General features: G+C 60.8%; 56 protein-coding genes and 1 tRNA gene (1 of these 57 only partly in view). 31 read left to right on the top strand and 26 right to left on the bottom strand.

Annotated features, from left to right (window positions below; translation table 11 throughout):
• The 4 genes from CHEJ32_RS0116985 to CHEJ32_RS0117005 form a co-directional block, all read right to left on the bottom strand.
• Nucleotides 1-66, bottom strand: partial view of an antibiotic biosynthesis monooxygenase gene (locus tag CHEJ32_RS0116985; RefSeq protein WP_034658660.1) — the beginning only. 237 nt of this gene lie to the left of the window's left edge; the window shows 66 of its 303 coding nt (coding positions 1-66); it begins with the start codon at nucleotides 64-66; its stop codon lies off the left edge, out of view.
• A 283-nt stretch (nucleotides 67-349) separates the two neighbouring features.
• Nucleotides 350-1621, bottom strand: coding sequence for an energy transducer TonB (locus CHEJ32_RS25145; RefSeq protein ID WP_034658652.1), 1272 nt, complete (start codon nucleotides 1619-1621; stop codon nucleotides 350-352).
• A 12-nt stretch (nucleotides 1622-1633) separates the two neighbouring features.
• Entirely contained in the window at nucleotides 1634-2062 is a 429-nt protein-coding gene (locus CHEJ32_RS0117000) for a hypothetical protein (protein ID WP_028034860.1), read from the bottom strand.
• A gap of 2 nt (nucleotides 2063-2064) precedes the next feature.
• A complete protein-coding gene (locus tag CHEJ32_RS0117005) occupies nucleotides 2065-4134 on the bottom strand; it encodes a TonB-dependent receptor domain-containing protein (protein WP_051469717.1) in 2070 nt (689 codons plus the stop codon).
• Nucleotides 4135-4349: 215 nt separating this feature from the next.
• Between CHEJ32_RS0117005 and hemP the strand changes: the two genes are divergently transcribed.
• From hemP to CHEJ32_RS0117030, 5 genes are read left to right on the top strand one after another with little or no spacing between them, the layout of a single operon-like run.
• Entirely contained in the window at nucleotides 4350-4553 is a 204-nt protein-coding gene (gene hemP / locus CHEJ32_RS25150; protein ID WP_034658653.1) for a hemin uptake protein HemP, read from the top strand.
• Nucleotides 4554-4567: 14 nt separating this feature from the next.
• Nucleotides 4568-5626 (top strand): hemin-degrading factor, encoded by a 1059-nt coding sequence (locus CHEJ32_RS0117015; protein ID WP_028034862.1) that lies wholly within the window; start codon nucleotides 4568-4570, stop codon nucleotides 5624-5626.
• Between the two features lie 14 nt (nucleotides 5627-5640).
• A complete protein-coding gene (locus CHEJ32_RS0117020; protein ID WP_034658655.1) occupies nucleotides 5641-6519 on the top strand; it encodes a hemin ABC transporter substrate-binding protein in 879 nt (292 codons plus the stop codon).
• A 2-nt stretch (nucleotides 6520-6521) separates the two neighbouring features.
• Nucleotides 6522-7619, top strand: a complete 1098-nt coding sequence (locus tag CHEJ32_RS0117025) for an iron ABC transporter permease (protein WP_051469718.1) — start codon at nucleotides 6522-6524, stop codon at nucleotides 7617-7619.
• A 9-nt stretch (nucleotides 7620-7628) separates the two neighbouring features.
• The gene (locus CHEJ32_RS0117030) at nucleotides 7629-8417 is read left to right on the top strand and encodes a heme ABC transporter ATP-binding protein (protein WP_028034865.1); all 789 of its coding nucleotides are present in this window, start codon (nucleotides 7629-7631) and stop codon (nucleotides 8415-8417) included.
• A gap of 3 nt (nucleotides 8418-8420) precedes the next feature.
• Here the strand turns inward: CHEJ32_RS0117030 and rirA are convergent, their stop codons facing one another.
• The gene (gene rirA / locus CHEJ32_RS0117035) at nucleotides 8421-8882 is read right to left on the bottom strand and encodes an iron-responsive transcriptional regulator RirA (protein ID WP_028034866.1); all 462 of its coding nucleotides are present in this window, start codon (nucleotides 8880-8882) and stop codon (nucleotides 8421-8423) included.
• A gap of 219 nt (nucleotides 8883-9101) precedes the next feature.
• On the opposite strand from rirA, the gene CHEJ32_RS25155 reads away from it, so the two are divergent.
• Entirely contained in the window at nucleotides 9102-9665 is a 564-nt protein-coding gene (locus CHEJ32_RS25155) for a GNAT family N-acetyltransferase (protein ID WP_051469719.1), read from the top strand.
• A gap of 17 nt (nucleotides 9666-9682) precedes the next feature.
• On the opposite strand, the gene CHEJ32_RS0117045 is transcribed toward CHEJ32_RS25155, so the two are convergent.
• On the bottom strand, nucleotides 9683-10378 hold the full coding sequence (locus tag CHEJ32_RS0117045; protein WP_028034867.1) for a fumarylacetoacetate hydrolase family protein: 696 nt from the start codon (nucleotides 10376-10378) through the stop codon (nucleotides 9683-9685).
• Between the two features lie 210 nt (nucleotides 10379-10588).
• Here CHEJ32_RS0117045 and CHEJ32_RS25160 point away from each other — a divergent pair, with 210 nt between their 5' ends.
• Nucleotides 10589-11167, top strand: a complete 579-nt coding sequence (locus tag CHEJ32_RS25160; protein WP_028034868.1) for a sigma-70 family RNA polymerase sigma factor — start codon at nucleotides 10589-10591, stop codon at nucleotides 11165-11167.
• A gap of 421 nt (nucleotides 11168-11588) precedes the next feature.
• Here CHEJ32_RS25160 and radC read toward each other — a convergent pair whose 3' ends face one another.
• The 3 genes from radC to sfsA are packed head-to-tail and all read right to left on the bottom strand — an operon-like array spanning nucleotide 11589 to nucleotide 13912.
• On the bottom strand, nucleotides 11589-12344 hold the full coding sequence (gene radC, locus CHEJ32_RS0117060) for a DNA repair protein RadC (RefSeq protein WP_028034869.1): 756 nt from the start codon (nucleotides 12342-12344) through the stop codon (nucleotides 11589-11591).
• A gap of 31 nt (nucleotides 12345-12375) precedes the next feature.
• The gene (gene map, locus CHEJ32_RS0117065; RefSeq protein ID WP_028034870.1) at nucleotides 12376-13200 is read right to left on the bottom strand and encodes a type I methionyl aminopeptidase; all 825 of its coding nucleotides are present in this window, start codon (nucleotides 13198-13200) and stop codon (nucleotides 12376-12378) included.
• 10 nt (nucleotides 13201-13210) lie between these two features.
• A complete protein-coding gene (sfsA, locus tag CHEJ32_RS0117070) occupies nucleotides 13211-13912 on the bottom strand; it encodes a DNA/RNA nuclease SfsA (protein ID WP_028034871.1) in 702 nt (233 codons plus the stop codon).
• A 145-nt stretch (nucleotides 13913-14057) separates the two neighbouring features.
• Between sfsA and CHEJ32_RS0117075 the strand changes: the two genes are divergently transcribed.
• Entirely contained in the window at nucleotides 14058-14465 is a 408-nt protein-coding gene (locus tag CHEJ32_RS0117075) for an SdrD B-like domain-containing protein (protein WP_028034872.1), read from the top strand.
• 103 nt (nucleotides 14466-14568) lie between these two features.
• Nucleotides 14569-16872 (top strand): mechanosensitive ion channel domain-containing protein, encoded by a 2304-nt coding sequence (locus tag CHEJ32_RS25165; RefSeq protein ID WP_051469720.1) that lies wholly within the window; start codon nucleotides 14569-14571, stop codon nucleotides 16870-16872.
• A 15-nt stretch (nucleotides 16873-16887) separates the two neighbouring features.
• Here CHEJ32_RS25165 and CHEJ32_RS0117085 read toward each other — a convergent pair.
• Nucleotides 16888-16962, bottom strand: a tRNA-Val gene (locus CHEJ32_RS0117085).
• Nucleotides 16963-17017: 55 nt separating this feature from the next.
• Entirely contained in the window at nucleotides 17018-17713 is a 696-nt protein-coding gene (locus CHEJ32_RS0117090) for an HAD family hydrolase (RefSeq protein WP_028034873.1), read from the bottom strand.
• Nucleotides 17714-17886: 173 nt separating this feature from the next.
• Here CHEJ32_RS0117090 and rpiA point away from each other — a divergent pair, with 173 nt between their 5' ends.
• The 12 genes from rpiA (at nucleotide 17887) to CHEJ32_RS0117150 (ending at nucleotide 31318) form a co-directional block, all read left to right on the top strand.
• Nucleotides 17887-18597: a ribose-5-phosphate isomerase RpiA gene (gene rpiA / locus CHEJ32_RS0117095; RefSeq protein WP_028034874.1), complete on the top strand. Its 711-nt coding sequence runs from the start codon at nucleotides 17887-17889 to the stop codon at nucleotides 18595-18597.
• A gap of 20 nt (nucleotides 18598-18617) precedes the next feature.
• Nucleotides 18618-19190 (top strand): DUF2059 domain-containing protein, encoded by a 573-nt coding sequence (locus CHEJ32_RS0117100; RefSeq protein ID WP_028034875.1) that lies wholly within the window; start codon nucleotides 18618-18620, stop codon nucleotides 19188-19190.
• A gap of 109 nt (nucleotides 19191-19299) precedes the next feature.
• Nucleotides 19300-20682: a glutathione-disulfide reductase gene (gene gor / locus CHEJ32_RS0117105; protein ID WP_028034876.1), complete on the top strand. Its 1383-nt coding sequence runs from the start codon at nucleotides 19300-19302 to the stop codon at nucleotides 20680-20682.
• 155 nt (nucleotides 20683-20837) lie between these two features.
• Nucleotides 20838-22214, top strand: coding sequence for a class II 3-deoxy-7-phosphoheptulonate synthase (locus tag CHEJ32_RS0117110; RefSeq protein WP_028034877.1), 1377 nt, complete (start codon nucleotides 20838-20840; stop codon nucleotides 22212-22214).
• Nucleotides 22215-22324: 110 nt separating this feature from the next.
• The gene (locus tag CHEJ32_RS0117115) at nucleotides 22325-22732 is read left to right on the top strand and encodes a GFA family protein (protein WP_034658656.1); all 408 of its coding nucleotides are present in this window, start codon (nucleotides 22325-22327) and stop codon (nucleotides 22730-22732) included.
• Between the two features lie 56 nt (nucleotides 22733-22788).
• On the top strand, nucleotides 22789-24468 hold the full coding sequence (locus tag CHEJ32_RS0117120; protein WP_028034879.1) for an NAD+ synthase: 1680 nt from the start codon (nucleotides 22789-22791) through the stop codon (nucleotides 24466-24468).
• 101 nt (nucleotides 24469-24569) lie between these two features.
• Nucleotides 24570-26489 (top strand): DNA primase, encoded by a 1920-nt coding sequence (gene dnaG / locus CHEJ32_RS0117125; protein ID WP_028034880.1) that lies wholly within the window; start codon nucleotides 24570-24572, stop codon nucleotides 26487-26489.
• Nucleotides 26490-26795: 306 nt separating this feature from the next.
• Nucleotides 26796-28808, top strand: coding sequence for an RNA polymerase sigma factor RpoD (gene rpoD, locus CHEJ32_RS0117130; protein ID WP_028034881.1), 2013 nt, complete (start codon nucleotides 26796-26798; stop codon nucleotides 28806-28808).
• 424 nt (nucleotides 28809-29232) lie between these two features.
• Nucleotides 29233-29970: a carbonic anhydrase gene (locus CHEJ32_RS0117135; protein ID WP_028034882.1), complete on the top strand. Its 738-nt coding sequence runs from the start codon at nucleotides 29233-29235 to the stop codon at nucleotides 29968-29970.
• Between the two features lie 251 nt (nucleotides 29971-30221).
• On the top strand, nucleotides 30222-30515 hold the full coding sequence (locus tag CHEJ32_RS0117140; RefSeq protein WP_028034883.1) for a GYD domain-containing protein: 294 nt from the start codon (nucleotides 30222-30224) through the stop codon (nucleotides 30513-30515).
• A 46-nt stretch (nucleotides 30516-30561) separates the two neighbouring features.
• On the top strand, nucleotides 30562-30981 hold the full coding sequence (locus tag CHEJ32_RS0117145) for a secondary thiamine-phosphate synthase enzyme YjbQ (RefSeq protein WP_028034884.1): 420 nt from the start codon (nucleotides 30562-30564) through the stop codon (nucleotides 30979-30981).
• A 55-nt stretch (nucleotides 30982-31036) separates the two neighbouring features.
• The gene (locus CHEJ32_RS0117150; RefSeq protein WP_028034885.1) at nucleotides 31037-31318 is read left to right on the top strand and encodes an HlyU family transcriptional regulator; all 282 of its coding nucleotides are present in this window, start codon (nucleotides 31037-31039) and stop codon (nucleotides 31316-31318) included.
• A 66-nt stretch (nucleotides 31319-31384) separates the two neighbouring features.
• On the opposite strand, the gene CHEJ32_RS0117155 is transcribed toward CHEJ32_RS0117150, so the two are convergent.
• Nucleotides 31385-32026 (bottom strand): TetR/AcrR family transcriptional regulator, encoded by a 642-nt coding sequence (locus CHEJ32_RS0117155; protein ID WP_028034886.1) that lies wholly within the window; start codon nucleotides 32024-32026, stop codon nucleotides 31385-31387.
• A gap of 70 nt (nucleotides 32027-32096) precedes the next feature.
• On the opposite strand from CHEJ32_RS0117155, the gene CHEJ32_RS0117160 reads away from it, so the two are divergent.
• Entirely contained in the window at nucleotides 32097-32510 is a 414-nt protein-coding gene (locus CHEJ32_RS0117160) for a VOC family protein (RefSeq protein ID WP_028034887.1), read from the top strand.
• 103 nt (nucleotides 32511-32613) lie between these two features.
• Here CHEJ32_RS0117160 and CHEJ32_RS0117165 read toward each other — a convergent pair whose 3' ends face one another.
• The 6 genes from CHEJ32_RS0117165 to CHEJ32_RS0117190 form a co-directional block, all read right to left on the bottom strand.
• Entirely contained in the window at nucleotides 32614-33072 is a 459-nt protein-coding gene (locus CHEJ32_RS0117165) for a peptidylprolyl isomerase (protein ID WP_028034888.1), read from the bottom strand.
• A gap of 196 nt (nucleotides 33073-33268) precedes the next feature.
• Nucleotides 33269-33685, bottom strand: coding sequence for a glyoxalase/bleomycin resistance/extradiol dioxygenase family protein (locus CHEJ32_RS0117170; RefSeq protein ID WP_028034889.1), 417 nt, complete (start codon nucleotides 33683-33685; stop codon nucleotides 33269-33271).
• A 257-nt stretch (nucleotides 33686-33942) separates the two neighbouring features.
• Nucleotides 33943-34308, bottom strand: coding sequence for a YciI family protein (locus CHEJ32_RS0117175; RefSeq protein WP_028034890.1), 366 nt, complete (start codon nucleotides 34306-34308; stop codon nucleotides 33943-33945).
• A gap of 62 nt (nucleotides 34309-34370) precedes the next feature.
• Nucleotides 34371-34727, bottom strand: coding sequence for a YciI family protein (locus CHEJ32_RS0117180; protein WP_028034891.1), 357 nt, complete (start codon nucleotides 34725-34727; stop codon nucleotides 34371-34373).
• A 79-nt stretch (nucleotides 34728-34806) separates the two neighbouring features.
• Entirely contained in the window at nucleotides 34807-36072 is a 1266-nt protein-coding gene (locus tag CHEJ32_RS0117185) for an RNA polymerase sigma factor (RefSeq protein ID WP_028034892.1), read from the bottom strand.
• Nucleotides 36069-36455, bottom strand: coding sequence for a YciI family protein (locus tag CHEJ32_RS0117190; protein ID WP_028034893.1), 387 nt, complete (start codon nucleotides 36453-36455; stop codon nucleotides 36069-36071). The genes CHEJ32_RS0117185 and CHEJ32_RS0117190 overlap by 4 nt, the downstream gene beginning before the upstream one ends.
• A gap of 135 nt (nucleotides 36456-36590) precedes the next feature.
• On the opposite strand from CHEJ32_RS0117190, the gene pyrC reads away from it, so the two are divergent.
• The 3 genes from pyrC to CHEJ32_RS0117205 all read left to right on the top strand — a co-directional run bounded on the left by pyrC (nucleotide 36591) and on the right by CHEJ32_RS0117205 (nucleotide 38853).
• Nucleotides 36591-37631 carry a dihydroorotase gene (pyrC, locus tag CHEJ32_RS0117195; RefSeq protein ID WP_028034894.1) on the top strand — a complete coding sequence of 347 codons (1041 nt, stop codon included), beginning with the start codon at nucleotides 36591-36593 and terminating at the stop codon, nucleotides 37629-37631.
• A 148-nt stretch (nucleotides 37632-37779) separates the two neighbouring features.
• Nucleotides 37780-38484 carry an orotate phosphoribosyltransferase gene (locus tag CHEJ32_RS0117200; protein ID WP_028034895.1) on the top strand — a complete coding sequence of 235 codons (705 nt, stop codon included), beginning with the start codon at nucleotides 37780-37782 and terminating at the stop codon, nucleotides 38482-38484.
• A 144-nt stretch (nucleotides 38485-38628) separates the two neighbouring features.
• Nucleotides 38629-38853: a DUF378 domain-containing protein gene (locus CHEJ32_RS0117205; protein ID WP_028034896.1), complete on the top strand. Its 225-nt coding sequence runs from the start codon at nucleotides 38629-38631 to the stop codon at nucleotides 38851-38853.
• A 41-nt stretch (nucleotides 38854-38894) separates the two neighbouring features.
• Here the strand turns inward: CHEJ32_RS0117205 and CHEJ32_RS0117210 are convergent, their stop codons facing one another.
• From CHEJ32_RS0117210 to CHEJ32_RS0117220, 3 genes are all read right to left on the bottom strand, one after another.
• Nucleotides 38895-39839, bottom strand: a complete 945-nt coding sequence (locus tag CHEJ32_RS0117210) for a metallophosphoesterase (protein WP_034658658.1) — start codon at nucleotides 39837-39839, stop codon at nucleotides 38895-38897.
• A 146-nt stretch (nucleotides 39840-39985) separates the two neighbouring features.
• Nucleotides 39986-41179, bottom strand: coding sequence for a pyridoxal phosphate-dependent aminotransferase (locus CHEJ32_RS0117215; RefSeq protein ID WP_028034898.1), 1194 nt, complete (start codon nucleotides 41177-41179; stop codon nucleotides 39986-39988).
• A 104-nt stretch (nucleotides 41180-41283) separates the two neighbouring features.
• Complete coding sequence (locus tag CHEJ32_RS0117220) at nucleotides 41284-41877, bottom strand: helix-turn-helix domain-containing protein (protein WP_084032839.1); 594 nt, start codon at nucleotides 41875-41877, stop codon at nucleotides 41284-41286.
• A gap of 124 nt (nucleotides 41878-42001) precedes the next feature.
• Here CHEJ32_RS0117220 and CHEJ32_RS0117225 point away from each other — a divergent pair, with 124 nt between their 5' ends.
• The 3 genes from CHEJ32_RS0117225 to CHEJ32_RS0117235 all read left to right on the top strand — a co-directional run bounded on the left by CHEJ32_RS0117225 (nucleotide 42002) and on the right by CHEJ32_RS0117235 (nucleotide 46090).
• The gene (locus CHEJ32_RS0117225) at nucleotides 42002-42712 is read left to right on the top strand and encodes a nitroreductase (RefSeq protein WP_028034900.1); all 711 of its coding nucleotides are present in this window, start codon (nucleotides 42002-42004) and stop codon (nucleotides 42710-42712) included.
• Between the two features lie 111 nt (nucleotides 42713-42823).
• Complete coding sequence (locus CHEJ32_RS26355; protein ID WP_051469721.1) at nucleotides 42824-43405, top strand: EF-hand domain-containing protein; 582 nt, start codon at nucleotides 42824-42826, stop codon at nucleotides 43403-43405.
• A gap of 159 nt (nucleotides 43406-43564) precedes the next feature.
• Complete coding sequence (locus tag CHEJ32_RS0117235; protein WP_028034901.1) at nucleotides 43565-46090, top strand: FAD-dependent oxidoreductase; 2526 nt, start codon at nucleotides 43565-43567, stop codon at nucleotides 46088-46090.
• A 40-nt stretch (nucleotides 46091-46130) separates the two neighbouring features.
• On the opposite strand, the gene CHEJ32_RS0117240 is transcribed toward CHEJ32_RS0117235, so the two are convergent.
• Together CHEJ32_RS0117240 and CHEJ32_RS0117245 are read right to left on the bottom strand one after the other, a co-directional pair.
• Nucleotides 46131-47306 carry a sensor histidine kinase gene (locus tag CHEJ32_RS0117240; RefSeq protein ID WP_028034902.1) on the bottom strand — a complete coding sequence of 392 codons (1176 nt, stop codon included), beginning with the start codon at nucleotides 47304-47306 and terminating at the stop codon, nucleotides 46131-46133.
• A gap of 174 nt (nucleotides 47307-47480) precedes the next feature.
• Nucleotides 47481-48041, bottom strand: coding sequence for a type 1 glutamine amidotransferase domain-containing protein (locus CHEJ32_RS0117245; protein WP_028034903.1), 561 nt, complete (start codon nucleotides 48039-48041; stop codon nucleotides 47481-47483).
• On the opposite strand from CHEJ32_RS0117245, the gene CHEJ32_RS0117250 reads away from it, so the two are divergent.
• Nucleotides 47997-48977 carry a Crp/Fnr family transcriptional regulator gene (locus CHEJ32_RS0117250; protein WP_256375690.1) on the top strand — a complete coding sequence of 327 codons (981 nt, stop codon included), beginning with the start codon at nucleotides 47997-47999 and terminating at the stop codon, nucleotides 48975-48977. The genes CHEJ32_RS0117245 and CHEJ32_RS0117250 overlap by 45 nt on opposite strands.
• A 17-nt stretch (nucleotides 48978-48994) precedes the next feature.
• Here the strand turns inward: CHEJ32_RS0117250 and CHEJ32_RS0117255 are convergent, their stop codons facing one another.
• Together CHEJ32_RS0117255 and CHEJ32_RS0117260 are read right to left on the bottom strand one after the other, a co-directional pair.
• Nucleotides 48995-49780: an SDR family NAD(P)-dependent oxidoreductase gene (locus tag CHEJ32_RS0117255; RefSeq protein ID WP_028034905.1), complete on the bottom strand. Its 786-nt coding sequence runs from the start codon at nucleotides 49778-49780 to the stop codon at nucleotides 48995-48997.
• Between the two features lie 49 nt (nucleotides 49781-49829).
• On the bottom strand, nucleotides 49830-51521 hold the full coding sequence (locus CHEJ32_RS0117260) for an ATP-binding protein (protein WP_028034906.1): 1692 nt from the start codon (nucleotides 51519-51521) through the stop codon (nucleotides 49830-49832).
• Between the two features lie 202 nt (nucleotides 51522-51723).
• Here CHEJ32_RS0117260 and CHEJ32_RS0117265 point away from each other — a divergent pair, with 202 nt between their 5' ends.
• Nucleotides 51724-52665, top strand: coding sequence for a hypothetical protein (locus CHEJ32_RS0117265; RefSeq protein WP_245261153.1), 942 nt, complete (start codon nucleotides 51724-51726; stop codon nucleotides 52663-52665).
• A 22-nt stretch (nucleotides 52666-52687) separates the two neighbouring features.
• Here the strand turns inward: CHEJ32_RS0117265 and CHEJ32_RS0117270 are convergent, their stop codons facing one another.
• A complete protein-coding gene (locus tag CHEJ32_RS0117270; RefSeq protein ID WP_028034908.1) occupies nucleotides 52688-53236 on the bottom strand; it encodes a GNAT family N-acetyltransferase in 549 nt (182 codons plus the stop codon).
• A 257-nt stretch (nucleotides 53237-53493) separates the two neighbouring features.
• Between CHEJ32_RS0117270 and CHEJ32_RS0117275 the strand changes: the two genes are divergently transcribed.
• On the top strand, nucleotides 53494-55296 hold the full coding sequence (locus CHEJ32_RS0117275) for an acetolactate synthase 3 large subunit (protein ID WP_028034909.1): 1803 nt from the start codon (nucleotides 53494-53496) through the stop codon (nucleotides 55294-55296).
• The last annotated feature ends 5 nt before the right edge of the window (nucleotides 55297-55301 follow it).

Raw genomic sequence — 55301 nt, forward strand, 5'->3', positions numbered from 1 at the left:
ATCCCGGTTCTTCCACACCTGCTCGAAGGCTTCTTCCTGGCCTTCCGCAACCCTGAACCGATTCATCGCGATAAACGTGCTCAATCCCTGTCTCCGTTTCTTCGTCTAAGGTTTTCTATTCATTGCCGAAGCGCTGAGGGGAAACAACAGCACGTTTTCCGCCAGCTTTCCTGTTCTGCGGTGCGCGGGATCCGGCCCGGCCTGACGCCCGCCACGGATCTCACCCACAGTGGGATCGCATAAGTCCGCCCCTTGTCGCATCATTTCCAGGAGCTCTTGCTTAAGGCCGTCGCCGCGCGGGGCGGCCAGTCGGTGAAGTGCGGTGAGGTGGAAAATCGGCGACATCCTATCAACGCCTGAATTCGAGCGGCACAGTGAAAGGCCAGGAAGACCTGCCCGCATCGGCCGGGATTTTAGGAAATGGAGCGGCTCGTTGGACCGTCTCGACGGCGGCCTGGTCCAGAATGGGGGATCCGGAACTACGCACCACACGAATGCCACTCACCCCGCCATTGCTCGATACGATGAAAGCGACGCGCACCTCTCCACGGAGGCGTTGCCGCTGAGCTTCGCGGGGATAGCGCAGCGACCGGCGGAGCTTTGCAACGACCTTGCCTGGATAATTCGACACCGCGGCATTGCCGGCCTGCGAGGCGCGTCCGGCACCGCGGCTTGCCGCCCCATCTGCCGTCCGGCTGCCTTCGGACGAACCGCGCTTTGCATCCCGATCATCCCGGCCTCCGGAACCGCCGGCTCTTTGCGGCGCAGGCTTTTCGGCCTTCGGCTCCGGTCTTTCGGCTGCTCGCGCTGCACGTTGCTTCGGCTCAGCCACCTTTCGTTGAGGCTTGGGCGGCCGATAATCCGGACGCGGTGTTGGACGAGGGACTGGAGCCATCGCCACCGCATCGTCTTCGGGGACGATTTCCTCCACAGGCTCGATGGGCTCCGCGGTAACCGGTTCCGGCGTGGTGATGCTTGCTTCCTGTGTCGCCGGTGCAACCAGGATCTGCTCCGGTTGGATCGGTTGAGCCTCGCTAGGCTTTTGCGGACTGGGCTCGCTGGATGGCTCGGGATCGATCGGCTCAAGCGGCTCGAGGGGGACCGGGTCTGTCGGCGTCTGCGATGTTTCCTCCGATGTCGTGTTGGCCGTCTCGACGGGCTCGATCCTCTCCTGGAGAGGCGTCAGCGACTCTACCGGCGCCGGCTCGGAGGTCGCCGCTTCGTCCGCCGGCTCGATGGTTTCCGTCGGCGCACCGGCGGCGCTGAAGTCCACCAGATCGGTGCCCCAGATGACGACTTCCTCCTCAGCACCGCCTGCGATCTGCACGTCCTGCCCTTTCAGGAAGAGAAAAGCCGCTGCAGCGCTGACATGGAGAGCTACGGAAAAACCGAAAGCGAGATTGCGGCGTGTGAAAAGGCCTTTGGCCTTGGCTTCCTTGGCGGGTACGGCTGGCGCATCCGGAATGGTCACCGGAAGCGGTGCGTCGCTATCGCCCATTTCCGCCAATGCGGGGACGATGTCGAGCTTAACCGGACGCTCGCGAAGATCCGGCTCGGTCCCCCCGGCATCCTCGGCCGGGGTGCTGCGGTTGGGAACAATGTCGAGATCGATCGCGAGCACCGGCGGTAAGCCTCACTTTCCGAAGGTGACGGCGCTGCGAGTCGCCGTCTCCAGGCGCTCCATGCAGGCCGAAGCTTCCGGCCCTTCGCAGGCGGTGGCGCCATTGAGGAGGATGCGGCCCAGATCCGAGCAGTTGAGATCCGGAAGATCGAACTGGCGCACCTTCGTCTCTCCGTCCGGTAGCTCCTTGAAATCCAGGACGGTGAGCCGTTTCACGACTCCGTCCTTTCCAAAGAGCGCCACCTCATAGGCGGTTCGGGAGATATCCTTCCCAAGGCGGTTGGCTGCAACGAAGGTGAGCCTGCATCCACGCTGGCTGGCCTCCGCTCCGTTGAGTTCAAGCGAGAGGGAGGGCGGCGGGTTGCCGTCCTCTTGGGCCAGGGCGTGGCCGATACCGGCCGCGAGTGCCAGGATTAGTGAAAATGCCAGCCGCGCGCGCATGTTCAGCCTCCGAAGCGGAGGGTGGCGCCCACCTTCACGGTAACACCGGGCTGATAGTCGAAGCCGCTGGAGGTATCGACGAGCGGGACCACATATTTCTCGTCGAAAAGGTTGTCGACGCGGAAATCCAGCCGCAGGTTCTCGGTCGCCTTATAGTTGGCGTAGATATTTACCAGCGTGTAGTCTTCTGCGAAGCTCGATCCCTTCGGCGCCTCGTTGAATTGAACCTCGCCGCCGACTGTCAGGCGCTCATCGAGGAAACGCATGCCGAGATCGGCCGTAACAGTCGTTGGCGGAATGGTCGCAAGGTCCGTCCGCGTGCCGTCCCGCTGGATTTCGTGGCCGTCGATGACGGAAATGCTCAATCCCCCGAAGAACCGGCCAGCATCGTAGTATCCTTCGAGTTCAAAGCCGTCGATCTCGGCCGCATAGACGTTCTGGTACTGGACGCAGAACCGCATGGGCGAGAAGGAGCACGCCGAGCCCGGTCCCATGAAGATCGTCTCGGTCGTGATGAAATCGTCCACGTCATTGTGGAAATAGGCGGCCTTGAGCCTCAGCCTGTCGTCCGGCCGGAGGAGCCCTTCGGCAGCATAGTTTACGCCGACCTCCCACGTCTTACCGGTTTCCGGCCTCAGGTCGGGATTGGGAAGGAAGGGGAAGGGCGGTCTGGGATGCATTCCGCTGATGAAGGCTTCGGACGTATTTGGCGCGCGATAGCCTTCGGCATAAGAACCATAGATCTGGAGGCCAGAAAGCAGGCCTTCGCGGAAGGGGGATACGCCTACGCTGATGCGTGGCGAGATACGGTCGTCGGAACTTTCTTCCGAGGCCTCCAGCGTATAGGAATCGTAACGCAGGCCCCCGACCACCTCGAGCCAATCATAGGTCAGCTTGTCCTGGATATAGGCGCCCCAGACGGTGCGCTTTCCGGCGGGGTTGAAGAAATCGGCACCACCAGCCGTGGTCGAACTGAAATCGTCATAGACCCAGTCGCCGCCGACCGTGAGTTCATGCTGCACGGCGCCGGTATCCAAATAGGAGGTGTTCCAGATATCGAAGCTCGAGGTTCGAAGATCGTATTCGGTCGGCTCACCCGCGTCCGTCTCGGTAAGATCCATGGAGTTGACCGCGCCCTTCACATTGAGGTTCAGCCATTTCTCCCCCTCGTCGGAGATCTTGAACTCGCCGGTGAAGGTACTGTCGCGCAGCTCGTTGTCTGTCACGTCCGACGTGGACCATTCGTCGCGTGAGCCAGTCCAGCCAAGCGTGAGTTCGCTCAAATCGGTTGGCTTCAGCGTCGCCTTGGCATGGCCGCTCAGAACTTCGAAGCCTGAATGTTCGACCGTATTGCCGGCGCCATCGTCATAATCGCCGTAATCGCGCCAGACGATGTTTCCCAGGACCGAAAAGCTATCGGTGAGCCGGTAAGCGCCGGTCGCGCTGGTGGTCCAGCCCGAACCGTTCGATTCGTAACGAGCCGTGGTGGAAAGAGCGTAGGTCTCCCAATCGCGCAGAAAATCTTCCGCCGTCTTGGTCTCGAAATACACGACGCCGCCAATTGCGCCGGAGCCGAAAGTATTGGCGCTCGGCCCGCGGATCACGTCAACCTGCTTGATCAGCTCGGGGTCGATCCAGAACATGCGCGAGACGTCGTGGCCGTTCTTGTGGAAGTTCTGGCGCGCGCCATCGACGATGACGGCGACGCGTCCGGCATCCTGCAGGCCGCGGATATTGATATTGGCGACCGAAGGCTGCCCGTCCGCATAGATATTGATGCCCGGAACGCCGAAGAGCAGATCGCTGGGCGTCGTCGCCATGCGGCGCTCGAGCCGCTCCTCGCCGACGTGACTGACCGAAGCCATGCTCTCGATCGGCGTTTCGCCGGTTCGACTTACGACCGTGATTCTGTCGAGGAGTGTACCGGATGCGTTTTCACGACTGATTTGGCTTGGCTGGTCGGCTTCCGCCCCCTGATTTCCGGTTTCCTGGGCGGCTGCGCCAATAGAAGTAACAAGAACAGCTACGCAGCCAAGCATTGCTGTCCGATGTCGAGCGATAAGCCCCTTCATGCGAATCCCCTGATCTCTCGATGAGGCCTTCGCTGGCTTGCCTAAAGAGGCTTGCTGGCTTGCCTTGCCCCCCGGCGGGCTAATGTTGAGTAGCATTATCCGGTATTGCGCTTCCTATTTAAGTTGATTATTGGTGTCAAGAAATCAGATCACAGTCACGACATCGCCCAGCCAGCCCCAATGCGAGCCAGGCGCCAAGACCAAGGGCACCGAACGTGAACGCTGAATTTTCTCTGGATCGCAAGCCGCCCACGGCACCGCGCGACGAGGCTGAACTGCCTCGCAATGACACGCCGCCTTTACGCACCGTTACGAGCGAGGAACTCTTTCGTGGCGCGCAGGAGATCGTCATCGTTCACAGCGGCTCATTTTACCGCCTGAAGATCACCAGGCAGGGCAAGCTTATTCTCAACAAGTAGGACTGGGGGACATCATGAGTGTCGAGGCGACTCTTCGGCCGGAAGACATCCGGCTGAAGCGCGAGCAGAATCCGAAGATGCGCGAGCGGGACCTCGCCCGTATCCTCGGTATTTCAGAGGCCGAGCTGGTGGCTGCCCATTGCGGCCAAGGCGCGAGGCGCATCGAGCCGCGGGTGGCGGAATTCCTGGCAGGCATGGAGGCCGTAGGCACGGTCATGGCGCTGACGCGCAACGAAAGTGCCGTCCACGAGAAGATCGGCGTTTATGAGAACGCGTCGGCTTCCGAGAAGAGCGCCATCGTGCTCGGCAAGGAAATCGATCTCAGGATCTTCCCGATGCACTGGGTGCACGCTTTCGCGGTCGAGAAGCGCGATGGCGGGGATGTGCGTCACAGTCTGCAATTCTTCGACCGGGCAGGGGACGCCGTCCACAAAGTGCATTTACGGCCGGAATCTGACCTCAATGCCTATTTGAGCTTGGTCGAGAAGCTTACGAGCGTGGACCAGAGCCCGCGGGTCGAGGTGACGCCGATCGTTTCCAGCGAGACGTCCTGTGGGAACGATGCGGCGATTGGCGAGACCCTGCGCGAGCGCTGGACCGCGATGCAGGATGTCCACCAATTGGTGGGCATCCTGCGCGCCTTGAAGCTGACCCGCCGTCAAGCCGTGCATTTGATCGGTGACGAATTCGCTTGGCGGCTGGATCACGCTGCCGTTTCCATGATGATGGAGCGCGCGGTCGAGAAGAAAACGCCGATCATGTGCTTCGTGGGCAGCCGCGGTTGCATACAGATCCACTCGGGGCCAGTCATGAACGTGGCGCCCATGGGGCCGTGGCTCAATGTTATGGATCCTACATTCCACATGCACCTGCGGCTCGATCATCTTGTCGAGTTGTGGGCGGTCCGCAAGCCGACCAAGGACGGCCATGTGACCTCCCTGGAAGCTTACGACGCTGCCGGACATCTCGTCGTCCAGTTCTTCGGGAAGAGGCATGAGGGCGAAAGCGAGCGGGCGGACTGGCGCTTGCTTATGGAAGAACTGCCGCGTCTCGCGCAGGCGTCGGCGGCCTAAGGAGAATTGGCGGAATGAAGTTCCCTAGGCTTGCCGCGTTCTTGATGGCAATCGTCTGCTCGTTTCCGAGCTACGCGCAAGACGATCTGCCGGAACCCTTCGAGGATCCTTCTCGCCTCGTGACCATAGGCGGGTCTCTCACCGAGATCGTCTATGCTCTCGGCGAGGAGCACCTGCTCGTCGCACGCGATTCGACAAGCATGTTCCCTCAGCAGGCCATGGAACTGCCGGACATCGGCTATATGCGCCAGCTTTCGCCGGAAGGTGTGCTCTCGGTCGCGCCCACGGCCATCCTGGCGCTGGAAGGCAGCGGACCGCCAGATGCCCTTGATGTGCTCGCCAGGGCAAGCGTGCCGCTCGTTCTGGTTCCGGAGACCTTCGACCGCGACGCCATCCTGCGAAAGATCCGCATCGTCGGGAGTGCCTTGGGAAAGGACGAAGAGGCTGAGAAACTTGCCGCAAAAGTGGGCGCGGAAATCGATCAGGCGGAAGCGCTGACGAAAGACGTTGCAGAACGCAAGCGCGTGCTTTTCATCCTAAGCAACCAGGGTGGTCGCATACTCGCTTCCGGGACGGGCACCGCCGCGGACGGCATCATTCGTATGGCTGGTGCGATCAACGCTGTTGGAGTGTTTCCGGGATACAAGCAGCTATCCGAAGAAGCGATCATCGAGGCGCAACCCGACCTGATCCTGATGATGAATCGCGGCGAAGGTCTGGATATCGGCGAAGAGGACCTCTTGGCAAATCCCGCGATCGCCGCGACGCCGGCAGGCCGCAACAAGGCTATCGTGCGGATGGACGGCGGCTATCTCCTGGCGTTTGGCCCGCGGACAGGCGACGCGGTTCGCGATCTGGCGGCAGCGCTCTACGGCACCGGCATCGCAAACTGACCATGAGCCAGCCTGTGGAAATGACGCTCTTCCGTCGATTTGCCGACGCTCCGGAGGGAGATCGATCGGCCCGGGCGAGGTTCGTGCTGGTGCTCCTCGCGCTCCTGCTCGGTGTCATCACAGTGTTCGGCATTGCGACGGGCGCCTCCGACGCGTCAGTTTCCGGTGTGATCGAGAGCTGGTTCTATGGAGGCACCGATGGCGTGCTTTCAGAACGCGACCGTCTGATCATCCACGAAATCCGTCTGCCGCGCATCGCGCTGGGAATTCTGGTCGGCGCGGCGCTCGCTGTTTCGGGTGCTGTCATGCAAGGGCTCTTCCGCAATCCGCTTGCCGATCCGGGTATCGTCGGCGTGGCCGGCGGCGCGGGCTTGGGGGCCATTTCCATCATTGTGCTGGGGAGTACCCTCCTTTCGCCTCTTGTCGTCCTTTCGGGGCTCTATGCGCTGCCGCTTGCCGCATTCTGTGGTGGATTGCTGACAACGCTCATCCTCTATCGCGTCGCGACGAGGCGAGGGCAGACCTCGATTGCGACAATGCTGCTGGCCGGTATCGCACTAGCGGCTTTCGCAGGAGCCTTATCGGGCGTGCTCATCTATCTCGCAGACGATCGGCAATTGCGCGATCTCACGTTCTGGCAGCTCGGCTCTCTGGGGGGCGCGACATGGGTGAAGATCTTGGCAGCCGGACCCATTATTGTTGCAGCGCTCGCTCTGACGCCATTGCTCTCACGCGGACTTAACGCACTTGCCTTAGGCGAGGCTTCAGCCCGGCATCTCGGTGTACCTGTCCAGCGCGTGAAGGTCTTGGCAGTTCTCGCCGTGGCCGGTGCTACCGGTGCTTCCGTGGCCTTCACAGGGGGTATAGGCTTTATCGGCATCGTCGTGCCTCATCTTCTGCGCCTTATCATCGGTCCGGACCACCGCTACTTGTTGCCCGCTTCGGCATTGCTGGGCGCCAGCCTCCTCCTCCTGGCCGATGCGGTGAGCCGCACCATAGTGGCGCCGGCAGAACTGCCCATCGGGATCGTCACCGCTGTTTTCGGGGCGCCCTTCTTTCTGTGGGTGCTGCTGCGCCGGCGTGGAATTCTCGACTTGTGAGGACTGGCCATGATTGAGACACGAGACCTTGGCGTCTCGATCGGGGGAAAGCGCATTCTCTCCCGCCTCGCCTTCACCGCAGAGCCGGGCCTTGTCACCGCGATCGTCGGTCCGAACGGTTCGGGCAAATCCACCCTGATCAAGGCGCTTTCGGGCGATCTGCCATATGAAGGCAGCATCACCTTTAACGGTATCGAGCTCGCTGGTCTCAAACCTGCGGATGCAGCAATGGTGAGAGCCGTTCTGCCACAGGCGGTTGCTCTTTCTTTTCCCTACACGGTACGGGAGGTTGTGAGCCTTGGTATTCTGGCGGGATATACCGGGGTCGATGCCGGCCAGAGCCATCACTTGCCGGAACGCGCTTTGGCTAAGGTCGATCTCGCGGGCTTTGCAGGCCGGCTCTATCAGGAGCTTTCAGGTGGCGAACAGCAGCGTGTCCAGCTCGCACGCGTCCTGTGTCAGGTCTGGACAGCGGTGCTCGAGGGGAGGCCCCGATATCTGCTGCTTGATGAGCCGGTATCGAGCCTGGACATAAAGCATCAGCTTCTTGTCATGCGGATCGCGCGTGACTTCGCCCGACGCGGGGGAGGGGTGGTGGCTGTGCTCCACGATCTCAACCTGACGGTCGCAGGCGCCGACAAGGTGCTTGTCATGCACCGGGGGCAAGCAGCCGCCTGCGGTACGCCTAGGGAGGTGATGCGGGATGCGTTGCTGTCGGAGGTTTTCGATTGCCAGCTGAGAGTAGGCGCAGTTCCGGCGGAGGCACCGTTTCTCCTGCCGCAGACGGCGCTGGGGTAACACTTAGATCGGCGCTGCCGCTCGATCCAATTGCACGTCCAGACCCAGTAGATCGCGCATGTTGGGGCGCGCATCGATCAGATCCTGGATCGTATAGGAGGCGAGGACTTCGAAAAATGCGCCGAGTGCCTTCCGGAGCGCCTCGTTAAGACCGCATCCCTCTACCAGCGGGCACTCCGTATCGCTCTCGAAGCACTCCGCCATGGCAAAACTCTCTTCCGTCACGCGTACGACATCGAACAAGGTGATTTCCTCGGCCGGCTTGGCGAGCTTCACGCCACCATTGCGGCCGCGCACCGTCTGCACGAAACCGGCTTCAACCAGAGGCTGAAGGATCTTGAAGAGAAAAAGATCGGACAGGGAATAAGCCTGGGCAATATCCGGGATCCGGCTGAGACGGCCTTCATTCGCCGCGCAGTACATCAGAATCCGGATTGCGTAATTCGTCTGTCGGGTGAGCCGCATGGAAAGCCCTTCGCTGTAAGTCTGCTTCAATATGGATCATAGATTAGAACAATTCCAGACATGATTCACAAAAATATGACAGCATAGCTCCAGATTTTTGAGCTATGCGCAGCTGGCAGAGCCGCGATGCGCAGTCGCGACTTGCAAGCCCATGATTCTCTACACATATAGGTTGCGAGTCGAGCGGCTCGGGGAGGAACCCACGAGGAAGTGCGGCTTATGGTCCAACCTGTTCAATTTCGGAAAGAAGTGCCTTCCGGCCTGATTCGCCGGTTAAGACCGTCGGAGCTTGGCCTGTTTCGCGACCATCTCCTCCGGCTTGACCGTGAAAGCAGGCGTGATCGCTTCAACGGCTCCATCGGCGATGCTTTCCTGAAGGAATATGCGCGTCGCAGCTTTGAGCAGGGCGCGACGGTACTGGGCTATGTCCAGAACGGACGCGTGCTCGGCGCCGCTGAATTGCACGAGCGTCCGGAACTCGACCCGCCGACTGGCGAAATCGCCTTCAGCGTTGAAAAGGAACTGCAGCATCGCGGGCTGGGAAGCCGTCTTTTCGAGCTGCTCATCGCCCATGCGCGAGCGCTCGGCTACACGCGCCTGCACGTCACCACGCATCCAAACAATGGCGCGATGCGCGCGCTGGCAAGAAAGTTTGCCGCCAGCCTCAGCTTCGAGGAAGGCGAGACCGTAGGGGTGATCGAACTGGACGCTAGCCTGTCGCGCGGCGGCGAACTAGCCGCGACACATCCCGCACCTCCTAGGAGGGACGCTGTTCCGGCCTGATCGCCGGAAGTGTTGGACTAGCGCTTACCCACCTGGATCGAGATTTCGCCGAGGCCTTCGATTCCGCCTGTGATCTGCTGGCCGGGGTCGACGCGACCCACGCCCTCAGGCGTTCCGGTGAAGATGAGATCTCCCGGTTCAAGCCGGACAGCTTTGCTGCAAAATGCGATCACATTGGCTACGGGCCATATCAGATCTGAAAGATCGGCATCCTGGCGGGTCTCGTTGTCGACGGAGAGCCAGATACGGCCTTTTGCCGGGTGTCCGATGCTTTCGACCGGGCGGAGCGGTCCGCAAGGGGCAGAGTTGTCGAAGCCCTTCGCCCAGTCCCACGGCCGGGCCGCTTTCTTGGCTTCGGCCTGCAAGTCCCGCCGTGTGAGATCGATGCCGACGGCATAACCCCAAACATGTGCCAGAGCCGCCTCTACCGGGATGTCGTTTCCGCCCTTTCCAATCGCAGCCACCAGCTCGATCTCGTGATGAAGGTCGCTGGTGAGCGGGGGATAGGGTATGGTCGCTCCGCTATCCACCACGGCATCGGCAGGCTTGGTGAAGAAGAAGGGATCCTCGCGGTCGGGATCATGCCCCATCTCCCGGGCGTGCGCCGCATAATTGCGTCCTACGCAGAAGATGCGCCGCACCGGAAATCGCCCGACATGACCGGCCACCGCAACCGATGGCACCTCTGGTGCGGGAATGACAAACTCTACCATGCGTTCCTCCGAAAACCGCCGCAGAGATGAACCAACCGGGCGGTGGTGGCAAGCGGCAAACCAAAGGAGCCGCCCGCAAGCTCGGCCATACGGCTACGGCAACGGCGTTCTTTCCTGGAAGTTCAGTTCGGCTTTTTGGAACTCCCATCGCTATCGCGCATTAATCCCGCGAGCAGCCGAAAAGATTCGCCGTTAGAGAAGGGATTTGGAATGGCACCGTCCCCAGTCGAGAGAGACAGCGCCCCCAGGCATCCCGGCTCCGAGATCGTAGACCTCATTCCCGCACTGCGCGCTTTTGCGAGAACCTTCTACCGTGACCCGAACGATGCCGACGACCTGGTGCAGGAGACGCTGACGAAAGGGCTTTCACACCTGCATCAGTTTGAAGCCGGGACCAGTATGAAGTCCTGGCTTTTCACCATCATGCGCAACACCTTCTATACGAAGATCAAGGTCGCCAAGCGTGAGGCGCCGGGCACTGCCGATTGTGTCTCGGCGCGGCCGGTGGTCAATCCCACCCAGGAATGGTCTGCGCGCGGCCTGGAGATTCATAACGCCATCCAGCGCCTCCCCGAGCAGCAGCGCGAGGTGATGATGCTGATAGGCGTGCTCGGCATGAGCTATGAGGAAGCGGCAACGATCTGCAATTGCGCCATCGGCACGATCAAGAGCCGGCTCAACCGCGCCCGCTTGCGGCTTCTGGCCGAACTCGGAGAGAAGTCGAGCCTTTCCGCGGTCGAGCGCGAAGAAGCGGCCCCTGCAGGCGACGACGGGATTTTCTACGCCTGAGCGCGGCATTCGCGAGCGCCGAGCTTGAACGGGTCAAGCCGTTCCCTTGGAGCCCCGCGCAGCATCCCCTGGTTCCCGCTCGGAGGCGAGAGCCGGGGAATTTTGCCCAAGAATGCATCGACGTGCTGCTTTATTCTTCAGCGGCTGCGCCCCCCAATCCATAAGAGCCCCTTGTTCCAGGCGTGCTAAGTCACTGCGCCGTAGTCATTTTTCGTTTTCCATTACAGTTGGCACACAACCTGCATCGCTGGATACGGAACCAGAGGGGTCCAACGAAGCGCCATCAAAGGCGCTCAAAGCTGCCGGTCGGACTCGATCCACTTGCCGCGTGTGGCGAGATCCGGCCGGCAGCCCGTTTGCCATCTGAGAATATCCGCTGCCTGTCGTGAAGCTTGAAAATGTGGGCCTCACGGGAGCGCGGCTAGATCAGCCGCATGCCCTTCATGCTGGAATGACCCTTCTTGCCGATGATGATGTGGTCATGAACGGTAATGCCGAGCGGCTCCGCCGTGGAGATGATCAGTTTCGTCATCTCGACATCGGCGCGGGAGGGGGTGGGATCTCCCGAGGGATGATTGTGCACGAGGATGATGGCGCTTGCAGACAGCTCCAAAGCCCGCTTCACGACCTCGCGCGGATAGACGGGCGTATGGTCGACGGTGCCGGTTTGCTGCAATTCGTCCTTTATGAGGGCGTTCTTCTTATCCAGGAACAGGATCCGGAACTGCTCGCGATCCTCATAGGCCATTGCGGCACGACAATAATCGAGAACCTGGGTCCAGGAGGAAAGCACCTGTTTCCCGCGCACCTCGTTGCGCAGCATGCGTTGTGTGACAGCCGCGATCAGTTTCAGGTCCCTGGCGGCCGCTTCACCGATTCCCGGTACTTCTTTCAACCGATGTTCAGGCGCCCCCAACACCTCGCCGATCGAGCCGAACCGGTTGAGCAATTCCTTTGCCGGCCCTTTGGTGTCGGCGCGCGGGACCGAGCGGAAAAGCACCATCTCCAGAAGCTCGTAATCGGCAAGCGCGTCCGCTCCGGCCTCGTCGAAACGTTCGCGCAAGCGCTCGCGATGCCCTTCATAATGTTTTTTGACGCGTATTTCCGGCTTGCCTGACGCGCCTCGCGTGGTGTGCAGGACACCCTCTCCAAAGCCGCTATTGCTATCGTCCGCCATAAAGCTCCCCCCAGCGACGATCGCAGGGTAGCTAGCCAAGGCCCGGACGATCAAGCCCCGCAGGCGAAAGCGTGAAGATTTCGCATCCTGTCTCCGTCACGCCCACGCTGTGCTCGTATTGCGCGGAAAGGGAGCGATCGCGTGTAACTGCGGTCCACCCATCCGACAAAACCTTCACATGGGGTCTGCCGAGATTGATCATCGGTTCGATGGTGAAGATCATACCGGGCCGCATCTCGACCCCTTCATTGGGATTGCCGTAGTGCAGAATGTTCGGCGCGTCGTGGAAAAGGCGGCCGACGCCGTGTCCACAGAAGTCGCGCACCACCGAGCAGCGCTCGCCTTCGGCAAAGGTCTGGATCGCGGCGCCGATGGCGCCGGTTCGCGCGCCGGGTTTCACGGCGGCGACGCCTCGCATCAGACATTCATACGTCACCTCGAGAAGGCGTTCCGCAGCCCGCTTGATCTGCCCGACGGGATACATGCGGCTTGAATCCCCGTGCCAGCCGTCAAGCACATAGGTCACGTCGATGTTGACGATGTCGCCCTCGCGAAGCGGCTTGTCATCCGGAATGCCGTGGCAGACGACGTGGTTGATGGAGGTGCAGGTCGATTTCGTGTAGCCGCGATAATTGAGCGTTGCCGGGATCGCCCCATGATCCATGCCGAACTCGAAGACGAAACGATCGATCGCGTTCGTCGTCACCCCCGGCTTGACGATCGAGACGAGCTCGTCAAGGCAGCGGGCCGTCAACTGGCACGCCCTGCGCATGCCTTCAAACCCGTCCTTGCCATAAAGCCTTATCTGGCCGGTGTTGCGGAGGGGAGCAGTATCGGCGTCGAGATAAGTCACCATCGGGGAGGCCCTAGCAATCCATGTCAATCAGGCGATCGGGAACGATCGCATCCGCAGAGATTTGGCACCCTACCACGAAAGCTTCAACCCCCGCACGTCTCGCGCGCTCGAAAGCTGCGGAATAAGCCGCATCCAGATCCGCACAAAGACGGAAGCGTGAGCAGTCGCCGCGTTGGACGATATAGATCATGACAGCCCGGTAACCGAGGGTGCGCATGGCCGCAAGCTCGTCCAGATGCCGGGCGCCGCGGTCTGTCCTCGTATCCGGGAATTCGGCAAGTCCTTTCTCGCGCATGAAGTGGACGTTCTTGACCTCCACATAGGCCGGCGGACGCTCGGGATGCTCCAATAGAAAATCGATGCGAGAGCGTTCGCCATAACGCTGTTCCGGCTTCATGACTGGATAGGAGCCTAGATCTCCTACAAGGCCGGCGCGGATCGCCTCCGCCGCCAGGCGGTTCGGCAGGCCGGTATTGATCCCGACCAGTGTGCCGTCTGCTTCGACGATCTCGAGCGTATAGGCGTATTTGCGCTTGGGATTGTCCCATCGAGAAAGGAAGACGCGTGAGCCCGGGGTCGTTAGGCCGAGCATGGAGCCGGTATTCGGCACGGACACCGTGATTTCCGTCCCGTCTGCGAGCAGGACGTCTGCCAAAAACCTTTTGTAGCGGCGCAGGAGCCGTGCTTCGATCAGCGGGGCGGGAAATTTCATGACCTGGCTTGTTGTTGTTTTGGAAATGGAATGCTGCATACGATCCGGTCGCGGCCGGGTCAAACCGTCCGGCATTTTGGCCCCTCCGGCTTGACGCAGGGTGTCTTGTCCGGCCTCATGGTGTCGAGCAATTTGGAGGCGTGCAATGGCGGCCAAGTGGGTCTCCCAGGGTTCCGTAGCGGTTTTCGCATGGGCGATGCTGGCCATCCTCATCCGCGAGGCTCGCGCGCAGTCGCTTGAATGTGCGGAGGTGATAGGCAAGGTCTTCGACGATCGGAACGGCAATGGCTATCAGGACAAAGGAGAGAAGGGCCTGCCCGGGGTGCGGGTTGCAACACCCAACGGATGGCAGGTTATCACGGACCAGCACGGCCGGTTCCATGTGACCTGCGCGGATTTCCCCGACCACTCCATCGGCTCGAATTTCATCTTGAAAGTCGACATAAGATCCCTGCCGACCGGCTACCGGTTGACCACTGAAAATCCAGGCATGGTGCGCTTGACCTCCGGCCGGCTCGCCAAGCTCAATTTTGGCGCATCCGTGCAGCCTTGACCGCCTGCCTCGCTCTCGCCCCAAACTAATATTTGGTTAAGCCGCCCGTGCTTAGGCTGGCGCGCGGTCTTCGCGGGATCGCGGGAACTTTTTTGGGGGGTCTATGCGGCTAATTGCTCTCCTGTTCATCCTCATCTGTGCGCTGCCGGCTGCGGCACAACCGGTGAATGAGGCGAATAATGCTGGTATCGCGGCCTCCCAGGCCGAGGTCGATGCACTCATCCAAATTCTGGAGAACAACGAGAGCCGGGCCCGGCTAATCGAAACTTTGCGCCGGGCCGGGCCTGAACAGGCGGGGGACGAGGCCGAGCCCACGGGCGTCTTCCAGATCGGCGAATACACGCGCGCCGCTGTGGAGAGTTCCGCCGCATTCATTGCCGCGGTCGTTCGGCTGTCCGGCGAGATCTCTGATATCTTTGCAGGCACGAGCACGGTCGATTTCGCGGCCATGTGGAACGCGGTCCGCAATGTCATCATCGTTGCGGCCGTCACTTTCGCCGCGTTCTTCCTGATGCGTCTGGTCTTCAGGCGAATTCAGCTTGTCGTCGCAAAAGGGGCGGCGGGCTCAAGCCCGCTGCAGCGCGCCGGCCTCATCGGTATCGCTGCACTCTTCGATATGGCGACCGTGCTTCTGGCGTGGACGGCGGGTTACGTGCCTGCCCTCTATTTCGACCTATCGGACAGGGCAGGGAGTGGACAGACGCTTTTCCTTGGCGCATTCCTGTCGATCGAGCTTGCGAAAGTGGCCGCACGCGTGCTGCTTGCACCGAGATGGCCCGCGCTGCGCTTTCTGCGGATAGGCGACACCACCGCCGCCTACTGGTACTTTTGGGCCAGCCGGCTGCTTAGCGTCGTCGGCTATACCTTCCTTTTCCTGGCGCCCATTCTTGCGGCAAGCGTGTCACAGGGTGCTGCGCAGGCATTGCGCGCCTTCGTACTTTTCTGCGCTCTCACCATGGGCTGCATCATCATAATGCAGAACCGGGATCCCGTGCGCAGATGGCTGACGCGCCAGGCCGAACGCGTGCAATCCGAGGTCGTCGCGCGTCTGCTCTCAGCCCTTGCGCGGTATTGGAACGTCCTTGCGATCAGCTATCTGGTCCTGATTTTCGGCCTTTGGCTCGCCGATCACGAAGCAGCGCTGCCTTTTGTACTGACTGCTACCGCCCAGTCCCTTATCGCTGTGGCGGTAGGCATGGCGCTTACCGTTGCGGTGACGAAAGTCGCCTCCGGCGGGATGCATCTGCCCGCCGACATTCGTACGCGCTTGCCTTTGCTGGAACAGCGTCTCAATGCATTCGTGCCGAACGTGTTGCGGGTGATCCGCGGGGTCATTGTTCTTGGTGTGGTAATCGCCATAGCCCAGATCTGGCTGGTGGCCGATTTCCTCGGCTGGGTTTCGAGCGAGGCAGGCCAGCGGGTCGTAAAGTCCGTCCTTTCGGCGGGGCTGATCCTCCTTGCAGGCAGCCTCCTCTATCTCGTCGTCCAATCCTGGGTGGAATACCGGCTTGATCCCCCGAAAGCCCGCAAGCCCAGCCCTCGCGAACGCACTCTGCTTTCGCTCTTCCGCAATGCATTTACGATTGCGCTGGGCGTCCTCGTTTTCATGCTCGTCCTGTCCGAGTTGGGCGTGAATATCGCGCCGCTCCTGGCCGGTGCGGGTATTCTCGGCCTGGCAGTGGGTTTTGGAGCCCAGAAGCTGGTTCAGGACATAATCACGGGCGCCTTCATCCAGTTCGAGAATGCCATGAACGAGGGGGATGTTGTGACGGTGGCGGGCATCACCGGCACGGTCGAGCGTCTCACGATCCGCTCAGTTTCCCTGCGCACGCTGGACGGCGCGTATCACCTGATTCCGTTCTCGTCGGTCGATTCGGTATCGAATTTCATGAAGAATTTCGCCTACCACGTCGCGAACATAAGGGTCGATTACGGGATGAGCGTTCCCGATGTGAAGCGCGCCATCCTCGACGCGTTCGAGCAGTTGAAGCTGACGGAGCACGGCCCTCACATTCTCGGCGATCTGGAGATGCACGGTGTGACCGAGTTCGGCGATTCCGCGATCATGGTCCGGGCGCGCATCAAGACGGTGGCGGGTCAGCAATGGGTGATCGGTCGAGTCTACAACGAGATCATCAAGGAGGTCTTTGACGCGCGCGGAATCGCCATTCCGTTCCCGCAGGTCACGCTCAATGTAGGCAATGAAGATCGCGGACAGCCATCCATCCTGTCGGCCGAGATTCTCGCCGAGAAAAGCGAGAGCCGCTCCTCGGACCGAGCCAAGACACGTTCCTCTGTAGGCAAGGGCGAAAGACCCGCGGTCACCGCCAAGCGTTTGCGTGCGAAAAGGCGTGCGTCGGATGGACCGGCCGAAAGCGGCGGCGACGTGGAAAACCAGCAGGTGTAGCTTGTGCCAAGGGAGTGGTGGGCGCGACAGGGATTGAACCTGTGACCCCACCCGTGTGAAGGGTGTGCTCTCCCGCTGAGCTACGCGCCCGCCCGGCGGCAAATCGCCGAACGCGCGGCGATATAAGGGAGCCCCAGGGACTAAGTCAAGCCACCGCTTGGCCTGCGGCCGATTTGATGAGCTTGTTTCCCAACTCGACCGTCAACTCATCGAAATGGGAGATGACGATGCTCGGCTCGAATTCCTGCACCGGCCGGTCGGTATAGCCGAAGTCCACGGCAACGACAGGAATGCCGGCTGCCTTGGCCGTATCGATGTCGGTGCGCGAATCACCGACCATGACCGCGCGATCGGGATCCCCACCGGCAAGCTTGATCGTATCGATCAGGTGACGGGGGTCGGGTTTGCGATGGCCGAAGGTGTCCGCCCCGCAGATCGCAGCGAAGCGTTCGTCGATTTGCAGCGCTTCCAGCAGCCTCTTGGAAAGGTCCTCAAGCTTGTTTGTGCAGACGGCCGCAATGAAGCCTGCACTTCGAAAGCGCTCCAGCGCGTCCATCACTCCTGGGAACGGGCGCGAAAGCCCGGGCATACCGGCGGTGTAGTGCTCGATGAAGAGCTTCTGCAGGGCATCGAGCTCCTCGTTGTCGATCGGCCGCCCATGTGCGGCGAACGCCCGCTCGATCATGACTCGGCTTCCAAAACCCACATAGCGACGGATCTCAACAGGGGCCACTTCAGGCACGCAAACCGTTCGCAGGCAGTGGTTGAGGCTGTCGAGGAGATCTGGCGCAGTATCGACGAGCGTTCCGTCGAGGTCGAAGACGATGATCGGGGATGTCATGAGAATTCCCTTGTTGCTTCTCCCGCGATAACCCGCGTGACCTCATTGTTCAAGGAAGGCATGGGACCCAATGGCTGACAGGTCATCAAATGCGGTAACTATGCACAGGCTGCAAAGCCATTTGCGAGAAAAGGTGAAACGGGCTAGGAAGCCGGTCTGCTCGTGGGGGCAAGATGGTATCGGACGCGAAGACGTTGAAAATTGAAGCCGCCCGGGCAGCGCTCGGGCAGGTCGAAGACGGGATGAAGCTCGGAATCGGCACGGGCTCGACCGCAGAGGAATTCGTGCGGCTTCTGGCTGCGCGGGTGGCTGAAGGATTGACAGTCGTCGGCGTTCCCACCTCGGAACGCACGGCAGCTCTGTGCCGCGAGCTGTCGGTGCCTCTTTCCACACTGGACGAGACGCCTGAGCTCGATCTCACGATTGATGGTGCCGACGAAGTGGGACCGGACCTCACCCTCATCAAGGGCGGCGGTGGCGCGCTGCTTCGCGAGAAGATCGTGGCTGCCGCCTCGCATTGCATGCTGGTGATCGCGGACGAGAGCAAGCTTGTCGATGTGCTCGGGCGCTTTCCGCTGCCCATCGAAGTAAACCCGTTTGGGCTTCGCGCCACCGGGATCGCCATCGAGAAAGCGGCGAGCCGCCTTGGCCTTTCCGGTGAAATGAGGACTCGGATGGCTGGTGACGAGCCTTTCCTCACCGATGGTGGACATTTCATAATCGATGCATCTTTTGGCCGTATTCCAGAGCCAAGAGCACTCGCGGAGGCGCTGAACGCAATTCCCGGTGTCGTGGAACACGGTCTCTTCATCGGGCTCGCTGGCGCGGCGATAATTGCAGGCAAAGACGGTGTCAGGACGCTCGGCGCCGGCAGCCGATTCTAGGAAACGGAGAAGAAGCAAAGATGAAACTGGCCAAACGCGCTCGCATGATCGCATTGACTGCCGCGATGGCACTTTCGGCGCTGTCTCTTCCGGCGGGAGCGCAGGAGATTTCGGAGGAGCATCTCAAGGCCGCGCGCGCCGCAATCGACGCGATCAACGCGACCGATCCGTTCGACAATTATCTCCCGGACGCTGCGGCATCGCTGAAGGCACAGCTTATTCAGCAGAGCCCGAATCTGGTGGATCTCATCAATTCCACGGTGGATGAGAAGGCGTTGGATCTCGCCAGCCGCCGTGCGGACCTCGAGAAGGAAGCTGCCCTTGCCTATGCGCGCATGTTCAGCCAGGAAGACCTGCAGAACATCGCGACATTCTATAGCTCGGCGACAGGCAAGAAGCTTCTGTCCGACGGTCCTATCGTTACGCGTGAACTCCTGCAGGCCGCTGAAATATGGCGCCGGGGCGTAGCGCGTGATCTGACGAATTCCGTGGTTGAAACCCTCCAGGCTGCAGCCGGGGCACAGGCTCCGAAGGCGCCCGCCGAGGAGCCGGCCGCCGAGGGTCAAGCGGGTGAAGCGCCGAAGTCCAACTGAGCGCAACCGGCATTGAATAGAATTGAAGGCCCGGCCTCAGTGCCGGGCTTCCTTTTTGCACCGCAAAAGCATAGCTGCAGGAAACCGAAGGAAAGCGGCGGAAGAGACCATGGCGAATTATGACCTCGACCTGTTTGTCATCGGCGGTGGCTCCGGCGGCGTGCGCGCGGGCCGCGTTGCGGCATCGATGGGCAAGCGCGTTGCCATTGCGGAGGAGTATCGTTTCGGGGGCACCTGCGTGATCCGCGGCTGCGTGCCGAAGAAGCTGTTTGTCTACGCTTCGCAATTCCCGGAGCATTTCGAGGATGCCGCCGGCTACGGCTGGACCGTCGGAGAGAGCAGGTTTGATTGGCAGACGCTCATCGCCAACAAGGACCGGGAAATCGGAAGGCTGGAAGGCCTTTACCGAAAAGGGCTGGAGAATGCGGGCGCCCGGATTATCGAAGGCCGGGCAACTCTTCTCGATAGGCACACCATCCGCGTCGGCGATGAGACATTCACCGCAGCCAACATCCTGATCGCGACTGGCGGCAAGCCGAATCCCCATGTTGCGCTTCCCGGTCGCGAGCACTGCATCACATCAAACGAGGCGTTTCATCTGGAAGAACTGCCTGGTTCCATCGCGATTGAGGGCGGTGGCTATATAGCGGTGGAGTTCGCCAATATCTTTCACGGCCTCGGCGTGAAGACGACGCTCATCTACCGCGGCAAGGAGATTCTGGGCCGGTTCGATGGCGATCTCCGCAAGGGCCTGCACGAAGCCATGGAGGCCAAGGGCATTCGCATCGTGTGCCAGGACGTCATCGAAAAGGTGGAGAAAGAGCCCGATGGCCGGCTTGCCGCGCATTTGATGTCGGGCTGTATCGAGACCTTTGACGAAATCATGCTCGCCATTGGCCGCGTTCCCAACACACAGGATTTAGGGCTTGAGGCTGCCGACGTGGAGACTGGTGTGCGGGGCGAAATCCTCGTCGACGAGTATTCGCGGACCAATGTCGAGAACATCTGGGCCATCGGCGACGTCACCGACCGGGTGCAGCTTACGCCTGTCGCGATCCACGAGGCGATGTGCTTCATCGAGACAGCCTTCAAGGACAATCCGACCAAGGTTGATCATCAGGACATCGCCACAGCTGTGTTTTCGCAGCCGGAGATTGGAACCGTGGGGCTCACCGAGGAGGTCGCGGCCAAGCAGTTCGATGAAGTCGAGGTCTACCGCGCCAGCTTCCGGCCGATGCGCCACACGCTGGCCGGCCGGCAGGAAAAGATGATCATGAAGCTCGTCGTGGATGCCGGCTCAAAGCGCGTTCTCGGCGCGCACATCCTTGGGCCGGACGCTGGCGAAATGGCGCAGCTCCTCGGTATCGCGATAAAGGGGAGGCTTACCAAGGACGTCTTCGATCGCACGATGGCCGTGCATCCGACAGCCGCGGAGGAGTTGGTGACCATGTATCAACCCACTTACCGGGTGAAGCATGGTGAGCGAATTTGACCATCTGCTGAAGCAAGACGGAGGCGCTTGAACACGGATGATGTTTTTGCATCGATCCGTGGGCAAATGCGGGGTAGTATCGGAGCCCTGGTTCGGCTAAATAGCCGCCATCTCGCTGGCAGGTGCCGCGGGGGAAGAAGCCTATGGGTGTTGATATGACGAAGTGGTCACCGAGTTCCTGGAGAAGCAAGCCTATCCAGCAGGTCCCGGCCTATCCGGATTCTGCGGCGCTGGCTGACGTCGAGGCTCGCATGGCCACCTATCCGCCGCTTGTCTTTGCAGGCGAGGCGCGCAAGCTCAAGAAGCAACTCGCTGCCGTCGCGAATGGCGAGGCGTTTCTGCTCCAGGGTGGCGATTGCGCCGAGAGCTTCTCGGAACATGGCGCCGATAACATCCGTGATTTTTTCCGCGTGTTCCTGCAGATGGCGGTGGTGCTGACCTTCGCCGGCGCCCAGCCGGTGGTGAAGGTCGGGCGCATAGCAGGCCAGTTTGCCAAGCCGCGCTCCTCGGACAACGAGACGATTGATGGCGTGACGCTCCCCTCCTACCGGGGCGACATCATCAACGGCATCGAATTCACCGAAGCGGGGCGCGTACCGGATCCGGCGCGCCAGGAGATGGCTTACCGCCAGTCGGCGGCCACCCTTAACCTGCTTCGCGCCTTCGCCCAGGGCGGCTACGCGAATCTGGAAAACGTGCATAAGTGGATGGTGGGCTTCATCTCCGACAGCCCGCAGGCGGAGCGCTACAAGGCGCTCGCCGACCGCATCACCGAAACGATGGATTTCATGCATGCCATCGGCATCAATGCGGAAAGCCATCCTTCTCTGCGCGAAACGGACTTCTACACCAGTCACGAGGCGCTGCTCCTCGGTTACGAGGAAGCGCTGACACGCATCGACTCGACGTCTGGTGATTGGTACGCCACTTCCGGCCATATGATATGGATCGGCGACCGCACACGCCAGCCCGACCACGCGCATGTGGAGTATTGCCGTGGTGTGAAGAATCCGCTCGGCCTCAAATGCGGTCCATCGCTGGAGCCGGAGACACTGATCCGGCTGATCGATGTCCTCAACCCGCAGAACGAGCCCGGCCGGCTCACGCTGATCGCACGCTTCGGGGCGGAGAAGGTGGCTGACCACCTGCCGAAACTGGTTCGTGCGGTCGAGAGGGAAGGGCGCAAGGTCGTATGGTCCTGCGATCCGATGCACGGCAACACGATCTCGCTCAACGGCTACAAGACCAGGCCTTTCGACAGGATCCTCAAGGAGGTGCAGACCTTCTTCGATGTACACCGTGCGGAGGGCTCCCATCCCGGTGGCATCCATATCGAGATGACGGGCAAGAACGTCACCGAATGCACGGGCGGCGCCCGCGCGATTTCGGCCGAGGACCTGCACGACCGCTATCACACGCATTGCGACCCGCGGCTCAATGCCGATCAGGCGCTGGAGCTTGCTTTCCTCGTGGCCGAGCTTCTCAAGAAGGACGCCGCGGCCCATTCTCACAAGCAGGCGGCCGTCGGCTGAGACCTGACGCGGAGATGCATTGAACTGACCGCAGCGTTCAAAATTTTGCGGTGCTGCTTGAACCCTCGCCATGGCATGATGGCGGGGGTTTTGTTTCGAGGAGGCTGTTGATGGAAATCCGGGAGGGAGGGTGCTTGTGCGGTGCCGTCCGCTACCGCACAAGCGATGTGTCGCGCGGCGTCGTCTACTGCCACTGTTCCCAATGCCGGAGACAGACAGGTCACGTCTATGCCGCCACCCGTGTGAGGCATGACCGGCTGACGGTCGAAGGCGCCGACAAGCTTACCTGGTACGCCGCTTCGGAATTTGCCAAGCGCGGCTTTTGCAGCACCTGCGGCTCCGCGCTTTTTTGGAAGAGGGACGGCACCGACACGATTTCGATTATGGCGGGCAGCTTTGACCAGCCTAGCGGACTAAAGGCCAAAGCTCATATCTTCGTTGCCGATAAGGGCGATTATTACGAGATCGAGGACGGGCTGCCACGATATGCCCGCGGTTCCTCCGATGCCTCATCATAGCGATGCGATCCCGCTCGATCCTTGCAAGCCCCTTGGGTGCGAGCTAGATGAGCCTCATGACCCAAGCCGCTCCCGATATTCTCCGCATCGCCGTCGCTCAGCTGAACCCTACGGTCGGTGACATTCCAGGCAATCTCGCCAAGGCGCGCGTGGCGCGCGCAGAGGCTGCCAGGCAGGGGGCCGATCTCGTCCTTTTCACCGAGCTCTTTATCGCCGGCTATCCGCCTGAAGACCTGGTGCTGAAGCCTGCCTTCGTCGCAGCCTGCGAGAAGGCTGTGCGGGAGCTCGCGGCGGAAACGGCCGATGGCGGACCGGGCGTCATCATCGGCACGCCGCTCAAGCGTGAAAGCGGCGTGCACAATGCCGTGATGGTGCTCGATGACGGCAAAGTGATCGCCGAACGCTATAAGGTGGATCTGCCGAATTACGGCGAATTCGATGAGAAGCGCGTCTTCCAGGCTGGTCCCAGCATGCCCGGCCCGGTGAATTTCCGGGGCGTGCGCATCGGAATCCCCGTATGCGAGGACATCTGGGGCAAGCTCGACGTCTGCGAGACCCTGGCCGAATCCGGCGCCGAAATCCTGCTCGTTCCGAACGGCTCGCCCTATTATCGGGGAAAGGTGGAGGTTCGCCAGCAGGTGGTCATCGTGCAGGTGATCGAGAGCGGCCTGCCGATCGTTTACGCCAATATGCTGGGCGGCCAGGACGAGCTCGTCTTCGACGGCGCTTCCTTCGCCATCCAGGCGGACAAGTCGCTCGCCTTCCAGATGAGCCAATTCGAGGAGGCGGTCGCCGTCACCACCTGGCGCAGAACAGAAGACGAATGGGTCTGCTCTGACGGACCGATGGCCATCATTCCGGAAAAGGAAGAGGCGGATTATCGCGCCTGCATGCTGGGCCTGCGCGACTATGTGAACAAGAACGGCTTCAGGACCGTCGTTCTGGGCCTGTCCGGCGGCGTTGACTCCGCGCTTTGTGCGGCGCTTGCGGTGGATGCGCTCGGTGAGGAGCGGGTGAGGGCGGTGATGATGCCCTACCGCTATACCTCGAAGGAATCGCTGCGCGATGCGGAAGACTGTGCGCGCGCACTCGGCTGCCGTTATGACATCGTGCCGATCGGCGAGCCTGTGGAGGGCTTCCTCAATGCACTCGGCCAGCTCTTCGAGGGCACGGAACAGGGCATTACGGAGGAGAACCTGCAGAGCCGCGCGCGCGGCACACTGCTCATGGCAATCTCCAACAAGTTCGGCTCCATGGTCGTGACGACGGGCAACAAATCCGAAATGTCGGTCGGGTATGCCACGCTCTACGGAGACATGAATGGCGGCTTCAATCCCATCAAGGATCTCTACAAGATGCAGGTCTACGCGCTCTGCCGCTGGCGCAACGAACATGTGCCGCCCGCGGCGCTCGGACCGTCCGGAGAGGTGATTCCGGTATCCATCTTAGACAAGGCCCCGTCGGCCGAATTGCGCGAGAACCAGACGGACCAGGATTCGCTTCCGCCCTATCCCGTGCTGGACGATATCCTGGAGTGCCTGGTGGAGAATGAGATGGGAGTGGACGAAATTGTTGCACGCGGCCACGACCGGGATCTCGTGCACCGGGTCGAGCATCTCCTTTACGTCGCCGAGTACAAGCGCCGCCAGGCTGCTCCCGGCGTGAAGATTACGAAAAAGAACTTTGGACGTGACCGGCGCTATCCCATCACCAACAAGTTCCGTGACCGGGGATGAGCAAAGCTTCAAGCGCATGCCTGTGAACAGCGGGTATTTGGGCTGGAAGTTCGCGACAGGCCCGCAAGTGCTGTATAGGATCCCCATGACAGGCGGGGCCCATGCGCTTTTCCACTAGCTTCCTCGACGAAATCCGCGATCGCGTACCCATCAGCCAGGTGGTGGGCACGCGCGCGACCTTCGACAAGCGCAAGAGCAATCCTGGCCGGGGCGATTTCTGGGCCTGCTGCCCCTTCCATGGCGAGAAGACGCCGAGCTTCCACTGCGAGGACCGCAAGGGGCGGTACCACTGTTTTGGCTGCGGCGTTTCGGGCGATCATTTCCGCTTTCTCGTGGAACTTGACGGGATGAGTTTTCCCGAGGCCGTGGAGCGCGTCGCCGAGATGGCAGGCGTGCCGATGCCCGCGCGTGACCCTGAGGCGGAGAAGAGAGAGAAAGAGCGAGCCAGCCTCACGGATGTGATGGAGATGGCGACGCAGTTCTTCCAGGATTGCCTGCAGGGAGCTCAAGGCGCCGAAGCCAGGTCCTATTTGCGCGGACGTGGCATCTCCTCGGCGACACAGCAGACGTTCCGTCTCGGCTTCGCGCCGGATAGCCGCAATGCGCTCAAGGAATTTCTCTCTGGCCGGGGCATCGGAAAAGAGCAGATGGAAGCCTGCGGCCTGGTGGTGAGCGGGCCGGATATCCCCGTCTCATATGACCGGTTCCGTGGCCGGGTCATGTTTCCGATCGAGGATACGCGCGGCCGCGTGATCGCTTTCGGGGGGAGAGCGCTTTCCTCCGATGTGCCGGCGAAATACCTGAATTCGCCGGACACCGAGCTCTTCCACAAGGGCAATGTACTCTACAACCATGCCCGCGCGCGCAAGGCCGCCAAGGGTGGCCCGGTGATCGCTGTCGAGGGCTATATGGACGTGATCGCGCTTGCCCAGGCCGGCATCGAGAATGTGGTGGCCCCGCTCGGCACGGCGCTCACCGAAAATCAGCTTGAACTCGTGTGGCGCATGTCCGGCGAGCCGGTGCTCTGCTTCGACGGAGATGGTGCGGGATTGCGCGCGGCGTGGCGGGCGGCCGATCTCGCGCTGCCTATGGTGCAGCCGGGGCGATCCCTGCGCTTTGCACTTCTCCCGGAAGGGAAGGACCCGGACGATCTCGTGCGTGAAGAGGGGCGGCAGGCCTTCGATGGGCTGGTCGCGGAGGCAAGGCCGCTTGCCGATCTTCTCTGGATGCGTGAGACATCGGGTCGTGTCTTCGATACGCCCGAGCGGCGTGCGGAGCTTGAGCAGACGTTTCGTGAGCTTGCGAACAGAATCCGCGACGAGAATGTCCGCAGGCACTACGCGCAGGAACTTCGCGACAGGGTGCAGAGCTTTTTTGGTTCAGCATCCCAGGCTGGATGGAAGAAGCGCGGCGGCTTTTCGTCGCGCGGGGGAGCGCCGGGCAGGCAGGGGGCAGCCGCGGGGCGATTTGCAGTCTCCGAAAGCCTGGCGCGCTCCGCCCTTGTGAAGAAAACCGCAAGCATCATGCCCCTTCGGGAGGCAGCCATTATCGTCACTCTCGTGAACCACCCGGCACTGATCGATGAGCAATTCGATGCCGTGGAGAAGTTGTTGCTTTCCAACGCTGACCTGAGGAGGCTCCATTCCGCTCTGCTCGATGCGGTCGCCCATGACGTGGCGCATGACCGGGAGGCATTGACACAGGCAATTGCAGCTGCCGGCCTTGGCGAGGTGCTGGAGCGGGCGCAAGCTCTCCTCCAGCGCGCGAATCAGTGGCCGGCTTTGCCGGAGGCGGCCTTCGAGGACGCACGCGAGGCCTTTCTGCAGGCGCTGCACTTGCACCGCAGTGCAGGCGCCCTACATAGGGAACTGAAAGCGGCCGAGCAGGCGCTGGCCAACGAACCGACCGAAGAAAATTATCGGCATCTCGTGGAGATTCAGGCGGAACTGCGCAATTTGCAGTCAGCGGAAGCGCTCATCGAGGGCTTTGGTGTACTCTCGGGGCGGGTTGGAAGGTCTTGATTTATCCCCAGGAGCGAGCAGCCAAAACGTGCTGCGATTCGCTTTTTTGGCGCGAATCATGGCACAGCAGCTTGACCTCGGCGTGGTTTAAAGGAATCAGGATCGATTCGACCGGATCCTGCGGGTTGGTCTGCGTAAGCAAAAAGACCACAGGACATGGATAAGCGGCAAGACCGCTATAGATGTCAGGGTTAATCGCGCTTTAACACAGGGCGCATAGAGCCTGAAAGTGCGCACGCCGGCAGAGAGCCGGGCTGTGGAAAGATAGCTGAGCCCACTGCAAGGGGCGGTTGGAGAAGGCAGAGCATGGCGACAAAGGAAAAGGAAGAGGTCGAAATCGAACGCGACGGCACCGACGGGCCGCTGCTCGACCTTTCCGACGATGCAGTCAAGAAAATGATCAAGCTCGCGAAGAAGCGCGGCTATGTGACCATGGACGAGCTGAACGCGGTGCTGCCTTCCGGGGAAGTGAGTTCCGAGCAGATCGAGGACACGATGGCCATGCTCTCCGACATGGGCATCAACGTGGTCGAGGACGAGGAGGCCGGCGAAGAAGCCGAAGCCGACAACTCGAGCGAAGAGGAAAGCAGCGACTTGGTCGAGGCCGGGACCAGCGCCGTCGCGACCGTCACGAAGAAGGAGCCGACCGATCGCACCGACGACCCGGTGCGCATGTATCTGCGCGAGATGGGATCGGTAGAGCTTCTGTCGCGTGAGGGCGAGATCGCCATCGCCAAGCGCATCGAGGCTGGACGCGAGACCATGATCGCAGGGCTTTGCGAAAGCCCGCTCACTTTCCAGGCCCTCATCATCTGGCGCGACGAACTCAACGAAGGAAAGATCCTGCTGCGCGAGATTATCGATCTCGAGGCAACTTATGCCGGCCCGGAGGGCAAGCAGGCTCCTGTGATCGCGCGGCCCGACGAGCTTGCAAAACCCGCGGTCGAAGAGAAGGTCTCTCGGCGCTCACGGGATGACGAGGACGACATCACCAATGTCGGCGGCGAGACGCGGTCCGAAGAGGATGACGAGGAAGAGGACGAGACCAATCTCTCCCTCGCCGCCATGGAGGCCGAGCTCAAGCCCGGCGTCATGCAGACCCTCGACTTTATTGCAGACACCTATGCCAAGCTGCGCAAGCTGCAGGACCAGGAGGTCGAGAGCCGTCTGGGCGATTCCGACAAGCTGTCGGCCGGCCAGGAGCGCCGCTCGAAGGAGTTGAAAGACGAGCTCATCAAGGCGGTGAAGTCGCTTTCACTCAACAACCAGCGCATTGAAACGCTGGTTGAGCAGCTTTACGACATCAACAAGCGGCTGGTTCAGAACGAGCTGAAACTGTTCCGTCTCGCCGAAAGCTATGGCGTCAGGCGCGAGGACTTCCTCAAGGCTTATCAGGGCTCCGAGCTCGACCCGAACTGGGGCGGGACGGTCGCGGCCTTGCCGCAGCCCGGCTGGAAAGAATTCGTCAAGCACGAGGACGACACGATCGAGGCGCTTCGCTCCGAGATCCAGAACCTTGCCCAAGAGACGGGCATTTCGATCGGCGAGTTCCGCCGCATCGTCAACCAGGTGCAGAAAGGCGAGCGCGAGGCGGCCATCGCCAAGAAGGAGATGGTGGAGGCCAATCTTCGCCTCGTCATCTCGATCGCCAAGAAATACACGAACCGCGGCCTGCAGTTCCTGGATTTGATCCAGGAAGGCAATATCGGCCTGATGAAGGCAGTCGACAAGTTCGAGTATCGTCGCGGCTACAAGTTCTCGACCTATGCCACCTGGTGGATCCGGCAGGCGATTACCCGCTCGATCGCCGACCAGGCCCGCACGATCCGCATTCCGGTGCACATGATCGAGACGATCAACAAGATCGTGCGCACCTCGCGCCAGATGCTGCACGAGATCGGCCGCGAGCCGACGCCGGAGGAACTGGCCGAGAAGCTCGCCATGCCGCTTGAGAAGGTGCGCAAGGTCTTGAAGATCGCCAAGGAGCCGATTTCTCTCGAAACGCCTGTTGGCGACGAGGAGGATTCACATCTCGGCGATTTCATCGAGGACAAGTCCGCTGTGCTGCCGATCGACGCGGCGATTCAGGCAAACCTGCGCGAGACCACGACGCGCGTGCTCGCCTCGCTAACGCCGCGTGAGGAACGCGTGCTCCGCATGCGCTTCGGTATCGGCATGAACACCGATCATACGCTTGAAGAGGTGGGCCAGCAGTTTTCGGTGACCCGCGAGCGTATTCGCCAGATCGAGGCAAAGGCGCTGAGAAAGCTCAAGCATCCGAGCCGCAGCCGCAAGCTCCGCAGCTTCCTCGACAGCTGAGGGAGCGGCGATCCGAAAACTGCGGGTTTTCGGAGATCATGCTACTCAAGCGCAGAAATCGTGGTGCTCAATGCATCCAAAAAGCCGGGCTGGTGCCCGGCTTTTGTTGTCAGAAGTATGCGCCGGTCAGCCCGACGAAGGGCTCGTGTCGCAACCGGGAGCTGTCAGCACAAGCCCGCTCGCTGTTGGAACCTGCTTGATGCGAAACGCTTGCCGCGGAGACTCGCGCGCTCTGCTAGGCGCCGTTATGGACCGGTTGAGGACTTAACGGAATTCGTCTCCAATCCTTTATGTCTTCGTAAACCGCGGACGCCGAAGCACACACGCCAGCTTCGGTTTTGACACGCTGCCGCCGCATTTTCTCCCGCTAGAGTAGAATTGATATTTGCATATTCAACTCATTTCACCGCAAGGGAATCTGTTCATGGAACGGCGCAATTTTATCAAGTCTCTCATTGCCGCTTGTCTGTTTTGTGCGGGGCCGGCGACGGCGGCACCTTGGGAGAACGCGGGCAATGGGCCGGACTATTGGGCTTATCTCGGTCCGCGTAATTTGGCCTGTATCACCGGTAGCCAGCAATCGCCGATCGATATTTCTGGAGATGTCAGCGCAAAGCTTTCAAAGCTGGCCGTCAAATGGACAGGCCGCGGTGGAACGATGGTGAACAACGGCCATACCGTGCAAATAAACATGCCTTCCGGCAGCACCCTTACGCGGGACGGAGAGGTCTATGATCTGGTTCAGTTTCATTTCCATACGCCGAGCGAGCACCGCGTGAAGGGCAAGACCTTTCCCATGGAAGTGCATTTCGTTCACAAGAACGACAAGACGGATTCCTATGGCGTGCTCGCGGTCTTCCTGACGGTCGGCGCAAAGAATGAGGGCTTTGCAAAGCTTGCTGCCGGTTTCCCGCATAAGCAGGGAGTGGATGTCGATGTAAAGCATGTCGATCCGAACGGCCTTCTGCCGCACTCGCTCGACTACTGGCTTTATGAGGGGTCCTTGACCACGCCGCCCTGTAGCGAAGATGTAGACTGGATGATCGTCAAGGAGCCTCTCGAGGTGAGCGCAGACGACATCGCCAAGTTCACTGCCATATATAACAACAATGCTCGGCCAATTATGCTGCCGCATCGGCGGTTCATCTTGAGTTCCGACTGACACAGGAGCGGCTACCGCCGCAGGCCCATGCGGGACGGTGCCAGCTTTCGTCCGGAATTGCGCTCGGGTTGATAGAGGTTCCTGCGAGACTATCCAGCTTTGGTAGAATTGCGCCCCAAAGCGGATGGCGACCTGAAAGCGTTCATCTTGCCGCTCGAGACGGGCAGGCGCATATTTCGCTGCAGGCGGTGGGAAACGTTCCGGCGCCGGCAGATCTGCGTGAGATGTCACGGCGCCGAGGGAGGTGTGACGTGACCACTTACATCGTACTTTTGAACTGGACCGAACAAGGCATGAAGAACCTGCGCGAGTCGCCGCGGCGGCTCGATGCCGCCAAGACCTTGCTTCAGGAAATGGGCGGCTCGTTTCAGGGCTTTTATCTGACCATGGGTGAATATGACATGGTGGCGGTCTGCGAGGCTCCGGACGATGCCATAGCCGCCCGCTTTGCGCTGAGGCTGGGCACCCAGGGCAATGTGAAGACCTGTACGCTGAAGGCTTTCCCTGAGGATGCCTATCGCGAGATCATCCGCTCGCTGGGCTGAGCCGGAACCGCTTGACAGGCGCATCTGGCCGATGCACGACCCGATCATGCCCCAGATGCGCCTCACCATCGGTACGTTCGGCCAGGGTCTCTACGAGTTTACCCGGGAGGCCGCTGATTTCGTGCGCAGACAGCCGGCTGAGGAAGGCCTGCTCACTGTCTTCGTACGGCACACATCCTGCTCGCTGATCATCCAGGAGAATGCCGACCCTGATGTGAAGCGCGATCTCGATGCGTTCTTCGCCCGGCTCGTTCCACCCTCCAGCGATCCCTCCATGGATTGGATCGTGCACCGTCTCGAAGGGCCGGACGACATGCCGGCACACATCAAGGCGGCGCTTACGCAGACCTCCATCGGCATCCCCGTTTCCCAAGGACAGATGCTGCTGGGCACCTGGCAGGGGATCTACCTTTTCGAACACCGCGACAAGCCGCACCGGCGCGAGATCGTTCTGCACTTGAGCTAGTCTGATCCTCGATGCGCAGCCGCGGTAGCGTCCCAGAAGCCATAAGGAGAGTGCCATGTCATTTCTGAAGCGCCTGTTCGGCAGTGAGAAATCAGCGGAGCAGGGAACGGTCGGCAAGCCGGAAGAGCACAAGGGCTTCACCATCCGAGCCACGCCCTTCTCCCAGGAAGGGCAGTTCCAGACCTGTGGCGTGATCTCCAAGGAGATCGGCGGCGAGGTGAAGGAGCACAGGTTTGTCCGCGCCGATCGTTTTCCTAGCGCCGATCTCGCCGCTGAGCACGCGATCCGCAAAGGCCGCCAGATCATCGACGAGCAGGGCGACGCCCTGTTCAGCTAGTCCGCTGGAAGTTTTCCCGACACCCCCGGATTTTGCAAGGAAGGAGGGATGCCGGGCTCAGGCAGTTCAGAACGGCAGTTCCTGCTGGTCGGAGCCATCGGCTTTGCGTGCGGCGGCGGATGCCGCCAACCCTTCGATGATCCCGGCAAGTGTCTGGCGATAGGCTTTCTCGTTCCCGCCAGCCTCAATCGCAAGCGCCGCGCGGTCGAAAGCTGCTGCGAGAAGACCGGTAAGTGCGGAAAGGGGCAACGCGGGCAGAGCGCCTGCTCGAATCGCGGCGGCCAAACCCTCACGTAAGGTTCGATTGCCGTGCCGGCCCTCGATCTCATCCATCACCGACCGGCCCAGAACGGCTGGACCATCGAGCAGGAGCAAGCGCGTGCGTCCAGCCACGGCCATGGCCTCCAGGAATGCAGAACCTCCTTCCAGGAGAGCTGCGACGGGGGAGGGGGACATGGCTTTCCGCTCGATCTCCTCGGCCAACAGGAAGGCCTCGCGCTCCACGACCGCTTGAAAGAGGGCCTGCTTGTCTGCGAAATGGTGATAGAGCGCGCCACGGGTCACACCTGCCTTTTCCGCAATCTCGGGCGTGCTGGTCTCCGCATAGGATTTCTCCACGAAAAGACGGCGGGCTGCTTTGAGCAGCTTTTCACGCGTCTTCTCCGAACGTTCGCTATTGGGGCGGCGAGGGGTCTTCGCTTCTTGCATACATACAGCCTGTATGTTATCTTGGATTTACATACAGACAGTATGTCTTTTTGTGAAAGGCAGCAAGACGATGAAGACCACCAGTTATTACCCGGTGATCATGACCGATGACGTGGCGGGGACGGCAGCCTTTTATTGCGATCACTTCGGTTTCGAAGCGAGGTTCGAGAGCGGCTGGTACGTGCACTTTCAGTCAGGTGAGGACGAAGGCGTGAACCTTGCCATTCTCGACGGCTCCCACGAGACCATTCCGCCGGTCGCGCGCGGGCGTGCCTCGGGCCTGATCCTCAATTTCGAGGTGGAGGACGTGGATGGCGAATATGAACGGGCGAGAGTTTCCGGCCTGCCGATCTTGCTGGAACTGCGCGATGAAGCTTTTGGTCAACGCCATTTTATCACTCGTGACCCGAATGGCGTGCTGATCGACGTCATAAAGCCGATCCCGCCCTCGGCAGAGTTCGCGCAGATGTACTTAGGGCAGTAGAGGATAGGGCTCTAAGCGGGTAAGATAGTGCTGAAAGAGCAGAGCGCAGGTCGGCAAGCAAGCGGTACGCCTGCTGCCAAATGCCTGCTCCATTCGTTGCCCTCTACTGGCCGAATTTCAAGCCGGGTTCAGAGCCGAGGATCTCTACCAGCTCGATATCGAAGACCAGATCTTGGCCGGCGAGCGGATGATTGGCGTCCACCACCACCTCTTCATCGTCAACCTGGATGACGGTGAGCGGTATCTGTTTGCCGTCGCGCGTGGTCGCGGTCAGCCGCGTGCCGATCTGAAGATCCAGATTGTCGGGCATGGAGCTGCGCGGCACCGATTGCACCTGCCGCTCGTCCCTTGTTCCATAAGCCTCGTCGGCAGGAATGGTGATCGTCGAAATCTCGCCGACCTCCATGCCTTCCACTTGCCTCTCGAAACCGGGGATGACCTGGCCGCCCCCAACTTGGAATTCGAGCGGCTCGCGGCCTTCCGAGGAATCGAATTCGGTGCCGTCGGTGAGGCGTCCCCGATAGTGGACGCGCACGACATCGCCTGTCTTGGCTTGTCTCATGGATTTCTCCTTTTTACCGATTTCGATCCATCTGCGCCCAAGCGCTTCGCGGCCGCACCTCCATGATTTGCGGCCACCCGTCCAAGGGTAGGGCGCGCAATGGGTGAGTAAACCCCTCAGGACGAGTTTTTTCCGGTCTTCGGAACACGAATTTGCTGCTGCCGGGGCAGCAGCCAGGTACTCAGCCCTGGGCAAGTTACTTGCCAACGATTGCCCAGTCGTAGCCGAAGGGATCGCGAAGCTGGCCGAAACGGTCGCCCCAGAACATCTTTTCAAGTGGCATCACCACCTCCATGCCTTCCGCCTTGGAGGCGCGATCCCACCAGAAATCCACATCATCGACGCAGAGGGTGAGGGTGATGCCTGCAGGCTTTATGTAAGCGTGGCCATATTCGGGATAGGGATCGCTCATCATCACCGAGCCGCCGTTGATGTAGAGATGGAGATGCATCGTGCGTCCCTGTTCATCCACCGGATGGCGGGCGACTTCTTTGGCGCCGAAAGCCTTCTCGTAAAATGCGGCAGCCTTGGTGGTTCCCTCGACCTGGAGATAGGCGATGACGCCGCCGCGCGGTTCGCCGGTTTCACCAGGGGTGATTTGGATTGCAGACATGTCCTTCTCCTTCTTTTGCATAAAGCCCTTTGCGATCTGGTCGTCCCAAGGACGGTGGAAAAGGCGCACATCCGACAGAAGGCATTTTTTATGCGGCTGCGCCGAGAGGCGGCGCAGCCGCAATGGAAACGTCCCCACCGGAGGCGGTTTCTAGAGCGCGGAGTCCGATCTTGTCGGCCGCGGCATCTTCTTCGCCTTCTCCTATGGCCGCTCCGTCCAACTAGCGGTCCCAGTAGGGGGACGGGTGTTGCGGGCGTTCAAAATGCATCCCCGGTGAGATCTTCGATCGCGCGCAGTTCCACTGTGCTGCCGGTGGCGAGCATAGGCAGGCGGGCTGCGAGTGCAAAAGCCTCGTCCTTTCCTTCCGCCTCGATCAGGAGGAAGCCGAGCAATTGCTCCTTGGTCTCGCTGAAGGGGCCGTCGGTGCTGACAATCCTGCCGCTCTTCAGACGCAGCGTGGTCGCCTCTGATGGCCATTCCAAACCGTGCGAGGCTATGAAATGCCCTTTTGCCTTCAACTCCTCGTCGTAGCCCTGTGCCGCGCGCACGCATTCCATCGCTGCTTCCAGAGGCTTCGTCCTCATCTCGGCTTCATCGGCATAAATCAGTAAAAGGTAACGCATAGGGATTCTCCGTCTCGCTCCTTGCGGACACATTCCCGGTTGGGACCGGGGCCGGACGCGTATCATTGCTCGCCGGGCTTGCCCGCCATGCGGATCTCGATACGGCCATAGCGGCCTATAGGTACCTTGGAGGCCATGGCGACCGCGTCGTCGCGGTCCTTGGCTTCCACCAGGAGAAATCCGACGAGTTGCTCCTTCGCTTCGGAAAAGGGACCATCCACCGTCACCACCTTCCCGCCGCGCGTGACGAGATTTGTGGCGCGGGAGGGCGCTTCCAGCGCGTGAGCGACGACCAGATTGCCCTGCTGCGCGAGCAGACCGTCATAGGCGATGGAGTCTTGGACCAGCCGGTCCATCTCTTCCTTGGGGAGGGCCCTCAATGCAGTTTGATCGACATAAACCAGGCAGACATAGCGCATGTTCATCTCCTCACTCTTGAACCACGCGCCTAGGACGGCTGCAGCGGACGCCCTCCGACATTTCTCCGCCGGGAAAAAATCAGGCAGATTTTGCCTTTGGTTTCGAGTCGGTGATCAGCCGGTCGATCTGGTGGCGGATATGGGCGGCTTCGGCGGGCGTGCGGGCGAGCGAAATGGCCTTGTCGAACGCGGTGCGCGCTTCCCGCTCGCGGCCCAGTTCCTTCAGCAGCGCACCGCGCACGCCATGGAAGTAAAAATAGTTCGAGAGCCGTTCCGCAAGCGGCTCGACAAGCAACAGCGCGGCCTCCGGCCCTTGCGTCTTGAGCACCGCAACCGCGCGGTTGAGCCGGATGATTGGGGAGGGCTGAAGGCGTTCCAGCATCTGGTAGAGCAGGTTGATCTCCTGCCAATCGGTTTCCTCCGGCTTCGACGCCCGCGCGTGGAGCGCAGCGATCGCCGCCTGCACCTGGTAGGCGCCGGGCTTGCGATGGCGCATGGCCTTGTCCACCAGCGCCAAGCCCTCCGTAATCATGTCGCGGTTCCAGAGGCTGCGGTTCTGCTCGTCCAGGAGGACGATATTGCCGTCGCCGTCGATGCGGGCAGGCGTGCGGGCATGCTGCAGGAGCATCAGCGCCAAAAGGCCCATGACCTCCGGCTCAGCAGGAAAAAGCCTCAGGAGGAGGCGGGCGAGCCGGATCGCCTCGCTGCAGAGCGGTTCGCGCACATGCATGTCCCCGCCGCTCGCGGAGTAGCCCTCATTGAAGATCAGATAGATCATGGCGGCCACCGCCGCGAGCCGCTCCGCCCTCTCTACGGCCCCGGGGGCGCCGAAGGGCACGTTTGCTTCCGTCACGCGCCGCTTTGCCCGGGTGATGCGCTGCTCCATCGCCTTTTCGTTGACGAGAAAGGCACTGGCGATCTCGCGGACGGAGAGGCCGGAGACGATGCGCAACGCGAGCGCCACCTGCTGTGTCGCCGGCAAATCCGGATGGCAGCAGATGAACATCAGCCGCAGGATGTCGTCGCGATAATGCGAGTCGTCCAGCCGCTCGGCCATATCGGCCTCGGCATCCCCAAGGTCGGAAATCGCCTCGTCGGCGGGAAGTGCCGTGTTGCGGCTGTCGCGACGGACCGAATCGAGCGCGGCATTGCGGCCAACGAAGATGAGCCAGGCGGCGGGATCGCGGGGCGGCCCGTTCACCGGCCAGGTCTTTATGGCGCGCAGGCAGGCTTCCTGGAACGCCTCCTCGGCCCGGTCGAGATCGCGGAAATAACGCAGAAGCGCGCCCATCGCCTGCGGGCGCGCGCCCGTCAATGTCGTCTCGATCCAGGCCAGGTCGTTCATGATGCTACTTTCACCTCTCCAGGGAGCACGCCTTCTTCAAAGATCTGAACCGGGCGGATCTCGAATGTGCAGCTTTCGCCCTCTTTCAGGCGCTTGGCGAAATCGATGACCTCGTCCAGGTTTTCGCAATCCACGAGATAGAAGCCCAGAAGCTGTTCTTTCGTCTCGGCGAAAGGGCCGTCCAGCACCAGCTGCTCGTTGCCGGAGGTTCGGATCGTGGTGGCGCCGGTGGTAGGCACGAGCCTGATAGCCGGCCCCATCTTCCCATGCTCGACGAATTCCTTCTGCACGCGCTTGCGCTTGGCCAGGACCGCTTCGTCTTCGGCCTTGCTCCAGGACATCACCACGTCCTCGTCGTGGTAACAAAGAATGGCATAAAGCATCGGTTCACCTCGTTCGCTTGAAAGACGGCCGAGCATGCCTCAATCCGACAGGGGCAGCGAGCATTTTCGCAAGTTGGTGGCGAGCCATAGTTTTGCTTGCGCTTGGGCTCAAACCGGCTATGTCTCGGTCTCATCATGAAAACGCTCACAATCAGGCAGCCAGACGACTGGCATCTCCACCTGCGCGACGGCGCCGTGCTTAAGGCCGTGGCACCCCATTCCGCGGTGCATTTCGCCCGCGCCATCATCATGCCGAACCTGGTGCCGCCGGTCGTCACCACGACGGATGCGGCGGCCTATCGCGAGCGCATCCTGGCGGCGTTGCCGGAAGGGAGCAGCTTCACACCGCTGATGACGCTCTATCTTACGGAAACGACCCAGGCCGAGGACGTGGAGGCCGGCTTTCGCGACGGTCTGATCAAGGCCGTCAAGCTTTATCCGGCCGGAGCAACGACCAACTCCCAGAGCGGCGTGCGCAATATCGAGACAGCCTATCCCGTGTTGGAGCGGATGGCGGCCATCGGCCTGCCACTTTGCGTGCATGGCGAGGTGACCGATCCAACGGTCGACATCTTCGACCGCGAGGCGGCCTTCATCGAGCGGGTGCTGGAGCCCTTGCGGCGGCGCATCCCCGAGCTCCGCATCGTGATGGAGCACATTACGACCAAGGACGGCGTGGATTTCGTCCGCGCGCAGGGTCAAAATATGGGCGCTACGATCACGCCGCACCACCTGATCATCAACCGCAACGCGATCCTGGCCGGCGGAATCCGGCCGCATTATTATTGCCTGCCGGTGGCCAAGCGCGAAGCGCATCGCCTCGCACTGCGCGCCGCCGCCATCTCGGGCCATGGGCCCTTCTTCCTCGGCACGGATTCCGCGCCCCATCTGGATCCTCTCAAGGAATGCGCCTGCGGCTGCGCCGGCATCTTCAACGCGCCGAACACGCTTGCTTGCCTGGCACATGTTTTCGAGGAGGAGGGGGCGCTCGATCAGCTCGAAGCCTTCACCTCCTTGAACGGCCCTGCCTTCTACCGCCTGCCGCCTAATGAAAAGCGGATCACGCTCCGGCGCCAGGACGTTCCGGTGGAGATGGAGCGGAAGGTCAGCGTCGGCGAGGAAACCCTCACCATTTTCGACCCGATGTTCCCGATCCACTGGAAGGTGGAGGATTAACTTTCTAGCGGAGTGCTAGCCTGCTAGGCAACGGAAGGCGGCAGCCTTCGAGCAAGAACGTCAACTCGGCATCTGCGAGGGGCCCGCAGCGGAACTAAATGTCCCCGAGCAGAACGCCTTAGCGTGATCATAGTGACCGGAGCCCGCCATGTTTGCCAATACTTTTCCCGATAAGGCCCTGATCGCCGAAACGGTTGCCAAGATGCTTCTGGAGATCGAGGCGGTCCACATCCGCGCAGACGAGCCCTATACCTTCACCTCCGGCATCAAAGCGCCCGTCTATATCGATTGTCGCAAGCTCATTTCCTATCCACGCATCCGCTCCGCCGTCATGGATTTCGGAGCGTCGGTGGTCCTGCGCGGTGCGGGGTTCGAGCAATTCGATGCAGTGGCCGGCGGCGAGACGGCTGGCATTCCCTTTGCCGCGTGGCTGTCGGAGAGGCTCGGCCTGCCGATGCTGTATGTGCGCAAGAAGCCCAAGGGCTTCGGCCGCAATGCGCAAATCGAAGGCAATCTGGCCGACGGCGCGCGCGTGCTCCTGGTCGAAGATCTCACCACCGATGGCGGCAGCAAGATCAAATTCGCCGAAGCCATTCGCAAGGCGGGCGCAAATGTGACCGACACGTTCGCTGTCTTCTATTACGACATCTTTCCGGACACACCGGATCGGTTGAAAGCGGCCGGAATGCGCCTCCATTACCTCACCACCTGGTGGGACATCCTCGCGGCTTGCCGCAAGGAAAATCGCTTCGGGGTAGAGGCGCTCGATCAGGCCGAAGCCTTCCTCAAGGAGCCTCTCAAATGGTCGGCCGCTCACGGTGGTATTGCCGAGCTGCCGCGTTCGGAGGGATGAGTTCACGGCCGTTGCGCAGCATGAGCTTCGAGCCTGCTCGCTCGCGCCCTCAAGCTGGCGCGGGTATTCACGATTTGTTGCAGCTGGAACGATGTGGTTGATCGAGCGTTGTGTTGGTGCGGGAGTCCCAGCGGGAGAACTCTTATGCACTCGCTCAACGTTATCACTCTTGTCCTCATCATCATTGGCGGATTGAACTGGCTGCTCGTTGGCCTGTTCCAGTTCGACCTCGTGGCGGCCATTTTTGGCGGTCCGGAGGCTGCAGTCTCCAGGGTGATCTACATTCTGGTGGGGCTGTCGGCTCTGTGGCAGCTCATGCCGCTGATCAAGTCGTTCAGCGAGGACGAAGCACTCGCTCAGCGCCATTAAAGGAAGCGGGTAGGCCGACGGAAGCCGGCCTACCCGTCTCATCAGGCACCGCGCGTTTCCGGAAGCCTCAGGCTTCGGCTCGGCTCGCGCCCGAAGCCGGCGATCTCGAGCCGGTTCTCGTAGACCGTCACGATCGCGAAGGCATTGTGCGCCGGTGTTTCGACCATCCCTTGGAAATTGACGAAGTGCTTTCCGGAAATCTCGCCGTAATTTCCGGCGTGATTGTGCCCGTTGAAGAAGGCCACGACATGCTCGTGGCTTGTAAGCAGTTCGACGATCCGCTCGGAATCCCAGAGATTATGCATATCGTGTGGATAGACCGGATAATGGCTGAGCACGATCACCTTCTCTCCAGCGGATCTTGCTCTATCCAGCGCTTCGCCAAGCCATGAAAACTGCACGTCGCTCAGCGAGCCGTTCCAGTTATGCGCGTTTGGTGCACCGGCCTCCCTGAGCTTCGCCAGGCGCGCGGCGGCGATTTCAAGCCGCGGATCCCCGGCGGGCGGTGCGAACAAGCTCACATCATTCCCATCGAGGACGATGAAACGATAGCCTCCGCCGGTGAAGTCGTAGTAGGGCTTTGGCATGCCAACGGTACGGACGACCGAGCGCAGATAATCCTGGCCCACCTCGTAATCATGATTGCCGAGTACGAAGAAGTGGTCATGCCGCAGCCGGTCGTAAATCGGCAGGATATCGCCGAAACTGTCCCAGTGACGGTCGATGATGTCTCCTAGGGTCACAACGAACTCTAGGTCCTGCTTGTTGAAGCTTTCTATTGCCTCCGTCAGCTTCCACAGACTGTTGGCGTAATAGCGCGTGCCACCGGGTTTGGGCGGAAAGGGCGCATATTGCGGGTCGGCGACGATGCCGAACCGGAACAGGGCTCCGCCTTGCGCCTTTGCAGTCGAGGCGGCAAAGCCCGCGAACGGGGCTAGAAGGCCAGCCGCAGCGGTGGCCTTGATGAGCGTGCGGCGAGTGGGCATCTCCGATTCTCCTCGTCTGAACAGAGATGCATTTTTCTAAGACAGCCGCCGTGACATGCAGGTGACGCCGACATGAAGCCCGGATGAAGATCGCGCTCGCGTTTTGATTAGGGGAGGATGGCTGCGGTGCAGGCAGGGAATGCGGCCTATTCGGCCGCGTCACGCCGCGTCGTCTTCGATGCGATATAGCGGCGGATACGTGCCGCTGCTTCGCGCAGCACCGGCTCCTCCTGGCACATTGAGATGCGGATAAGTCCCTCCGCGGCGGCGCCGAAGCTCGGGCCCGGCATCACCGCGACTTTTTCGGCCTGCAACAGCCCCCACGCGAAAGCTTCTGCGTTTGGATCCACATGGGAAATGTCGAGCATGACATACATGCCGCCTTCAGAACCCCGCACGATAACCTCGTTCGCGCCTCTGAGTGCGTCCAGGAACGCGCTCCGGCGGGCGGCATAGCGTTCCGCGATTTCCTGGACCCCATAGCCATTTTCAACGGCCGCAATCGCCGCTCGGGAGACGAAATCCACCATTCCGTAGCTCGAAACGATGTTGAGATTGGTAAGCAGCCTTACCACCTCGGCGGGTGCGGTGAGCCAGCCGACGCGCCAGCCTGTCATGCCATGGCTTTTGGAGAGTGAGTTCACGACCAGCGTGCGCTCCTTCATGCCCGGAAATGAACGGGGCGACACGTGCTCCCGTTCACCGCGCAGCGTCCAGTAAACCTCGTCCGACACGAGCCAGAGATTGTGCCGCCGGCAGATTTCCGCGATAGCCTCCATAGTCGCACGCGAATAGACCGAGCCGGTCGGGTTGTTGGGCGAGTTGATGAGGATCATGCGCGTTTCGGGCCGGATCGCCGCGGTGATCGCTTCCGCGCCCGGCTCGAAACCGTCCTCCGAACGTGTCTCGATTTCCGTGAAGCTTGCGCCGGCAGCGCGGGTCGTGCCCGGATAGGTGGCATAGTAGGGCGAGATGATGATCGCGTGCGAGCCGGGATCGAGCACAGCCTGACAGGCTGCGAAGAGCGCGCCTTGGCCTCCCTGCGTGACGATCACTTCTTCAGAGAGGGTTTCCACGCCTGTGCAATCAGCCGACAGCCGCGCCAGCGCCTGGCGCAATCTGGGCAGGCCCGGCAGCTGGATGTAATGGTGATGGCCGGTCTGCACCGCCTCCACGCAGGCCGCGATCGTTCCTGAAGGCGTATCGAAATCATGGTCGCCTACCGACAGCATCAGAATTTCCTCGCCCGCCAAACGTCGAGTGAGGGCAGTGAAATGGACCTCCCAACCGTCTTTGCCGGAAGGCATGATGCCGGCTATGCGCTTTGAAGTTTCGGGCATGGATTTACTCTTTCCGCGTGGCGCTCAGGGCTCGTTTTCCCAAGCCGTCATGCCCGCAGCATAAATTGTCAACCCCTGCCGGCCTGCATTCCGGAAGCATGCTGTCAGTAGACGGGAGGCGAAACCACCCAGATCACGACTGCCGGCTCCCCATGCGGGTTGCGCCAGCGAAACGCCTCGCCATGCAGGCGGAAACTGTCGCCGGTGGAAAGCTGGTACCACTTCCCCGCGACTTCGAGGTCCAACGCGCCGGAAACGACGTAACCTGCTTCTTCGGCGGCACGCTTGCGAGGCTGGGGCGAGGTGTTGCCCGCGAACTCGCACCGGGTGATCTCGAAGCGCCCCCCTAGATCTGGCGAAAGGAGCTCTTCAGTTACGCCGGGCTCTCCCGAGACGAGCCTGCGACGACTGTCGGCCCGTACAACCACCTGCTGCTCCTTCTCGTCGGGAGCGGCAGGTGTAAGGAAGAAGCTGACTGGCACCTTGAAGTGATTTGCAAGCGCGCGAAGGTCGGCAAGGCTCGGCAGCGAAATGCCTCGTTCCACCTGGCTCAGCCAACCCACGGAACGGCCAAGTTGCGAAGCAAGGCCGGCAAGCGTCAAACCGCGTGCCTTGCGCAGGCGTCTGATATCGCCTGCCAGCAGCCGCAGGGCCTTGGCTTTCAGATCCGTTTCCGCGCTTTCGAACGAGGTGGACATCGTGAAAAATTCCTCTGGAAATTCATGAACCAAACCGATATGAAAAAATCAAGGGGATTTTCACTGCGCTGGCGTAAGATTCGCCTCCCACGGCTGGCGAATTCCAGTCTCTGAGGACGGCGAAATGTTGGCACCGGATCAAAGAGCTGCGGATGCGGAGGCTGTTGCCGCCGTCGATCATGCCATCACCTCCCGTCGCTCCGTTCGCGCTTTCTTGCCTGACCCGGTCCCTGAGGATGCGATACGCGAGATTCTGCGTGTGGCCTCTACGGCTCCTTCGGGAACCAACATGCAGCCCTGGAAGGTCTATGTGACCTTGGGAGAGACGAAGCGCCGTCTTTCGGAAGCGATCCTCTCCTCCGGGATACGCGCGGAAAAGGCCGATTGGGACGAGTACAAATACTATCCCGACAGCTTTTTCGAGCCGTATCTTTCCCGCCGCCGGGCGGTGGGTTATGCACTTTATGGTCTCCTCGGCATCGGGCGGCGCGAGGTGGACCGCATGCGCGCCCAGCACGACCGGAATTTCCTCTTTTTCGATGCGCCTGTCGGCATGATCTTCACGATCGATCGAAGGCTCAACAAGGGATCCTGGATCGACTACGGCGCTTTTCTCCAATCGATCATGATCGCGGCGCGGGCGAGGGGGCTTCATACCTGTCCGCAAGCGGCATTTGCCCCTTACCACCGCCATATTCGGCCGGTCCTCGGCATCTGCGAGGAGGAGGTGGTCGTCTGCGGCATGGCGCTCGGCTACGAAGATACCTCTAAGCCCGAGAACAAGCTCAGGACAGAACGCGAGCCTCTCGATCGGTGGATGACGTTCCATCGGTAGGGCGACCCTTACGAAAATGTAACGCCGCCGAAAGCACGCCGTAATGTTGGCCGTGGCATTAAGAGTCCGTCCCCAAGGCGCTGCGGCGCCCACAATTTGAGGAGTGAACGGATGGTTCGCAAAATACTTGCTTCTGCGATCGCGCTTTCGGTCGCGGCCGGCACCGTGGGCTTGGCCAATGCCCAGCAGGCCGGCAACAACAACGAGCCGGCGGCTGCACAGCAGCAGAACCAGCGTAAGTCTGGCGGATTCTTCAGCCGACTGGACGCCAATAACGACGGATCGATCACGCGGGATGAATTCGGCGGCAACCGCTTGGAGCGGCTGCAGGCTGCCGACGAGAACAAGGACGGCACGCTCTCCCAGGAAGAGCTCGCAAATTATTTGATGAAGCGTGAGTTCGAGCGTCGCGCTGCACGACTGGCGAGCCGTCTCGATATAGATGGAGATGGGAAGGTCTCGCTCGCGGAGCTGGAAAACCAGCAGGGCAAGCGTTTTGCACTCCTCGATCGGAATGATGACGGGCAGCTCAGCCAGGAAGAACTGCGCCGTGGCGCGTTCGGCAACCGCGCGAAGCACCTGTACCGCGGGGATGACCACCGCTTCGTCATGCGCGATGGCGATGGACCGCGGCGCTTCCATCGTATGGAGCGCGACAGGCCGGCACCCGAGCAGCCACCGGCTCAGGAATAAACTTTGCATCAAAGTGTGAACGGGCCCGGCTTGATGCCGGGCTTTTTTTATGTCGCGCGCCGCTTTGACGATGTCGCAAACAGGCCGGGGAGCACGTTGCTCTCGGGCATAATCCCGCCGAGGGACGGCTATCTGCCTGCCGAAGCCAGGGAGCAGCGCATGAAAAGAGAGGCACGCGCGGTCGTTATCGGGGGAGGGGTGGTCGGAGTCTCCACCCTTTATCACCTTGCAAAGAAAGGGTGGTCGGACGTTATTCTCGTTGAACGCCGGGAACTCACATCAGGATCGACCTGGCACGCCGCCGGACTCCTGCCACTCTTCAATATGAGTTACTCCGTCGGCCAGATTCATAAATATTCGGTCAAGCTCTACCGGGATCTAGAGATTGAGACCGGCACGAGTGTCGGTTTCGTCAATTGCAGCAATATTCGCCTCGCCCGCACGAAGGACCGTTGGGACGAGTATAAGTACTACGCGGGTATTGCCGAGACGATCGGGGTGGCGGTGAATATCCTCACGCCAGAGCAGGTGAGGGAGGTCTGGCCGCTCTGCAATACCGACGGTATCGTGGGAGCCATCCAGCATCCGGACGACGGCTATATCCAGCCTGCGGACCTGACGCAGGCCCTGGCCAAGGGGGCGAGGGATCGAGGCGCCACGATCTATCGCCATACTGCGGTGGTTGCCATCGAGCAGGAGCTGGACGGACGCTGGCGTGTCGTTACCGACAGCGGAGAGATTTTGACCGAGCACGTGGTTTCGGCGACGGGAAATTTTGCGCGTAGGACAGGAAAGATGGTGGGGCTCGATGTGCCGGTCATCCCGGTCGAGCACCAGTATATCGTCACGGAGCCGCACCCTGCCATCCTGGAACGCAAGCGCCGGGGGCTGCCCGAAATGGCTGTGCTGCGCGAGAGCGACTCCTCCTGGTACATGCGCGAGGAGAATGGCGGCCTGCTTCTCGGGCCCTACGAGAGGGGCGCGCCCTGCTGCTATCTCGATGGACCATCGGACGAGAGCGAATACGAGCTGTTCCAGGAGGATCTGGAGCGCTTGATGCCGCATGTCGAGACGGCGATTGCTCGCGTCCCGGCTTTCGGAGAGGTCGGAATCAAGAAAATGTACAATGGGGCGATCGCCTACACTCCCGACGGCTCCCCCATCATCGGCCCGGCGCCGGGTTTGAAAAACTTCTGGCTGAACGAGGGCCACTCCTTCGGCATCACGGCTGCGGGCGGGGCGGGCTGGCAACTTGCCGAGTGGATCGTGGAAGGCGAGCCATCGATCGACATGATGGGCGTAGATCCGCGCCGCTTTGGGCCATACGCGACCGAGGGCTATTTGCGCGCCAAGAACGAAGAGGCTTATGCCAATGTCTTCACGGTGCACTATCCCGACGAAGAGCGTGCGGCCGGAAGGCCGCTGAAAACCTCGCCCTGCTACGAACGCATGCGAGAGCGTGGCGCCATCTTCGGTTCGGTTTATGGATGGGAGCGTCCGAACTGGTTCGCGCCTGCTGGTTATGAAGTACCGGAGGACGAACTCGGCGCGGGAGACGATGTTCTGCTCAAGCACAATCATGCCGCCCCCCTTAAGGATGGCCGGATCGCGGAAAGATGGTCGTTCCGCCGCTCGAACTATTTCGAGCATGTCGGCAGGGAGGTCATCAACCTCCATGAAAATGTGGGACTGCTCGATATGACGGCCTTCGCCAAATGCTGGGTTAGCGGTCCGGGTGCCGAAAGCTGGCTCAACCGCATTCTCGCCAACCGGCTTCCCCGCAAGGACGGAGGCATTGCATTATGCCATCTGCTGACGAAGACGGGTGGCGTGCGCTCTGAATTCACCGTGTATCGCCAGCCGCAAGGTTTCTACCTTGTTTCAGCCGGGGCCTATGAGGCACATGATCACGATGTGCTGCGAAAGCTCTTGCCTCTGGACGGCAGCGTCCGAATGTTCCCGGTAACAACCCAATGGGGAGTGCTGGTCCTAGCAGGACCGAAGAGCAGGGACGTGCTGAGCAAGCTTACGCGCAACGACTTGTCCAATGCGTCCTTTCCCTGGCTCTCCGGCCAACGCATCTCGATCGGGCATGCGACGGCTCACGCGCTGCGGATCAATTTCATAGGTGAACTCGGCTGGGAGCTGCATCATCCGATTGAGATGCAGAACGCAATCTTCGACATGGTGATGGAAGCCGGCGAAGAGGATGGCATCCGCCCGTTCGGCATTCGCGCTATGAACTCCATGGCACTTGAGAAGAGCTATCGCCTCATCCCTCGTGAGCTGTCCATCGAATACTCGGCATGGGAAAGCGGGCTCGATCGTTTCGTGAGCCTTCAGAAGGGCGATTTTATCGGTCGTGAAGCACTTCTCCGCCAGCGTGAGGAGGGCCTCGACTGGAATTTCGTGACGCTGGAGGTGCATGACATATCGGACGCTGACGCACGCGGCTCAGAACCGGTCCATCGCAATGGCGAACTTGTCGGTCGGGTTACGAATGGGGGCTATGGATGGCGGGTGGGAAAGAGTCTCGCCCTTGCCATGGTTCGCCCGGATTGCTCGACCATAGGTACGAAGCTTGAGATCAGGATACTCGGTGAGCCGCACCCCGCCACCGTGATCCCGGATAGCCCGTTCGATCCGGAAAACAAGATGCTGAGGGCCGATCTGGATTCTCATTAATGCGGCCGATTATCGGCCTAACTTTACGTCCGCATTGGCGCTAGAAGCGCAGACCGTCGAAGGGAAGCCTCATCGTCACTGCTAGTCCTTCATGCCGCCAGTCGTAATGAACGGTGCCACCGAACTGGCGTGTGATCGTAGCATTGACGAGCCGGCTGCCATAGCCGGTGACCTTTGGCGGCTCCTCGATGTTCGGACCCCCGCTCTCGCTCCAAGTGATCTCGAGGTCGTCATCGGCGTGTTGCCAGCGGATCAGGATTCGTCCCTCGTCGGTCAGAAGAGCACCGTATTTGGACGCGTTGGTCGCAAGTTCGTGGATCGCAAGCGCAATCCCGTCTACCGCCTTGTCGCCGCAGGCGACGGGTGGCCCCTCGAGCTCAAACCGGGCCGCAAGATCCGAGTTGTGCGGGCGTGTGATCGTGTCGATGACCTCCCGAAGGTCAGTCGTGCGCAGGCCTTCCTCGTTGCTCCGCACCTTGCGGCGGACAAGCGAATGCGCGCTTGCAAGGGCGTGCAGACGGCCGGAAAGGGCTAATGCCATCTCCTCCTTTGTGGAGGTGCTGCGCGCCGTGGTGCGGATCATGCTCTCCGCGATCGCGAAGAGATTCTTGATCCGATGGTCCATCTCTGCGGCAAGCCGCTCTTGTTCCTCCAGCGCCCGGCTGAGCCGCTGCTGGCTTTCATGGAGGCTGAGCGCCGCCCCGACGAAGGTGGCCAACTCCGTCACGGCGCGTGCATGTCCCGAGTCGAAATGGCCCTCTTGGTCGGCAATGATCCAGAGGGTGCCGAAAGGTTGTTTTCCACTGACATTGACGGGCACAAGCAGGGCTTCAGGGATAACGATGGCCGCCTCGGCAATCCAGCTATAGGCCCGCTCGGGATGGGCGGTGAGTACCGGGCGGTTCTCGTCCAATGTCACGCCGCAGGGGCTGAAATCCCGTGGAACTGAACTGCCTTCGAAAGAGGCGAGGGCACCCCGAAGATAGCGACAGCGGAAAGCCCGTGTTTCGTCACCTTCGTAGAGACTGAGCCCAGCCGAGACGCCCTCCGTCATCTGCATCGCGAGATCGACAAAACGGGGGAGAACGTCCTCAGGTGCATCGACCATGCGGGAAGCAAGCTCCTGCAGGGCGAGTTTCTCCTGCAGGTAATTCGGCTTTTTGGGCGCGCGACGCGTAAGCTCGTCGGTGATGAACACGTCGGCGAAAGATGGCATCAAGGGATGTAGCAAGATTGTCAGCGGCCCCTAAAATCTCACTCTACGTTAGTTTCGCCCGGCATGCGAGTAGAGTTTTTGTGATTCTCCGTGAGGCCATCAACGCAAAAGCCCATCCGGCCTTTCGGCACGGATGGGCCAGGCGCGATCAATTGGGAGGATCGGCGCCGTTAGCTATGCGGCTCGCCTTTCGTGCCGTCCTTCTCTGATCTCTTCAGTGAGCTTTTCGCAGAACGCGTCGAGATCACCAGGATTGCGGCTTGTTACGAGGCCCTGATCTGTGACGACCTCCGAATCCTCCCATCGGGCACCCGCATTGATGACGTCTGTCTTCATCGAGTGGTAGGAGGTCAGGCGGCGGTCTTTGGCGATGCCGGTTTCGGCAAGGAGCCAGGGGGCGTGACAAATGGCGCCGATGACTTTGCGGTCGTTCCAGAAGCTCTTGATGAAATCGAGAGCTTTCTTTTCGACACGCAGGAGATCGGGATTGATCTGCCCGCCCGGAAGCACGAGAGCGTCATAGTCTTCAGGCCGTGCCTCGTCGAGCGTCTTGTCGACCTTCACCGGGCGCCCCCAATCCTTCTCATCCCAGCCTTTGATCTCACCCGGTTCGGGCGAAATCACCTCAACCTCCGCGCCGGCCTCGCGCAGCTTTTTGAGGGGCACCTCAAGCTCCGACTGCTCAAAGCCATGCGTTGCGAGAATTGCCACGCGTTTTCCGGAGATATCCTGCATTGCACTCTCCAAGTCGTTTGGGGGATTCCTTGCCCAACAGAACAAACGGGCCCGTGTTCCCGCGATTTTTCCGGATATTCGGCGGATTTTGGCGGTCACCGAGCAAAAAGCCGAGCAACTTGGGATCGATACAGGCGTCTGGCGCGTTGCCATTTAGTCACGAAACAGAGGCCGGCCCCTCAACTTAGAAGAGAGTTTAGGGTGATAGAGCAACCGCTGCTGCGACAACTGTCTATTCGGGGAGGGATTTCCCGGGAAGAAGTGGAGTTCCTGAGATCTGCTTTTGCTGGAACGAGAGAAATCCCACACGATCGCGAATTCATCCGCGAGGGAGATCTTCCGCAAGCGAGTACGGTACTTCTGAGCGGATTTGCCGCGCGTTCGAAAGAACTCGCAAATGGAAAGCGGCAATTCTTGACAATTCACGTCAAAGGAGACTTCGTCGACCTCCACAGCTTCCTTCTCAAGAAGATGGACCACGGCGTCGTTGCCCTCACACCATGCACGATCGGATTGGTTCCCCATGAGAAGCTCAAGGAGATCACCGAGCGCTTTCCGAGCCTGACGCGGCAGCTTTGGCTGAGCACGACGATTGATGCGGCTATTCACAGAGAATGGTTGGTCAGTTTTGGCCGTCGGTCGTCGAGGGCAAATGTCGCTCATCTTCTTTGTGAGCTTTACATGCGCCTATGGGCGGCCGAGGAAACGGACGGATTCCGATTCCGCTTGCCGATAACCCAGGGGGAGCTCGCCGATGCCAGGGGCATGTCCATCGTCCACATGAACCGGGCCATCAAGGCGTTGAGAGAGCAGGGGCTGATAAGCTGGCTCGGCGAGGAGGTGATGATCCGGGATTGGGACGGCCTTGTCAGCCTGGCCGAGTTCGATCCAACCTATCTACAACTGGAGGGCCTGGGCAGACCCTCTCAGCAGTAGTTTAGTGGTGCATTTCCTCATTCCTTGCGTGGCGTACCTGGGATGCGCGTCAGCAGGCCGCCATCCACCCGGACCACTTCACCCGTGACGAAGGAAGCTTCGTCGGAGAGGAGGAAGGCCACCACCGCCGCGACTTCCTCGGGGCGAGCGGTCCGCCCGAGGGGATGCATCCCGTTTAGGACCCGCCACAGCGCATCCGGATCATCGCTCAGCTTCGCGGACTCCTGGAGCATCGGCGTGTTCACGGCACCCGGAGCGACAGCATTCACGCGCACGCCAAAGGGCGCATAGTCGACGGCCATGGATTTGACCAGCCCGATCAGGCCATGCTTGGCGGTGGTATAGGCAAGCACGCCCTCCTGGCTGGCAAGACCCTGCACGGAGCTTACGTGAACGATTGCGCCCCGGCTCTCCTTAAGGGCGGGCATCGCCGCGCGGGACAGGAGATAAGCGGCTTTCAGATTGACGCTCATGACCTCATCCCACAGCGCCTCGTCTGTGGTCTCGACTGTGCCGTAACGTTGGATGCCGGCGTTGTGAGAGAGCATGTCGAGCCCGCCAAGCTTCTCGTAAGCCAAGCTGACGGCCCTTTTGCATATCTCCGGCTCAGCGGTCGATCCGACTACACTGAATACGTCAGCCCCTGCGCTGCGCAGTGCGTGCTCCACCTCGGACAACTGCTCCCGCGCGCGGTCGAGGAGAACCAGCGAGATACCCTGGCTCGCCAGCTTCTCGGCTACTGCTTTGCCGATGCCCATTGCAGCGCCCGTCACCAGCGCTCGTTTTCTCGCTTGATTGACCATTACAACCTCCCGATGTGCCGACATGCAATGAGATCAGCGGGCTTTTCGCCTACACTTTCAGCTTTTCCCGCTGGCCACCATTGCGCATCCTGCTAACGATCGATGCAAGCCTGATCTCTTCAGAATCCGTCGCGGCGCCTGCCGGATCCTCTGTGCGGTCGATATCGTCCTTGAGCCCCGGTAGAAACTCCTGCGCAAGCTGTTCGAACTTCATGCGCATGGTGGTAGCCACTCCGTCCCCGAAGGCAATGGCCTCGCGTTGGCCGATAGCAGAGAGGAAGTTGAGGATGGAGGCGGAGGAATCGGGGATTGCCGAGCGGATGATGGCTTGATCATGCTCGTTGGCCAGACGCATCGCGAAAATGGTGGAGCATTGCGACAATACGGTTGGATCGAGGTCCCCCGGGCGCTGTGTCACCACGCCTAGATAGCAGCCATATTTGCGCCCCTCCTTCGCTATTCGGGAGAGCGCGTAGCGCGTCGGCGCGAAGCCAAGCCGCGGATCGGCCGGCATGTAACGGTGCGCTTCCTCGCAAAGGAGAAGCAGTTTGAGCGTTCCTTCGCTCCAAAGCGCAAGATCGAAGGCGAGGCGGGCCAGCACCGAGCAGACCGAATTGGCCACCTCCGAAGGCAATCCCGCCATCTCGAAGCAGGTGACCGGGCGCCCTTCGCTTGGAACCCGAAAGATCCGGCCGATCGTCTCGTGGATCGAGTCTTCTATAAGCCGGGATGCGAACATGAACCGGTAGCGGGGGTCGTTGATGGCGGCGTCGATGCGGGCGCGCAGCTGACGATAATACGGCCGCTCGGCTTTTCCTTCGAGCTGGCCCATACGATCATCGATCTCCCGGATGACATCCGCCATGCGGTAGGGCACCGGCGTGTCGGCCGTGATCGCGCCCATGTCTGTGGGGCGGCGAAGCAGAACGCTGCTGGGGCTGCGGTAGAGATATTTTGCGGAGGCGACCAGATCGCGGAGTAGTTCCACTTCCTCCGCGACGGGCTCGCGGCCGCGATAGAGCACTTCCACGAGTTCTTCCAGGCGGAACAACCAGAAGGGCAGATCCAGTGAATTCGTGTCTATGCGAACGCAATGGTCCGGAAGGGAGGGAGCGAATTCGTTATGTGGATCGAGGATGAGGATGCGCAGGTCGGGGCGGACCTCGATCATCTTGCGCAATAGCAGGCTGACCGCGGTGGATTTTCCGACGCCGGTTGTCCCGACAACGGCGAAGTGGCGAGCGAGCATGTCGTCGACAGCAAGACAGGCTTCGATGGTGTTGTCTTGGGACAAATGCCCGATCACAACGGAGCGGCGTCCTCCGAGGTCATAGACGGCACGAAGATCGCTGTTGCGGATCCGGTGGGCAATGGCCCCGACATGGGGGTATTGCGTGATGCCGCGGTCGAAAATCTGTTTTCCATCGAGGTCGCGCACTTCCCCGATGAGTTCCACGAATATCGCAAGAGGATTGCTGCCATCTTCTTCCCAGACGCGCTTCGGCCTCTCGATCGCATAGACAAGGCCGACCGTCCGCGTCGATCCCAGATTGATCGAAATGAGCCTGCCCACCGTCCAGGTCGCGGCGAGAGCGACTTCTTCCGTGCTGATGGAGGCTGCGACGATGGCGCGTGCGCCATCGCACTGCACCACGTGCCCGAGTGTTCGCGAACGCGGCTGGGCAGCCGCCCGCCTTTCCTGATCTGCGCCTTGAATGTCTGCGCTGTCTGCCTGATGCATGATGTAGCCCCCTCTTGGCAGAGGGAAGGTAAACGGGCGAAGTTAAGGCGCGATGAGAATGGATGGTTGCGCAGACGTTAAGGTCGAGAGCGAATGGTTCCGCCGCGAGCCTCTGGGGCCATATTTTTTCCTCACTGATCTGCCGACTTCTCTCCATTGCTGATCAGGGAATAATTTTAGGATGTTTGCACGAGCCTGCGCGTTGGCGCTCATTTTCTTTTGTCCGTGCAGCGGTTGGGCGGCAGAGGCGGCCAAGCTTCCAGTCAATTTCCTCTATGTGGGGGCTGGCGAGCTCCAGCGGATCCAAGGGCTTCTGGCGCGGCCGGATATTGCTGGCGTTCAAGTGGTCTATAGCTGGAGGTTACTCGAGCGCGGCAAGAACGAGTATGATTTCTCGGCGGTCGAACGGGATTTGGCCGCCACGAAGGCTGCGGGCAAGGGGCTCTTCATCCAGATACAGGACCGGTTCTTTTCCCCCGAGGCACGGAACGTGCCCGATTATCTCATGAAGGAGCAGGGATATGGCGGAGGATTGGCCCCTCAGGCCGATAACGCAGGTGAGGGACAACCTGAAGGCATGGGCTGGGTCGCAATGCAATGGAATCCCGCCGTGCGGGAACGGTACCAGTCACTCCTGAAAGCACTGGCGGGCCAGTTCGATGGGCGGGTAGCCGGCGTGAACCTGCCCGAGACGGCGGTCGATATCGACCGGAAGCGCGACAAGACCGGTTTCAGTTGCGATGCCTATTTCGAGGCCGAAATGGAGAATATGGCCGCCGCAAGAGCCGCGTTCAGCAATGCGCATGTGGTTCAATATGTGAACTTCTGGCCCTGCGAATGGCAAAACGAGCGCGGCTATATGGAGCGGCTTTTCAAATATGCCGCGGAGCATGGGATCGGCCTTGGCGGCCCGGACATTGTTCCCTATCGCAAGGCCCAGATGAAGAATGCCTATCCCTTCTTCAACCAGTACAAAGGCAGGCTCGAACTCGTGGCGATGGCTGTTCAGGAGCCGACGCTCACCTACACCAACCCCAAAACCGGCAAGCATTTCACGAAGGAAGAATTCATCGGGTTCGCCTCAGCTTACCTCGGAGCGGACATCATCTTCTGGAGCCCGAGCTCGCAATGGCTTGCGAAGTGACGTTCATGAGTATCGGTGCCGGTCAGAGCGATGGATTGCCGATGCGATAGAGAACATGCGCGTGCAGAGGATGGCCTTCGGGAATTTTGGGGTGCATGTAGTCGTCGGCCGGATCATAGCGCATCCCGATCTTCTGCATCACACGCTGGCTGCGGAGGTTGATACGGGCGGTAAAGGCGACCACCTCCGGTAAGCCGATGGACCACGCATAGTCGAGCCAGGCACGCGCCCCTTCCGGGGCGAGGCCCTTGCCCCAGAATTGTTTTCCAAGGACCCAGCCGATCTCCACGTCCGGGCGGCTGGGAATCACGGCCTTGGTTGCATCGGGGACCCGGCCGAGCCCAATGAGCCCGATCAACTCGCCGGTTTCCTTCAGTTCGGCCGCTTGGAAATGAAATCCGTTGATGCGGGCGCGTTCGATGGAAAGGTCGATGTCGGCATTCGTCTCTTCGGGTGTCAGCACCTTGTAATAGAAGCGGCGAACATCCGGGTCTCCATGGATTCGCGCCATCGGCGCGCGGTCGCGATGTTCCCACGGGCGCAAGATCAGACGTTCAGTCTCGATTTTCATTTCGGCTCACCTAATATTCCTGCCATCTAGACGGTTCTCGCCGACGAGACCAGTTCTGCGACTTTGCCGTTGACACTGAATGCTCTTCGCCATTATTGTTCGCGCCCATGATTACGAAGATCATTCTCGTAGTAGGAAGGCACATGGGCAAGGCGGCGTAGCCGCCGGGCGACAGCCACTCATGTGCGAAAGACAGGCTCCCTCCGGGGGCCTTTTTTATTGGCCGAAAGACGAATTATCAGCACAGGAAAAGAGCGATGGAACAGCGGGCGCCAGAGCCGAGGGCACACGAAACTGGTAGGCAGGAGATGACCGGCGCGGAGATGGTCGTGCAGGCGCTGAAGGATAACGGCGTCGAACACATCTTCGGCTATCCGGGCGGCGCGGTGCTTCCGATCTATGACGAGCTTTTCCAGCAGGAAGAAATCCAGCACATCCTGGTTCGTCATGAGCAGGGCGCGGGGCATGCCGCCGAGGGGTACGCGCGCTCCACGGGCAAGGCCGGTGTGATGCTCGTGACGTCAGGCCCGGGCGCGACGAACGCGGTCACGCCGCTCCAGGACGCGCTGATGGATTCCATCCCGCTCGTGTGCATCACCGGCCAGGTTCCCACCACGCTTATCGGCTCGGACGCTTTTCAGGAATGCGATACCGTCGGCATCACGCGCCCCTGCACCAAGCATAATTGGCTGGTGCGTGACGTGAACGACCTCGCCGCAATCCTGCACGAGGCCTTCCATGTCGCCACCACGGGCCGGCCGGGACCGGTCGTTGTCGACATCCCAAAGGATGTGCAGTTTGCGAAGGGCATTTATACGCCGCCCCAGACGGCACCGCGCACGAGCTATCATCCACCCCTCGATGGCAATCAGGAGATGATCCGCGCGGCCGTTTCGCTGATGGCCTCCGCTCGCCGTCCGATCATCTATTCCGGCGGCGGCGTCATCAATGCCGGACCAGAAGCCAGCCATCTCCTGCGCGAACTGGTCGAGCTCACGGGCTTTCCGATCACGTCGACCTTGATGGGCCTCGGCGCTTATCCTGCTTCAGGCGAGAACTGGCTCGGCATGCTCGGTATGCACGGGGCCTACGAAGCCAATATGGCCATGCATGACTGTGACGTGATGCTGTGCATCGGCGCGCGGTTCGATGACCGCATTACAGGCCGCCTCGACGCATTCTCTCCGAATTCCAGGAAGATCCACGTCGATGTCGATCCCTCTTCGATCAACAAGAATGTGCGCGTCGACATCCCGATCATCGGCGATGCCGGTCGTGTTCTGGAGGACATGGTTCGGCTTTGGCGGGCCGGCGCGAAGGCCGACAAGGCTGCACTGAAGCCCTGGTGGGAGCAGATCGACCGGTGGCGCGCGCGCCAGTCGCTCGCCTACAAAGCCAATCATGAAGTGATCATGCCGCAATATGCGATCGAGAGGCTTTATGAGCTGACGAAGGACCGCGATGTCTACGTCACCACCGAGGTGGGGCAGCACCAGATGTGGGCCGCGCAGCATTTCCGTTTCGATCAGCCCAATCGCTGGATGACATCCGGCGGCCTTGGCACGATGGGCTATGGCCTGCCTGCCGCCCTCGGCGTGCAGATCGCCCACCCTGACGCTCTGGTCATCGACATTGCCGGTGATGCTTCCGTGCTGATGACAATGCAGGAAATGAGCTCGGCCGTGCAGCACGAAGCGCCGATCAAGATCTTCATCCTCAACAATCAATATATGGGCATGGTGCGGCAATGGCAGCAGCTTTTGCACGGAAACCGGTTGTCGCATTCCTATACGGAGGCGCTGCCTGATTTCGTGAAGCTGGCGGAGGCCTATGGTTGCCACGGCATTCGCTGCGAAAGGCCAGGCGATCTCGATAACGCGATCCGCGAGATGATCGAGGTGAAGAAGCCGGTGATCTTCGATTGCCGGGTGGCGAATCTTGCCAATTGCTTTCCGATGATTCCGTCGGGCAAGGCACATAACGAAATGCTGCTTCCGGACGAAGCGACGGATGAAGCGGTCGCGAATGCCATCGATGCCGAGGGCAGGGCGCTCGTGTAGTCAAA

It is taken from the genome of Chelativorans sp. J32 (assembly GCF_000518985.1).
Lineage (GTDB): Bacteria > Pseudomonadota > Alphaproteobacteria > Rhizobiales > Rhizobiaceae > Chelativorans.

Coding starts and splice junctions, on each gene's coding strand:
- CHEJ32_RS0117005 (WP_051469717.1), bottom strand. CDS start 4,134: ATGAAGGGGCTTATCGCTCGACATCGGACAGCAATGCTTGGCTGCGTA.
- CHEJ32_RS0117255 (WP_028034905.1), bottom strand. CDS start 49,780: ATGGTCAATCAAGCGAGAAAACGAGCGCTGGTGACGGGCGCTGCAATG.
- CHEJ32_RS25165 (WP_051469720.1), top strand. CDS start 14,569: ATGCGGCTAATTGCTCTCCTGTTCATCCTCATCTGTGCGCTGCCGGCT.
- CHEJ32_RS0117210 (WP_034658658.1), bottom strand. CDS start 39,839: ATGCCCACTCGCCGCACGCTCATCAAGGCCACCGCTGCGGCTGGCCTT.
- CHEJ32_RS0117015 (WP_028034862.1), top strand. CDS start 4,568: ATGAGTGTCGAGGCGACTCTTCGGCCGGAAGACATCCGGCTGAAGCGC.
- CHEJ32_RS0117090 (WP_028034873.1), bottom strand. CDS start 17,713: ATGACATCCCCGATCATCGTCTTCGACCTCGACGGAACGCTCGTCGAT.
- CHEJ32_RS0117120 (WP_028034879.1), top strand. CDS start 22,789: ATGACCCAAGCCGCTCCCGATATTCTCCGCATCGCCGTCGCTCAGCTG.
- CHEJ32_RS0117270 (WP_028034908.1), bottom strand. CDS start 53,236: ATGAAAATCGAGACTGAACGTCTGATCTTGCGCCCGTGGGAACATCGC.
- CHEJ32_RS0117240 (WP_028034902.1), bottom strand. CDS start 47,306: ATGCCATCTTTCGCCGACGTGTTCATCACCGACGAGCTTACGCGTCGC.
- CHEJ32_RS0117215 (WP_028034898.1), bottom strand. CDS start 41,179: ATGCCCGAAACTTCAAAGCGCATAGCCGGCATCATGCCTTCCGGCAAA.
- CHEJ32_RS0117145 (WP_028034884.1), top strand. CDS start 30,562: ATGCCCCAGATGCGCCTCACCATCGGTACGTTCGGCCAGGGTCTCTAC.
- CHEJ32_RS0117160 (WP_028034887.1), top strand. CDS start 32,097: ATGAAGACCACCAGTTATTACCCGGTGATCATGACCGATGACGTGGCG.
- gor (WP_028034876.1), top strand. CDS start 19,300: ATGGCGAATTATGACCTCGACCTGTTTGTCATCGGCGGTGGCTCCGGC.
- CHEJ32_RS0117150 (WP_028034885.1), top strand. CDS start 31,037: ATGTCATTTCTGAAGCGCCTGTTCGGCAGTGAGAAATCAGCGGAGCAG.
- CHEJ32_RS0117030 (WP_028034865.1), top strand. CDS start 7,629: ATGATTGAGACACGAGACCTTGGCGTCTCGATCGGGGGAAAGCGCATT.
- CHEJ32_RS0117100 (WP_028034875.1), top strand. CDS start 18,618: ATGAAACTGGCCAAACGCGCTCGCATGATCGCATTGACTGCCGCGATG.
- CHEJ32_RS0117260 (WP_028034906.1), bottom strand. CDS start 51,521: ATGCATCAGGCAGACAGCGCAGACATTCAAGGCGCAGATCAGGAAAGG.
- CHEJ32_RS0117235 (WP_028034901.1), top strand. CDS start 43,565: ATGAAAAGAGAGGCACGCGCGGTCGTTATCGGGGGAGGGGTGGTCGGA.
- CHEJ32_RS0117135 (WP_028034882.1), top strand. CDS start 29,233: ATGGAACGGCGCAATTTTATCAAGTCTCTCATTGCCGCTTGTCTGTTT.
- CHEJ32_RS0117220 (WP_084032839.1), bottom strand. CDS start 41,877: ATGTCCACCTCGTTCGAAAGCGCGGAAACGGATCTGAAAGCCAAGGCC.
- CHEJ32_RS0117000 (WP_028034860.1), bottom strand. CDS start 2,062: ATGCGCGCGCGGCTGGCATTTTCACTAATCCTGGCACTCGCGGCCGGT.
- CHEJ32_RS0117275 (WP_028034909.1), top strand. CDS start 53,494: ATGGAACAGCGGGCGCCAGAGCCGAGGGCACACGAAACTGGTAGGCAG.
- rirA (WP_028034866.1), bottom strand. CDS start 8,882: ATGCGGCTCACCCGACAGACGAATTACGCAATCCGGATTCTGATGTAC.
- CHEJ32_RS0117205 (WP_028034896.1), top strand. CDS start 38,629: ATGCACTCGCTCAACGTTATCACTCTTGTCCTCATCATCATTGGCGGA.
- rpoD (WP_028034881.1), top strand. CDS start 26,796: ATGGCGACAAAGGAAAAGGAAGAGGTCGAAATCGAACGCGACGGCACC.
- CHEJ32_RS0117045 (WP_028034867.1), bottom strand. CDS start 10,378: ATGGTAGAGTTTGTCATTCCCGCACCAGAGGTGCCATCGGTTGCGGTG.
- CHEJ32_RS0117225 (WP_028034900.1), top strand. CDS start 42,002: ATGTTGGCACCGGATCAAAGAGCTGCGGATGCGGAGGCTGTTGCCGCC.
- rpiA (WP_028034874.1), top strand. CDS start 17,887: ATGGTATCGGACGCGAAGACGTTGAAAATTGAAGCCGCCCGGGCAGCG.
- pyrC (WP_028034894.1), top strand. CDS start 36,591: ATGAAAACGCTCACAATCAGGCAGCCAGACGACTGGCATCTCCACCTG.
- CHEJ32_RS0117115 (WP_034658656.1), top strand. CDS start 22,325: ATGGAAATCCGGGAGGGAGGGTGCTTGTGCGGTGCCGTCCGCTACCGC.
- CHEJ32_RS0117185 (WP_028034892.1), bottom strand. CDS start 36,072: ATGAACGACCTGGCCTGGATCGAGACGACATTGACGGGCGCGCGCCCG.
- map (WP_028034870.1), bottom strand. CDS start 13,200: ATGGTGACTTATCTCGACGCCGATACTGCTCCCCTCCGCAACACCGGC.
- CHEJ32_RS0117075 (WP_028034872.1), top strand. CDS start 14,058: ATGGCGGCCAAGTGGGTCTCCCAGGGTTCCGTAGCGGTTTTCGCATGG.
- CHEJ32_RS0117175 (WP_028034890.1), bottom strand. CDS start 34,308: ATGCGTTACCTTTTACTGATTTATGCCGATGAAGCCGAGATGAGGACG.
- CHEJ32_RS0117110 (WP_028034877.1), top strand. CDS start 20,838: ATGACGAAGTGGTCACCGAGTTCCTGGAGAAGCAAGCCTATCCAGCAG.
- CHEJ32_RS0117020 (WP_034658655.1), top strand. CDS start 5,641: ATGAAGTTCCCTAGGCTTGCCGCGTTCTTGATGGCAATCGTCTGCTCG.
- CHEJ32_RS0117245 (WP_028034903.1), bottom strand. CDS start 48,041: ATGCAGGATATCTCCGGAAAACGCGTGGCAATTCTCGCAACGCATGGC.
- CHEJ32_RS0117155 (WP_028034886.1), bottom strand. CDS start 32,026: ATGCAAGAAGCGAAGACCCCTCGCCGCCCCAATAGCGAACGTTCGGAG.
- CHEJ32_RS0117165 (WP_028034888.1), bottom strand. CDS start 33,072: ATGAGACAAGCCAAGACAGGCGATGTCGTGCGCGTCCACTATCGGGGA.
- CHEJ32_RS0117190 (WP_028034893.1), bottom strand. CDS start 36,455: ATGCTTTATGCCATTCTTTGTTACCACGACGAGGACGTGGTGATGTCC.
- CHEJ32_RS25160 (WP_028034868.1), top strand. CDS start 10,589: ATGGCACCGTCCCCAGTCGAGAGAGACAGCGCCCCCAGGCATCCCGGC.
- CHEJ32_RS0117180 (WP_028034891.1), bottom strand. CDS start 34,727: ATGCGCTATGTCTGCCTGGTTTATGTCGATCAAACTGCATTGAGGGCC.
- CHEJ32_RS26355 (WP_051469721.1), top strand. CDS start 42,824: ATGGTTCGCAAAATACTTGCTTCTGCGATCGCGCTTTCGGTCGCGGCC.
- CHEJ32_RS0117200 (WP_028034895.1), top strand. CDS start 37,780: ATGTTTGCCAATACTTTTCCCGATAAGGCCCTGATCGCCGAAACGGTT.
- radC (WP_028034869.1), bottom strand. CDS start 12,344: ATGGCGGACGATAGCAATAGCGGCTTTGGAGAGGGTGTCCTGCACACC.
- CHEJ32_RS0117250 (WP_256375690.1), top strand. CDS start 47,997: ATGCGTTGCGAGAATTGCCACGCGTTTTCCGGAGATATCCTGCATTGC.
- dnaG (WP_028034880.1), top strand. CDS start 24,570: ATGCGCTTTTCCACTAGCTTCCTCGACGAAATCCGCGATCGCGTACCC.
- CHEJ32_RS0117170 (WP_028034889.1), bottom strand. CDS start 33,685: ATGTCTGCAATCCAAATCACCCCTGGTGAAACCGGCGAACCGCGCGGC.
- CHEJ32_RS25155 (WP_051469719.1), top strand. CDS start 9,102: ATGGTCCAACCTGTTCAATTTCGGAAAGAAGTGCCTTCCGGCCTGATT.
- sfsA (WP_028034871.1), bottom strand. CDS start 13,912: ATGAAATTTCCCGCCCCGCTGATCGAAGCACGGCTCCTGCGCCGCTAC.
- CHEJ32_RS0117025 (WP_051469718.1), top strand. CDS start 6,522: ATGAGCCAGCCTGTGGAAATGACGCTCTTCCGTCGATTTGCCGACGCT.